At 40.5% G+C, this 45344-nt stretch carries 40 protein-coding genes and 3 pseudogenes; 6 read left to right on the top strand and 37 right to left on the bottom strand.

Going from position 1 to position 45344, the window contains the following annotated elements:
* A pseudogene (locus G613_RS19305) lies at positions 1 to 362 on the bottom strand (RNA-guided endonuclease InsQ/TnpB family protein); the annotation flags it as partial.
* A gap of 96 nt (positions 363 to 458) precedes the next feature.
* Between G613_RS19305 and G613_RS20230 the strand changes: the two are divergent.
* Together G613_RS20230 and G613_RS19300 are read left to right on the top strand one after the other, a co-directional pair.
* The gene (locus tag G613_RS20230; protein WP_442852309.1) at positions 459 to 608 is read left to right on the top strand and encodes a transposase; all 150 of its coding nucleotides are present in this window, start codon (positions 459 to 461) and stop codon (positions 606 to 608) included.
* Positions 580 to 783 carry a transposase gene (locus tag G613_RS19300; protein ID WP_442852310.1) on the top strand — a complete coding sequence of 68 codons (204 nt, stop codon included), beginning with the start codon at positions 580 to 582 and terminating at the stop codon, positions 781 to 783. Before G613_RS20230 ends, G613_RS19300 begins: the two co-directional genes overlap by 29 nt.
* A 163-nt stretch (positions 784 to 946) precedes the next feature.
* Here G613_RS19300 and G613_RS0116010 read toward each other — a convergent pair whose 3' ends face one another.
* From G613_RS0116010 to G613_RS0115990, 5 genes are all read right to left on the bottom strand, one after another.
* A complete protein-coding gene (locus G613_RS0116010; protein ID WP_442852308.1) occupies positions 947 to 1261 on the bottom strand; it encodes a hypothetical protein in 315 nt (104 codons plus the stop codon).
* A 127-nt stretch (positions 1262 to 1388) separates the two neighbouring features.
* Positions 1389 to 1523, bottom strand: coding sequence for a hypothetical protein (locus G613_RS20005; RefSeq protein ID WP_278246512.1), 135 nt, complete (start codon positions 1521 to 1523; stop codon positions 1389 to 1391).
* A 149-nt stretch (positions 1524 to 1672) separates the two neighbouring features.
* On the bottom strand, positions 1673 to 1891 hold the full coding sequence (locus tag G613_RS0116000) for a hypothetical protein (RefSeq protein WP_029233580.1): 219 nt from the start codon (positions 1889 to 1891) through the stop codon (positions 1673 to 1675).
* Positions 1892 to 1893: 2 nt separating this feature from the next.
* Entirely contained in the window at positions 1894 to 2349 is a 456-nt protein-coding gene (locus G613_RS0115995) for a cysteine hydrolase family protein (RefSeq protein ID WP_029233579.1), read from the bottom strand.
* An 88-nt stretch (positions 2350 to 2437) separates the two neighbouring features.
* Positions 2438 to 3481, bottom strand: coding sequence for a Fic family protein (locus G613_RS0115990; RefSeq protein ID WP_029233578.1), 1044 nt, complete (start codon positions 3479 to 3481; stop codon positions 2438 to 2440).
* Positions 3482 to 3599: 118 nt separating this feature from the next.
* Between G613_RS0115990 and G613_RS20225 the strand changes: the two are divergent.
* The 3 genes and pseudogenes from G613_RS20225 to G613_RS18205 form a co-directional block, all read left to right on the top strand.
* Positions 3600 to 3797: pseudogene (locus G613_RS20225) on the top strand (DUF4143 domain-containing protein); the annotation flags it as partial.
* 276 nt (positions 3798 to 4073) lie between these two features.
* Positions 4074 to 6122: a phosphodiester glycosidase family protein gene (locus tag G613_RS20075; protein WP_081647928.1), complete on the top strand. Its 2049-nt coding sequence runs from the start codon at positions 4074 to 4076 to the stop codon at positions 6120 to 6122.
* A 26-nt stretch (positions 6123 to 6148) separates the two neighbouring features.
* The gene (locus G613_RS18205) at positions 6149 to 6532 is read left to right on the top strand and encodes a hypothetical protein (protein ID WP_029233577.1); all 384 of its coding nucleotides are present in this window, start codon (positions 6149 to 6151) and stop codon (positions 6530 to 6532) included.
* A 45-nt stretch (positions 6533 to 6577) separates the two neighbouring features.
* Here the strand turns inward: G613_RS18205 and G613_RS0115970 are convergent, their stop codons facing one another.
* The 30 genes and pseudogenes from G613_RS0115970 to G613_RS0115825 all read right to left on the bottom strand — a co-directional run bounded on the left by G613_RS0115970 (position 6578) and on the right by G613_RS0115825 (position 43407).
* The gene (locus G613_RS0115970; RefSeq protein WP_029233576.1) at positions 6578 to 7039 is read right to left on the bottom strand and encodes an RpiB/LacA/LacB family sugar-phosphate isomerase; all 462 of its coding nucleotides are present in this window, start codon (positions 7037 to 7039) and stop codon (positions 6578 to 6580) included.
* A gap of 21 nt (positions 7040 to 7060) precedes the next feature.
* Positions 7061 to 8593 carry a GDSL-type esterase/lipase family protein gene (locus G613_RS18890; RefSeq protein WP_029233575.1) on the bottom strand — a complete coding sequence of 511 codons (1533 nt, stop codon included), beginning with the start codon at positions 8591 to 8593 and terminating at the stop codon, positions 7061 to 7063.
* 284 nt (positions 8594 to 8877) lie between these two features.
* The gene (locus tag G613_RS18885) at positions 8878 to 11259 is read right to left on the bottom strand and encodes a hypothetical protein (protein WP_051151093.1); all 2382 of its coding nucleotides are present in this window, start codon (positions 11257 to 11259) and stop codon (positions 8878 to 8880) included.
* A 104-nt stretch (positions 11260 to 11363) separates the two neighbouring features.
* Positions 11364 to 12632, bottom strand: a complete 1269-nt coding sequence (locus tag G613_RS0115955; protein WP_029233573.1) for a sensor histidine kinase — start codon at positions 12630 to 12632, stop codon at positions 11364 to 11366.
* A 2-nt stretch (positions 12633 to 12634) separates the two neighbouring features.
* Positions 12635 to 13324, bottom strand: a complete 690-nt coding sequence (locus G613_RS0115950; RefSeq protein ID WP_029233572.1) for a response regulator transcription factor — start codon at positions 13322 to 13324, stop codon at positions 12635 to 12637.
* 636 nt (positions 13325 to 13960) lie between these two features.
* Positions 13961 to 15001 carry a phosphotransferase enzyme family protein gene (locus G613_RS0115945; protein ID WP_029233571.1) on the bottom strand — a complete coding sequence of 347 codons (1041 nt, stop codon included), beginning with the start codon at positions 14999 to 15001 and terminating at the stop codon, positions 13961 to 13963.
* A 4-nt stretch (positions 15002 to 15005) separates the two neighbouring features.
* Positions 15006 to 15107, bottom strand: coding sequence for a hypothetical protein (locus G613_RS20155; RefSeq protein ID WP_334291390.1), 102 nt, complete (start codon positions 15105 to 15107; stop codon positions 15006 to 15008).
* 17 nt (positions 15108 to 15124) lie between these two features.
* Positions 15125 to 16360, bottom strand: a complete 1236-nt coding sequence (locus G613_RS0115940; RefSeq protein WP_029233570.1) for an MFS transporter — start codon at positions 16358 to 16360, stop codon at positions 15125 to 15127.
* 25 nt (positions 16361 to 16385) lie between these two features.
* Positions 16386 to 17405 (bottom strand): helix-turn-helix domain-containing protein, encoded by a 1020-nt coding sequence (locus G613_RS0115935; protein WP_029233569.1) that lies wholly within the window; start codon positions 17403 to 17405, stop codon positions 16386 to 16388.
* Between the two features lie 165 nt (positions 17406 to 17570).
* Complete coding sequence (locus tag G613_RS0115930; protein ID WP_155828115.1) at positions 17571 to 17825, bottom strand: hypothetical protein; 255 nt, start codon at positions 17823 to 17825, stop codon at positions 17571 to 17573.
* A gap of 133 nt (positions 17826 to 17958) precedes the next feature.
* Positions 17959 to 19419 carry a ribosomal protection-like ABC-F family protein gene (gene abc-f, locus G613_RS0115925; protein WP_035774837.1) on the bottom strand — a complete coding sequence of 487 codons (1461 nt, stop codon included), beginning with the start codon at positions 19417 to 19419 and terminating at the stop codon, positions 17959 to 17961.
* Positions 19420 to 19727: 308 nt separating this feature from the next.
* On the bottom strand, positions 19728 to 19928 hold the full coding sequence (locus G613_RS0115920) for a hypothetical protein (RefSeq protein ID WP_029233567.1): 201 nt from the start codon (positions 19926 to 19928) through the stop codon (positions 19728 to 19730).
* A 338-nt stretch (positions 19929 to 20266) separates the two neighbouring features.
* Positions 20267 to 21076 carry a CPBP family intramembrane glutamic endopeptidase gene (locus tag G613_RS0115915; protein WP_029233566.1) on the bottom strand — a complete coding sequence of 270 codons (810 nt, stop codon included), beginning with the start codon at positions 21074 to 21076 and terminating at the stop codon, positions 20267 to 20269.
* A gap of 12 nt (positions 21077 to 21088) precedes the next feature.
* Positions 21089 to 23269, bottom strand: a complete 2181-nt coding sequence (locus G613_RS0115910) for a M13 family metallopeptidase (RefSeq protein WP_081647926.1) — start codon at positions 23267 to 23269, stop codon at positions 21089 to 21091.
* Between the two features lie 9 nt (positions 23270 to 23278).
* Positions 23279 to 24112 (bottom strand): CPBP family intramembrane glutamic endopeptidase, encoded by an 834-nt coding sequence (locus G613_RS0115905; RefSeq protein WP_029233564.1) that lies wholly within the window; start codon positions 24110 to 24112, stop codon positions 23279 to 23281.
* Entirely contained in the window at positions 24105 to 24914 is an 810-nt protein-coding gene (locus G613_RS0115900) for a PrsW family glutamic-type intramembrane protease (RefSeq protein WP_026487766.1), read from the bottom strand. The genes G613_RS0115905 and G613_RS0115900 overlap by 8 nt, the downstream gene beginning before the upstream one ends.
* Positions 24915 to 25011: 97 nt before the next feature.
* Complete coding sequence (locus G613_RS0115895) at positions 25012 to 27180, bottom strand: M13 family metallopeptidase (protein WP_029233563.1); 2169 nt, start codon at positions 27178 to 27180, stop codon at positions 25012 to 25014.
* 33 nt (positions 27181 to 27213) lie between these two features.
* Positions 27214 to 27960 (bottom strand): ABC transporter permease, encoded by a 747-nt coding sequence (locus G613_RS0115890; protein ID WP_029233562.1) that lies wholly within the window; start codon positions 27958 to 27960, stop codon positions 27214 to 27216.
* Positions 27957 to 28688, bottom strand: a complete 732-nt coding sequence (locus G613_RS0115885) for an ABC transporter permease subunit (protein WP_029233561.1) — start codon at positions 28686 to 28688, stop codon at positions 27957 to 27959. Before G613_RS0115885 ends, G613_RS0115890 begins: the two co-directional genes overlap by 4 nt.
* A complete protein-coding gene (locus tag G613_RS0115880; protein WP_029233560.1) occupies positions 28685 to 29530 on the bottom strand; it encodes an ABC transporter ATP-binding protein in 846 nt (281 codons plus the stop codon). Before G613_RS0115880 ends, G613_RS0115885 begins: the two co-directional genes overlap by 4 nt.
* 24 nt (positions 29531 to 29554) lie before the next feature.
* Positions 29555 to 31720, bottom strand: a complete 2166-nt coding sequence (locus tag G613_RS0115875) for a M13 family metallopeptidase (protein ID WP_029233559.1) — start codon at positions 31718 to 31720, stop codon at positions 29555 to 29557.
* Between the two features lie 366 nt (positions 31721 to 32086).
* Entirely contained in the window at positions 32087 to 32857 is a 771-nt protein-coding gene (locus G613_RS0115870; protein ID WP_029233558.1) for an ATP-binding protein, read from the bottom strand.
* A 344-nt stretch (positions 32858 to 33201) separates the two neighbouring features.
* Positions 33202 to 33633, bottom strand: a complete 432-nt coding sequence (locus tag G613_RS0115860; protein ID WP_029233557.1) for a helix-turn-helix domain-containing protein — start codon at positions 33631 to 33633, stop codon at positions 33202 to 33204.
* Positions 33630 to 34703, bottom strand: coding sequence for an acyltransferase family protein (locus tag G613_RS0115855; RefSeq protein WP_029233556.1), 1074 nt, complete (start codon positions 34701 to 34703; stop codon positions 33630 to 33632). The genes G613_RS0115860 and G613_RS0115855 overlap by 4 nt, the downstream gene beginning before the upstream one ends.
* Before the next feature lie 123 nt (positions 34704 to 34826).
* Positions 34827 to 38147: a tetratricopeptide repeat protein gene (locus tag G613_RS0115850; protein WP_029233555.1), complete on the bottom strand. Its 3321-nt coding sequence runs from the start codon at positions 38145 to 38147 to the stop codon at positions 34827 to 34829.
* Positions 38148 to 38183: 36 nt separating this feature from the next.
* Complete coding sequence (locus tag G613_RS0115845) at positions 38184 to 39782, bottom strand: hypothetical protein (protein WP_029233554.1); 1599 nt, start codon at positions 39780 to 39782, stop codon at positions 38184 to 38186.
* A 122-nt stretch (positions 39783 to 39904) separates the two neighbouring features.
* Entirely contained in the window at positions 39905 to 41023 is a 1119-nt protein-coding gene (locus G613_RS18880) for a helix-turn-helix domain-containing protein (RefSeq protein ID WP_029233553.1), read from the bottom strand.
* On the bottom strand, positions 41004 to 42371 hold the full coding sequence (locus tag G613_RS0115835; RefSeq protein ID WP_029233552.1) for an MFS transporter: 1368 nt from the start codon (positions 42369 to 42371) through the stop codon (positions 41004 to 41006). The genes G613_RS18880 and G613_RS0115835 overlap by 20 nt, the downstream gene beginning before the upstream one ends.
* A gap of 171 nt (positions 42372 to 42542) precedes the next feature.
* Positions 42543 to 42821 (bottom strand): annotated as a pseudogene (locus G613_RS0115830) (ABC transporter ATP-binding protein); the annotation flags it as partial.
* A gap of 40 nt (positions 42822 to 42861) precedes the next feature.
* Positions 42862 to 43407 carry a flavin reductase family protein gene (locus tag G613_RS0115825; RefSeq protein WP_029233550.1) on the bottom strand — a complete coding sequence of 182 codons (546 nt, stop codon included), beginning with the start codon at positions 43405 to 43407 and terminating at the stop codon, positions 42862 to 42864.
* Between the two features lie 57 nt (positions 43408 to 43464).
* Here G613_RS0115825 and G613_RS18875 point away from each other — a divergent pair, with 57 nt between their 5' ends.
* On the top strand, positions 43465 to 44040 hold the full coding sequence (locus G613_RS18875; RefSeq protein WP_029233549.1) for a helix-turn-helix domain-containing protein: 576 nt from the start codon (positions 43465 to 43467) through the stop codon (positions 44038 to 44040).
* A gap of 87 nt (positions 44041 to 44127) precedes the next feature.
* On the opposite strand, the gene G613_RS0115815 is transcribed toward G613_RS18875, so the two are convergent.
* Positions 44128 to 45330, bottom strand: a complete 1203-nt coding sequence (locus tag G613_RS0115815; RefSeq protein ID WP_026527378.1) for an MFS transporter — start codon at positions 45328 to 45330, stop codon at positions 44128 to 44130.
* Positions 45331 to 45344: the final 14 nt, after the last annotated feature.

Raw genomic sequence — 45344 nt, 5'->3', positions numbered from 1 at the left:
TCAAAGAAAGACTTATAGTCTCTGAGAAGAAGTTTCAATATCTGCTGATTAGCCTGTGACGGAAGGGCATAGTATGCCTTATCCCTTGTAACCTTTAGCAGATGATCAAGGGCATTATACGAGAGCCACTTGCTGTCACCAAGATATTTAGTCCCCAAAAGGCTATCCCTTACGAGCCTGTAAACCATCATCTGATTTGGGAAAAGAGGCTTGAACAAAGCCATTGAATCTACTGCAGACGAATACTGCCTTAAGATGAAATTTGCCCTGTTGTACAGAACGGCTGATGATCTGCAGATATCCCTGCAATAGTCATAGAGTATGTGGTTTTGGTTTATCCTGTATTGCCTTGTTCTGTACACGGTTGTAAATTCCTTAGCAGTATTCTATAGTTAGTATTATAGCACACTTTTCAGAAAAGTACAAACATATGTTCTCTTTGTATAAGGAGTAAATTTATGCAGAAATCGATGCTGGAATCAGATATCCTGAACGAGTACAGAAGAGGCTCACATTCCGTATACAAACTCACATACCATGTAATTTTCGTGACTAAATACAGAAAGAAAGTAATCACAGCTGCCCAAAGAAGTGAGAAATATATATAGAACACACGTTGAGAAATACCTATGGGGAGATTCACCCTTCTGGAGCGCAAGTTACTTTTGCGCCACTACCGGAAGTGTTTCTCTTGATACTGTCAAGAAATACATTGAAGATCAACGAACAGAGGAACACAAACGCAAATACATTAAGACGGGGAAATACAAAAAGAAAAGCTAGTGCGATTCATCCCACAACCGACTTCATCGGAAGGGGTTTTCTCGCACGATATTTATAATAATGCAAAAAGCAGGAATCAGTATATATCCCCATCCTTCAATCCGTATGATAATATCTGTAAATACATCTGTCATAAACATCCACCTATCCAAAAAACTCTGCATCATCTGAAGAACACGAAGCACAGTACAAGAAAAAGCATAAGTCCAAGGCCAGCGCCGTACTGACCAAGGATTATTGACATGTCCTGAGAGCAGTTATCTCCCCGTAGCCTACTATGGATACATTTATCCGGAGCATCAGGACATATATATACAGCCTTTTTAGCTCCTATCCTGTAAAGTGGCTTATCTGCCTTTACATGCACCATCTCTATCGCTGATCTTGAAGTATACCAGTGACGGTTATAGTGATACCTGAAAACAGGTGTATAAATGTAGATCCAGTTGACTTTCTCCTGCCTTACAGTTATCTCCATATCAACAAGCTCTCCTACAACCTTTTTAGTACAGCTATAATTCAGTCTCAAAAGAGTAAGAAAATGTAAAAAACAATAAAGAAAGCCGCACATCGCGCATATAATAGCCAGATATGCAAGTACCTTGTCACACATAGTCTGTATCTATTTTTCTCCTTTTTTCCATTTCCTTTTCGTTTCTTGAAACAGAAACACCAAAAAGCAATGTTACAGGCATAATAGTTGCAACAAGTACCCACATCATTATTAGTTTAGCAGTCATAATCATAGATCTCCTTATGGATATCAAGTATAATGCCGCTTTTGGAAAGAATACATATGGACAGGAGCAAATTAAGAGGCGCTATTTCACGGTATCCACTCATTACAGGGGCCAATGCTCACTATATACTTAGTACATCCTCCCCTATACTATGCTCTCTCAACATAGTCCAGAATATTCATCATTGAAGAATACGCCAGTGCATATTCCTTTTCCCCAAGTTTCTTATACTTTTCTGCAGTGCTTTCCATAAGGGAAATAGCTGTAGCCCAGTCATCATCAGTCATTTTATCCTTAGGCTTATCCATTGTCTTTGAAAAAGCCCACAGGTCATTGCAAATATTGTAAAAGAGTTTTTGCTGCTCCATAACTACTCCCGTATCATCCTGATCCCTGAATTTTCCATCTTTTCAATGGTCTTATCAAATATCTTGTCGTTAATACTTGAAACGCATGAAAGATTAACGTATGTTCCATAGCCATTTAAAACCGCATCAAACGCAGTCTTTGCAACACATGAGCTTCCATCTACGCCTATAAGTTCAAGATCTGTTATCCCATTATCCTTTAAAAAGACGCAAAACTTTTCAGAAGAAAAAGCACTTGGGAAGCTCTTTTCAAAAATATAATCAGAAACAACATTCAGTCTCTCATCAAGCAGATAATCTCCTGCATTTTCCGCTCTTCCTATATTCTTTACATAAGCGACGATAGATCCATCATCAGATGATTTTCCTATACGTTCATTTATGCGGTCAATAAGTGAAAGACCATACTTATCCATGTATTTAGACTGAACATCTATCACAAGAAGTGCTTTAGCCATCAGACTCTCCTATCTCTTTTTTTGTGAATGCCAGATGTCTTAGCTTCTCAAGCTCCAATGGAATGATATTTCTTATCCCATTTTTCCTTTACCTTTTCTTCATATATCTGGCATCCTTGAAGGTTCCTATTTTTTCAATCTTATCTTCTTTCAGCATTTTGCTAAGGACCAGTTCTATTGTCTTTACACTTACATCCGGAAGCTTTTCTGCAATATCAGCTTTCGACACTGGAGCTATTGCTCCCATCAGAACAGCTTCAACCCTCTCAGATTTTTTTGCCTTTTTAAGTGATATTTCCATGAATGATTCATCTAAATCCTTGAAACATCTGTATAGAATCTGGAGGAAGTTTACTATAAAAGGGGTGTAATCATTTTTGTTTTCATGCCATCCAGCAGAAGCCTGCTCAAGAGAAGCATAATAGCTTTCTTTATATTTGTTTATCTGGTTTTCTACAGAGATATATCTTCCTATGTCGTAACCTGCAATGTAAAGCATAAGCACGGTAAGGAGCCTTGAAACTCTTCCGTTGCCATCAAGAAACGGATGTATGCACAGGAAATCCACTATGAAACATGGGATTAGAAACAGGACCGGTATTTCCATGTCCTGCCTTGCATCATAGTAAGCAAGAAGAAGCTGTTCTATAGCTTTTTCCGTTTCACTGGCCTTTACAGGTGTAAACCCCACTCTCCTGTTACCATCTTTATCAAACTCCATAATCAGGTTGTCTCTGGATTTAAAATGCCCAGCTTCAACCGGATTCACTGATTCTTCCATCATTCTGTGAAACATAAGGATTACATCCTTTGTCACATCAAGGTCTCCGTGCGTAGAATGAATCAGATTAAGTGAATCCTTATATCCGGAGATTTCTTTTTCATCATGGGTTAAAGGCGTCGCACCTTCAACCAGGTCCTTAATTCTTTCCTCTGTAGTAACGATACCTTCAATCTCATTACTACCCTTTACAGATTCTATTATTGCCTTCTTACGGAGCTTATCAAATGTCTTTTCATACTGCAGTTTTCTTATCTGGTTTCTGGCATTAAGATCTGATATTATACCTACTGTACCAACTATATTTCCAGGTATTTCTTTCTTCAGAAAAGAATAATCATACTTTCTCATTTTTTGTACCTCTTTAATTTACTACCTAAAATTTATCATTTATTAGGGAGTAAATCAATCCTGTATCAAAAAGTGTAGCGAAAATCATTAATTTTATGAGACATATGAAAGTCTTTCTGCATACAAGGAACTCTCATTTTTTAAACTGTTTTTTGTGGATATTGGCTTATTAGGTGCCATGAGTGAATTAGATTTGCATTCTGTGATTGAAGGTAACAGCTTGTTTGTTGAGTTTAAAGGTGCTCTTACAGAACAGTATGTTCTTCAACAAATGATTAGTGACACTGAGTATTCACCTTATTACTATGGCACTTAATCAGCTACTTTTGAGCAGGATTTTCTCATTCAAAAGGGTATGGATGCAGTTCCTATTGAAGTGAAAGCAGAAACCAATGTTCGTTTCCAAAGATTAAGAGCATTCTACGATAAATTCCACCCTGCCACTTCTATAAGATTATCACCTAAGCCTTTTCTCCTCGTATATTCTCTGCCATCATAAATTATCTTGTCATTTTATTCTCTATTAAGGTTGATTTTAGGCTTCTTATATATCATCAGATTATGATCACTATATCAAAAGAGAGGATTAATAATGAACAGAATTGCTCTGATTCCCGCATACATGCCAGATGAAAAAATGATTGATGTTTCTAAGGGCCTATATCAGGAAGGCTTTGAAATCATAATAGTAAATGACGGAAGCCCGGAGACCTTTAACAAGGTGTTTTCTGACGCATCCAGATATGCCAGAATACTTATTCATAATGAAAATAAGGGAAAAGGCGAAGCACTAAAAACAGGGCTTGAATACATTTATAACACCTATGATGCACCATACACTATAGTCAACGCAGATGCAGATGGCCAACATAGACTTGAAGATATCATCAAGGTGGCATCTGTAGCAGAAGCAAACCGCTCATGCCTTATTCTAGGCAGCCGGAAAATGGAAGGAAAGGTCCCGTTTAAAAGTCGCGCCGGAAATGCTATTACCCGTTTTGTATACAGACTAACAACCGGAAATATAGTCTATGATACCCAGACAGGGCTTAGAGCATACAGTGATAAGCTGGTTCCGGAACTTCTCCAAATATGTGGAAGCCGCTACGAATATGAGATGAACATGCTCATGGAGCTACCCAAGCATGGAATAGAGATCAAAGAGGAATGGATAAACACTGTCTATATAGGAAAAAATGAGAGTTCTCACTTTGATCCCATTAAGGATTCCATAAAGATATACAAAGAAATCCTATGCTTCTGTGCTTCATCTCTTATAAGTTTTCTTGTTGATTACGGACTGTTTTGCGTGATATCTGCGATATCCGGTTCACTCATCATGGCAAATACCCTTGCTCGAATAATCAGTGGAACTCTGAATTGTTCTCTCAATAGAAAAGTTGTTTTCAAATCTCAAAAAGACGTTGCCACTTCTGCCATAAAATACTCCGTTCTGGCAGTCGCAATACTCATAATAAACACATTTATCCTTGAGATTCTTGCCGGAATGGGTTTAACAGCATATGCTGCAAAGATCATCACCGAACTAGCACTTTTTGTACTCAGTTACTTTATACAACACAGTTATATTTTTAAGAAAGGCAGGCAAGATCATATGAAAAAACACCTCTGGGCTATATGTTCAGCTTTTGCCCTGATAGCATTTACGACTTATATTTCACTCGATACCTTTATTATAAGCGAGAGCTACAACTCCAATGCCACAGAAATAAATACGTCCTTGTTCGATGGTCAGACTGACAGCGATACTCAATTAACCGAATCCATAGATAATACGCAATCAGAAAGTCACAAATCTCGTTCCAGCAGGAAGCATTCCAGAACAAGTGCATCTGAAGGTACAACAGTAACTTCCTCAGAAACCACAGAAAGTTCATCCGGTATTAATGCCTCAGAGCCCTATACAGGCGAAAATACTGTAAGTTCAGATAACTATAGCATTACATTAACTGAGTATTATCAGGACGACACCAAAATCTATGTGGCAGACGTTATTCTTTCCTCCGCTCAGTACTTAAAGACAGCATTTGCAAATGACACTTACGGCAAAAATGTCACTGCCACCACCTCTACGATTGCAGAAAATAACAATGCTGTATTAGCCATAAACGGCGATTACTACGGTGTTCAGGAAAATGGATATGTTATACGTAACGGAATTGTCTACCGCGACAGCGCAAACGGATCAGATGTTTTATGTATTTATGCCGATGGAACAATGGACATTTTAAATGACAGTGAGTATTCAGCCGAAGAACTTGTTTCAAGGGGAGTATGGCAGGCATTTTCCTTTGGCCCGGCTCTTGTAGAAGACAGCTCTGTTACCGTTGATGAAAATGCCGAAGTTGCCAAGGCAAAGGCAAGCAATCCAAGAACCGCCATAGGCGTCATAGATGCAAACCACTTTGTTTTTGTGGTGTCTGATGGAAGAACTTCTGAGAGCGAAGGCCTTAGTCTCTATGAACTTGCAACCTTCATGAAGGGACTGGGCGTTGAAACAGCCTATAACCTTGATGGCGGAGGATCTTCCACAATGTACTTTAATGGATATGTTGTCAACAATCCCACTACTGGAGGAAGCATCAAGGAACGAAGTGTCAGCGACATTGTATATATCTAAAAAATTTCAACAGGAGGAACACTAAAATGGAAAAACAATTAAAGCTGCATTTGCTTTTTAATATCATCGGAACAGTCTTCCTTGCACTGTTTGGAGCAATATATGAAATCTTCAGTCACGAAGTATACTCCTACTTCATGCTGTATGCATTTGCAATACCTCTTGCGATGGGCGTACTGCCCTATTCTATCCTTATGCTTAAGGAAAAATATCCGGACAGAATATTTCTAAACCTCTGGAATACAGCTATTGCGATATTTAGCATTGGAAGCATATTTGCTGGTGTACTGGCAATCTATGGCACAACCAATTCACTTATTATTGTCTACCCAATAGCAGGTGCAGTCATGGTTTTGCTAAGTTTACTATCATACCTACAGAACCATCATCGTGGTTCTGTAGGTGAATGATCTGATTTTAAAAACAACGCCCGCCACTCGTTTTTCTTGGAATTATTATTTTACCGGAACACAGTGCTTATCATTAATGTCGCATACTTTCTTTACTCGTCTGCGATATTTTTCTTCCATAAGAGGCTCTGTATTCAGCCATGTTTTTACCACTTCCATCGCCATTAATCCGCCGATAATCTTTGCGCCTAAGCATAAAATATTGGAATCTGTATGCTGTCTTGCAAGAGTTGCACATAATGGGTCCTGACAAACGGCTGCATAACACCCATTGATCTTATTTGCAATCAGTGCACTACCATATCCTACGCCATCACAAAAAATACCTCGATCACACTCGCCTTTTGCCACTGCAAGAGCTGCAGGATATACAAAGTCTGATAAATCACAACTTTCATTGTCGTAGGTTCCAAAATCCACTACTTCATATCCATTGTCTTCAAGATATGCTTTTAACTCCTTTTTCATTTCCGTTCCCGCGTGATCATTTGCCATTGCTATTTTCATGTGTGAACCTCCTTATTCTACTTAATCCCCATTATCTTCTGTAGTCTGACCGCTGGATCCTTCAGGCGGCTGGCTGGTGGATGCTTCCCCTGAACCGTTATCGCCGTTTTCTTCATTATTTTCAGTGGATCCACTATTTGAGGACTCTTCTTGCTTTTTTCTTTCTTCCTCTTCCTGTTTCTTCTCTTCTTCAGCTTTCTTCTTTGCCTCTTCCTCTTCTTCAGCTTTCTTCCTTGCTGCTTCCTCTTCTTCGGCTTTCTTCTTTGCTGCTTCCTCTTCTTCCTGCTTCTTCTTTTCTTCTTCGGCTTTCTTCTGTTCTTCTTCCTGCTTCTTCTTTTCTTCTTCGGCCTTCTTTTTCTCTTCTTCCTGCTTCTTCTTTTCTTCTTCGGCTTTCTTTTTCTCTTCTTCCTTTTTCTTTTCTTCCTCTTCCTGTTTCTTCTTCTCTTCTTCCGCTTTCTTCTTTGCTTCCTCGTCTTCTATCACAGTACTACTCTGAGAAGAAGCATCTGATGCATTCTGATCTTCTGTGATTCCCATCATGTCCATAAGGTTACCAAGATTGCCTTCGTTAATTCCTGATTCATTACCAGTTGTAACCTTGACCTTGTTTGGATCAGGCTTAACATACTTAACTACATATTCACCCTCATCAGATATTCCAGGCACTGGGTGCTCTACTATGTAATTGAATGTGGCTTCGCATCCTTTTCCGGAATAATGAAGTCCGTCGCCACCGTTATATTCAGACTTTACCTGTCCATCAGATCCTTTGAGGACTTCAGCGATATCAAGATAGAAAATGTGTTTCTCTTCTGCAGTCTCCAAAAGGAAATCATTGTATTTGTCTATCATTGCGTTCTGCACATAGTTTTTGTATATTCCGTTATCATCTACGGGCCCTATAGACACAAGTACAATATTGGAATTAGGCGCCAGCCCGGCTACGCTGTCTATAAGGGAAATAAATGTATTCTTGTAATGATCCTCGCTGGAATCATTGATTCCGTTTACACCAAGAAGAATATATATAACCTGAGCCTGATGAGACTCCAGGTAAGATTTCATAGTATATTCTTTTCCAGCATTGTTCATGAATTTATTGGATGCAAATGCTGAATGTGATATTCCAATCTGCGCAAGTGCTGAATCATCGTTAAAAAACCCGTAGTTAACCATGGCTACGGTTCTGGAATCGCCCAGAAATACGCATCTGTTAAGATATCCCTCCTTAGCACCTTCTTTTTTAACAAGTACAGTTGTATCCGGAGTAGATTCGGTCTTGGTTTCTTCGCTTGCCATCTCGACTACAGGCATGTCTCCGTCACCAGATGCTCCCTCGTTTGCAATCTGGGTTTCTCCACCATTCTCACTCAAAGAATTTTTCTTAACATCACTTATGTACACCATAACCAGGAAGATAGCAAAGGCAGTCACCGCTATTCCCAATGAGATGGCAATCAGCTCCTTTGTACCAATGTGCTGCATTATATTATCAAGTTTTCTCGCTGTATTTCTCTTTAGTTTCCTAAGTTTCTTAAATATATCATTCCTCATGTGGATTCTACTTTCCTTCAATGCTTTTCATTAGCTGCTTTAAATCTTCTTCCTCTATAATACAACAATCATCCGCTAGTTGTCGCACATGTTCATAGCTACAAAGTGTAGCGAAAATCATTTGTTTTATGACACACCTTAAAAGCTAAAAAAGAGCCACTTTCGTAAAAATTGTAATTACGAAAATGGCTAAACACATTTAATTCAAAACGTCTACATACGTCTATTAAAAAGGGCATTCCCATGTGTTTGAGAATGCCCATACTGAACTCTGTCTTATATTTTTACATACCACTATTAAACAACTCTTCAAGCTCCTCCTGATGTTCTTCAAGAACCTTTAATACCCATTTGCTCCAATGTCTGGCATCAGTCTCAGAATCACCAAACACATAGTCTTCCTGTCCATAATCGATTACATCAAATCCTGGAGTAGACTTGCTGGCCCCGGCGGTTCTGTAACTTACCGCATCTGCGAGTGTGAATGACACGGCAGATGTATCATCGTAATTTACCCAGCTGCTAATATCTGTTCCGGTTGCCTCTGTAGCATCTCCATTTTCAGTTTGAGACTCTGCTGCAGCCTTGGTAATCTTAACTGCTCCGTCTACATACTCGCCATACATGGTATCTACAGTAAGAGCAAGAGAATTTCCAAGAATCTCTGACGGTACATGTCCGCCATCCCACTGCCATTCGATATCAGCATCAACTCCTGAAGAAAGGAATGCAATCTGAAGGTTAAGTGAGTTGAACATTGAAATATCACCTTCTGATGCTCCGCAGACCATCCTTATCCATGTAGGATCTGTTCCGCCTTCATCGCCTATGTAATTAAGCGGATTATAAAGATCAACAATCACATTTCCATATTTATCGCCTTCGTACACTTCTGCAACATCACTCTGGTAAGCAGCAAGCATTTCTTCATATGTTGAGTAATTTGATGAATCTGTTTTGCTTCCTGCTGACTGGGTTGTACCTGCATCAGGAGTTCCTACATCCATGGTGTCTCCTGCTGAGTTTGCCGCAACATCAGCATTTGCAAAGCTCCTGTCCTCTCCTTCAGTTTTTTCTGAGGTCTCGTTATTTCCAGCCATATCAGGAGGTGTTCCTGTCATGTCACCACCTGGTCCTCCGGTCATATCACCGTCAGGCCCGCCTTTCATTCCGTCATGGCCTCCGGGCATTCCACCACCAGGGCCGCCCATTCCGCCTGATGATGAACTGCTCTTAGCATATCTGCCTTCTATAAAAGCAGCCGTTTTATCTTCAGATGTCATAGCTGCAACTTCTTCGTCAGAAAGTGCATTGCCATCTTCATCGAACCAGGTCCAACCATCTGCATAATCCAGGTTATCAAGGTACCACTGCATATTTGAAACAAATTCTGCAAGGTAGAAATCAACATATGTTCCACCATAGCCGTTGGTGTCAGCATACTTCGTTTCGTCATATTCAATAGAGAGCTCTATAGTATCATCTGTATCTCCATCACCATTAATATCGAGCTCCACATCAGCTTCTTTAACCGAAAGATTCTGATCATTGATGTAATTCATGTACTCTTCTGAAAGGTACTTTGCCATCTGCTGTTGGAATGAAGTATTGAAATCATAATCAGAATCCATGTAGTACTCAAAAGCCATGGCCATATCCGCTTCATACAAAGAAGTGATAGGTGAATATGCAACAGCCCCCCATGCTCCATCAGAAAGATCATAGGTCACGCCATCAATGGTAACTGTTGTGTCATAAGTGCCATCTTCATTGACGTAAACACCAACAGCCCCGACCGCTATCTGATAATCATAAAAATCAGAACTGTTTGATGTTGCTGCAAACATGGTTGCATGTGCTCCGCCGCCACTTCCACCGGTAGAAACCCAGTATTCTGTACTTCCAGGAAGATTGCCCAATAATATATTGTATCTTACAAATCGTGATGCTGCCTTCTGATCCACCAGACAAGACGGTGCATCTCCTGTATAGTACTCGTTTCCATTCTCATCTGTAGCAGTGTCATTTTTTCCTCTGTTTCCGCAGGAAACATTGATATAGCCTTCAGAGGCATAAGATGTTGAAGCCTTTGTGTTAGAGGAAGAGCTGTAACCTGCAGCTCCGGTATTCAGAATTACAGGAGCGGTGGACGCTGTATATATCTGCCCGTTTGAGCTTGTTACTTCTGCTTCGTAATCGATCACAAGCTGTCCGTGAACATCTTCTGTATAGTTGCCAGAAGTGATATCTTCCACTCCATCACCATCTGTATCAATTCCCTTTATATATGCTCCCGGTACACAAACAGAAACACCTTCTTCGTCTTCAATTTCCGCATTGGCAACTGCTGTTACAATGCTCATTACCCAGGCATCCGCATCTTTGTCATAGGACCAGGTAACTTCCTCATTATTTGCAAGGTTAAGCGCTTCCTCTATGGATGCCCTCTCCTCAGCAGAAGTTGCTTCCAAAGATGATGTTGCTACACTCTTTGAATCAGTATCTTCTTCCTGAGTAGCTGCCTTAGTCTCATTCACAGACTCTGCTGATATCTCAGAAGCTGCTTCCTGAGTTGTTGCGCTCTCTGAAGCAGTATCGCCGCATCCGATAAGCGATGCCGTCAGAGAAGCAGTTGTTAATAATGCAAGTATCTTCTTTATTTTCATTTATATATGCCTCCGATCAATCTGGTTTATTTATCTGACAGGCATATGATATAAAATGAAACTTGAAGAAAGCTTGAAGATTTTTTAAAGAATTTATAACCTGCTCATTTCAGAGTTGGAATCCTGACTATAAATGTTGTGATTTCCTTATCACATTCCACACTGATTTCACCGTCATGGGCTGTCACAACAGCCTTTGCGATTGCAAGCCCCAGACCATAGTGTCCATTAAGTTCCCTGGATGAGTCCGTTCTGTAAAAGCGCTCAAATATCCTGTCCCTATCCTCTGCAGGAATCTCTTTTCCCGGATTGGATACCTTAAGCACGGCACATTTATTCTCTTCATGGAGAGTGACTAAAATCTTACCGGTACTTTCATCGGCATTTTGTGTTTTTTCAGCATGTGAAACAGCATTGTCCAAAAGTGTAGCTACCAACTGTCCCAACTGGTTTGGATCCCCTTCTACATGGATATCTTGCTCAATTTCACTCTCCAGAAGCAGGCCTCTCTCAAATGCAGCCGAATCAAAAGGCAATATCCCGCCTGTAACAATTCTGGAAAGATCAACATCTGTATGTACTGCTTCCATGTTCTCTGTCCTTGAAAGATCCAGAAGTCCTGTCACGAGCTCTTTCATGCGTCTGTTCTCATAAAGAATATTGTCAAGCCACCTGTTGTTCCCAATCTCGCGCTGCAAAATCTCGGCATTGGCACCGACTGTTGATATGGGAGTTTTAAGCTCATGTCCCGCATCTGAGATAAACTGTTTCTGTTTCTGATATGTATCTTCGACAGGTTTCATTATCTCCTTAGACGCCTTCAAGGAAACAAAGAACAGTATTATCAGGGCAACAGCGCCAAATACAACTGTATTCATTATGAGCGTTTTCATACTGCTGTCTATCAGGGTATTATCCATCATTGCCACATAGCTTCTCCCTGATGATTCATCTGAAGCGATGCGATATATCATCCTACCGCTTATTCCGCGTCTTTTCCCACCTGTCATTAGCTGCGCTGCAAGATTTTTGAGTGCTTCATCGCTCATTACGGGCTTAACATCATTCATTATTCCAACAGCACTTCCATCAGAAGAAAACTCCACAAGATACATAACCGCAGCCTCTGTGGCAATTCTATCTTCAGGAGTTCCCATGGCATCTTTCGGCGCTTCTTTTGGGCCATTTCCATTGATGTAGTCATCAAGAAAGACTTCAAGGATCCTTTGATTATTCCTGTATACTGCGCTGTAAGTAGTAAGCGAAATAGTCAGCAGGGTTCCTAAAAGGATCAGTGTAAGGAGCCCCATTATCGTAGCTGTGATCTTATTTTGTGAAGCTTTAAAAAGTCTGTTTCCAAGCTTTTTTGCCATTCCTACTCCTTCTTTCGCAGTTCATATCCAAGACCGCGCACCGCCTTTATCTCCATCATTGAAGCCAGGAATTGAAGCTTTTTTCTGGTAAAAGAGATATAGACCTCCACATTGTTATACTCAGCTTCATTGTCAAATCCCCATATCTTAACAGCAAGCTGCTCCTTTCCGATAATAGTTCCTTCATTTGCAAGGAAGATCTCCAAGATATGCAGCTCTTTTTCTGACAAGCGTACATCCATGCCATTTTCAGTATTTATAAGCATTGACCTGCTTCTATCCAGTTTAAGGTCTCCCGATACGAGATTTCCGGTATCATCTGTCTTCTGCATGTTATTCCTGCGAAGCAAGGCTCTTACCCTTGCCAGGAGCTCTTTTGTCTCAAAGGGCTTTGTAAGGTAATCATCTGCTCCGCTGTCCAGGCCACTCACCTTATCATCAGTATCTGCTCTCGCAGTGAGCATTAAGATGGGAGCCTGTACCCCCTCTTTCCTCACGGTTCTGGCTATTTCAAATCCATTTATGCCCGGGAGCATGACATCAAGAATAAGCAGATCATATATGCCGCTTCTTGCAGCATCAAGTCCGCTTATTCCATCTGCAAATGCATCTGTATCATATTTTTCCTGCCTGAGGATTTCGCATAATGCCTCGGACATTCTCTTTTCATCTTCAACAAGCAATATTTTCATGGAATACCTCTGTGATTAAATATATTCCTATTGTATCAAAGTATCCTTGAAGAAATATTGAAATCTAAAAAAGGAGCATGACAATTTCAACCATACTCCTATTTCCATATTATGTTCAAATATAACTGACGATGTGCATTTATATTTATTTCGCATTTTTAAATAAATACTAATTTTGCGAATCTGTATAAACTTGTGGGAAGGTTGTGTTGGTTAAACAAGGAAGCCCTGCAGACACGCAAAATGCAAGCTCTATTTGATTCAAGTGTCTTACTATTGGAGTCCGACACGCGAATAGCAAACTATGACTGATACAAGTGTTTGACTACTCCACAAATCCCCGCACATAACACTCATATAAAGATTGCTTCATCCCACAAGTGTCTTTTTCAGGTCTTTTTCAGGTAAATACAGCAATATCGACACTCATATGGCAATTTCATTGATTTACAAGTGTTAGCACATTCAGATTAGACACTCCTGCAATAATCCAACCATTTTTCAAGTGTTTATGCCTCTTTTCTCAAACACTCCTATAATGAGCCGATGTTCTCACAAGTGTCTTTCTATCAAAGTGCTGCTACAGAAAGCACTCATAATCCCATCAGACCGCTCCAAGAGTGTTTTACTGGAATTTTATATTTCTACCTCAAAAGGTGATTCGTTGTCAAAAAAATCACTGTAGAAACCAAACCAACTAAGCCCCTCCACAAGGCACTTCACATTGTAGCTTTCTTCCTCATCGAAAACTAATTCTTCACCGGAAGCCTTCTTTACCTCAAAGACATCAATGATATTTTCCATCAATACTGCATTGACCATCATTTCCAGATGCTCAAGTTCTTCATCGGTTATGGTGCACTCAGTCCGGTATCCATTAATGACCAGCTGCATATATTTTTCCATATATGCCCGTCTTTCATCTGCGTCTTCATTCCAGGCAATCCACCCAAGACCATGGGACCATAAATTGGCAATATCATATAAATACCAGCAAGTACGACAATTATCAAAATCAAATACATTGATTTTCCCTGTATCATACTCAATGTTATAGTTTCCATCGCTATAGTCAAAGTGAACCATTCCGTAGTTTTCGGAGTTCTGCGGAAGTTTGCGCAGTTCCTCCAGAATTTCATGCAGTCTGTCTTTAACCCGACGCCCCATCTTCATATGTAAACAAAAGAAATCATCCGGAATAAGGCTCTCGAAATAGTCTTCATTGTACTTCTCGAAGAAATCAAAACGCTTATGAATCGGTCTGTAGTTCTTTGAAAGTGCATGTATTTTCCCTAAAACCTTGCCGGTAAGAAAGAAGTACTCGTCTATCGAAACTCCTTCAATATACCGGTAACCATGATTGGCTATCTGATCACCTTTTGCAGTCTCGAACATGGTCACTGCCTTCTCATCGATAATTTCAATACGATTACCTTTCACTGAGGGAATGGAATCTGCCACACTGGCTCCGCCTGCAGAAAGATAATGTACATACTCGATTTCCGCCTCATAATCTTTAATGCTTCTATCTGAAAGAGAAGACACTCTGAGTACCGAATCAGTCCCAATTATAAATACCAGATTCCTTCCGCCTTCATGCCCGGGGACTTCCTTGGCAGAGGCAGTATCGAATCCGTAAAGCAGCGCTGCTTTGACTAAAAAATCTTTTTTCATCATATGATTATTTTTTATCCTTTTCTTCTTGGTCGATTATCAGTGTGTACTGTTCGCTCGTTCTAAATTCAGTGTCTAACTCGACTTCCAGATTTGTTTCTTCCTTTATTTCACGAAGCGCAGTTTCTATTTCTGTCTCGCCTTCTTATACAAAAGCGGGAAACTTGCACGATCAAACACATTTAGTAGTAAAATCAGCATAATCGCCATGCTACCAACTACAGCAACAAAAAGCCAGGCACTACTAAAGCCATATGCATCAAACAACTTTCCTACCAGAATATTACCAAGAGATGTTACGGTCATGCAAAAAATATTGATTGTCGAGTTTACCCTTCCCCAATGTGTTGATGGGACACGCCTTGTCATGTAGGGTGCACTGGCTATGGTACAAAAGATCTCTCCCAGCGTAAATACTGTCATCAGCACAAAATAAACAGGAATCAGCCTTCCGAAAACGCTAAAGCTGACAAGCCCGATTACGATTAGCACTTCGCCAATAAGGTATTTTCTGACATCTATAATATTTGCAAGAAGCGTTGTTATAAGCGGAGTTCCGATTACAACAACTATGGCATTTGTACTGGTTAGTAGTCCAAATATTGTTGCGCCTTTAGCATCATAAAGGTGCTCCATGTGAAGCGGCAAAAGATAATTGAACTGCGAGTAAACCAGATTACAGAATCCCGAGGCTGCAATGTACAAAAGCAGTATTTTACGCTCCTTCAGGATTTCCAATAGCTTTGCTCCTTCGCGTTTTTCCTCATATTCGCTGACATTTTTCTTTTCCACACTTAGCTTCTTGATAAAAAGAATTATTAAAAGCGTTGAAGAAAATGTCGCTACTGAGGTTATCAAAAAGGCAAGCCATAAATAATGTTCAAATAATAGCCCACCAAGCGTTGGCGCAAGAACAAGTCCCAGATTCATTCCAAGGTATTGGAGACTATATGCCTGCTCCCTGTTGTCAGAATCACTAAGGTCAGCGATAAGTGCATCATAAGATGGTCCTTCTACCGCTGCAAAAAGACCTGCAATATAGAAAAGAATGACACTGACAAAGGATAGTGGAATCAAACCGCTGATAAAATAGCAGATTACAGTTACCATATCACAACAAACTATAATCTTTTTTCTACTAACACTGTCGGCAAGCTTCCCGCCCAGTATTACAATTGGAAATTGGAATATTGCCAGTACCATATCTATAGTTGCAATGGTTGTAGCACTGTAACCAAGCTTATTCTTGAGAATCAGTGTCATTATGGGCCAGATAAGAGAACCCATGCTTGTTACTATGCGTCCAAAAAATAGGACGTAGATTTCTTTACTTAAATTCTTGTATTGCTTTAAATACTTCATTACTAGTTAATGTTCCTTATGTATGTTATTTGCTAAGTTCCTCGATGGTCTTATCGATCTCATCAAGCTCTCTGCCATATTTTACACCCCATTCTGTCTTAAGGAGCTGTTTCTTTTTCTTGTAGTACTTGATAGCAGATTCAGTGTCGCCTAACCTTAAATAGCACTGGGCTGTGGATTCATAAAAGTCTGTATAACGCGGTTTTTCCATAGCATCATGCCCTTTGAGCCAGTATGTGATTGCCTCCTCATAGTGCTCATAATGAGAGAATTGATTTGCTACATTAAACAGAATTCTCCAGTCTTTTGGATACTTTTTTGCCAAAGCCCTATACTTGTCTATCACTGCATCAAACCCATGCTCGCACTCTTCAATCTGAATCTCGTAAGCTTCATAGAGAGTATCTTCATTAACAGTCCTTGCTTCCTCAAGTACCTCTTTTGCCTCACGAAGGCGCCCGGCGTCCATGAGATCATCCAAAAGATACAGATAAGCCCTGACGTTCTTGGGCTCAGCCTTGATGATTGATTTCCAGTAATCTATAGATTCCTTGTGATTGCATGCATCCCAGTCATAGAGCTTACTGTGAAGAGCATGGGCTACAATCGTCATATCCTGCTTTGAATTGGGCTGAAGCTCTATTGCTCTCTTTGCATATACAAATGACTTTCTCTCCATGAAATCTGCCCAGGCCTCATAGAGATTTGCAATCAGATTAATTGGCTTGTAATTCTCCGGATTTTTCTGTATTTCAGACATCAAAAAGCTTTCCATATCCACAAACTGCGTAGTGCTGATCTCGTTTGCCTGATCTATTGTATTCTCAATCTTTTCGTACTGCTTCTCCTTAGAGTATTCAAAGAGGTCATCAATTGCCACTCCGAAGCATGCAGCCAGATCCGGTAAAAGAGATATATCCGGATTTGAAATATCTTTTTCCCACTTACTGATTGCCTGGTTGGTAACTCCCAAAATATCCGCAAGTTCATTCTGCGACATATTCTTATCGCGTCGAAGGTTTCTTATTTTTTCTCCTATAGTCATATATATTGCTCCTTATATAATTGCTTTTACAGCTGCATTGGATTGGATCAGATCTGATGTAATAACGATAGCATTATCAAATCCAACTGTAAATCGAATTATAAGCAATAATATTCAACTATAGGTTGATTAGAAAAGAGCCGCCCCGGTCTGCAAATTTTTCTATTAGCCTTTATTCTTAACGCAGGTCAGTAAGTATTCATCTATTTGCGCCACATACTCTTTTCCCTTTATATCATCATAAAATGCCAGCCGCTCAATTTCATCTCTGTCTATACGCGAGGATTCAATTTCAGCAAAAGAGCTCTCCGGAACAGTCAGTCCGTATAACGCGCCATACTCCTCGTGCCATTCCTTGTTAAAATAGGACGGAGCCATATTGTAATGAACAAGACCAAAATACTCGAAGCGCTTCCGCAATCCCCATAGCCAATGTAATTTGAATCTAAAAGAGGCTGCGAATACTCTCCCAGTATTTCTTAGCCGGCTCCATCTTCTTTACAGCCTTTTCATTGGGACTAAGCATAATCTCGTCTATAAGATTGCCTATGCCTTACTTTTCGTGTCTTATCTTCGCATCGTCGATGTATAACCTTTCTGTGGCAATCCTGTCTACAAATGTCTTGTCATGAGATGTAAATACCAATGTTCCTTCATACTCCACCAGCATTTTTTCCAGAGCTTCGACAGATGGGATGTCAAGATAATTAGTAGGCTCATCCAGTATCAGCAGATTCACATCGGAAACAAATAGCATTGCAAAGGACAGTTTCATACGTTCTCCGCCCGAAAGCTCTTTTGCCTTCTTGTTCATATCTCTCTCCGAAAGCAAAAGCCGGGCCAAAACTATTCTTGATATACTCTCACTCTGTATACTGACTCTGCGTACATTTTCAAGGACTGTTTGCTCAAGATCAATCTGGGACATATTTTGCCTTGCATAGCCTATCTTGGCTCCCGGAACAACACATATTCCTTCTTTTCTGCTGATAAGTTCAAGCAAAGTCGTCTTGCCGGCTCCGTTGCCACCCAGAACAGCTACTTTGCTTCCATTTTTTATCATGAAATCAGCATCATCGAGGATAATGTGATCATCATAGGCAAAAGAAATATGCTCTCCACGAATCACTATCGGATTCCTTGGCGGATTTGTCAGCCTGAAATCTGGTCTGACAGTAGGTTCTTCCTTGGGTTTTTCTTTTACCTCCATATGCTCAAGGCGTTTAAGTACGTTTGTTGCACTGCGTTCTATTCCACGAGCCTTGTCCTCCGGTTTTCTGTTGCCGATTAATGCTCTCACCTTCGCTTCACTTGTCGACATGTTCTTCGGCTTCCTGTCTACCGTTTTTGCCTTAGCTTTTTTCTCTATGTAGACACTTTGAAGCCTCTTTTTCTCAGCCTGATAATTCTCGAATTCTGCCTGCTGAGTTTTAAGCTGCTCTTCCTTCTGAGCCACATATTCATCGTAGTTTCCGTCATAGCTGTGAAGTTTGCCAAAAGAAATCTCAACTATCCTGTCGCATACTTCATTGAGGACTGCCCTGTCATGACTGATTATGACCATAGTATCTATTTCTTTTAGCCTTTTTATCAGCATTTTCACACCATCATAATCAAGATTTGACGTAGGTTCATCTAAAAAGGCAACCGCATGGGGACTGGAAAAGAGCTGTGCAAGCCTTATCCTTGTATCTTCGCCGCCACTTACATTTTCCTGCCAGATTTGATCGGCAACTCCCATCTTGCCCGCTTCTGCATAATCAGTTTCAAAATATGAATCATCCGAGCCAAACTGTTCAAAGTAAAATGGGATGCATTTTCTTGAGACTGTTCCTGCTGTTGGTTCCAGTCCACCCGATAAAATCTTAAGAAGCGTACTCTTGCCTGTGCCATTCATTCCAACAAGTCCTACCTTCTCACCCTCATACAGGTAGAATCTGTCAAAGTCAAGTACGGTCTGCTCTCCATAGGAATGAACGATCTTTTCTGCTTTTATCAATAAATTTCTTGCCATATATAAGCCTCCCTTGTCGGCATAAAAAGGATGTCGCTCGCGACATTCTCGCGCGAGGCGCGGATGCATGTATGCATCATTTTCATTTCGCGCCGATGCGCATCCATAGCGGAGCGTTATTTTTGTTTTGAAAAAACAAAAATAAGCCTATCCTGCGCACGCAAAATAGACTCATACAAAAAAGACCCATATATAAAAACAGGCTCCGAATGCATGATAATCTAATTTAAGCGCACACATAATGCCACTGTAAAACAGTAGCCTGATCAACATGTTCACCTAAATCAAATTATCTAATAATCATTCGTTCACCTTAGCGAAATTTCGCCCTTTCCTTTTGTTAATAGTAGCACAGCATTTCTTCCGAAGTCAAATACTCCTTTCCATGGAGAAAAATCAACGATTTCCTGCAGTAGCAGGCTGATGCCAACAAAAGCTCCAGCATATGCTATAGCAAAAACAATCGCAAAGATTAAACTCCCTGCATTTTTCTTTAAATACTTCTTCATAAGAACCACCTCCATCATTTGATATGACAAGGATAGTCCCTTGGGTTAAGACGAGGTCAACACACTTTTGGGGGCGATTTTTCCCCTGTTATAGAAAAAACCTTGGGTCAACCCAAGGTTTTGAAAGTGTAAATACACCTTTGTTATATCATACAAATAAATCTTCCAGTTCCTTTAATTCTGAATCGAGCTTTTTTGCGTGATAATATTCATCTTTTCCGTCTATCAATAATACAATAATTCCTTACTAATTGTCCCATACACTTTGGGAAATAAAGTGTAGCGAAAATCATTAGTTTTTTGGTACGCCTGAAAGCTATCTTTGCTCGCTATTGAAATCAGTTGCTCCACTTGATCTTCCATATATTCTCTATTGTATCCTGTTTAGTCTTTCTGATAAGATAGCATCCTGCTACAAGAAGCGTCACCGAAACCGCCAGTATAATCACATAATACGAAATACCAACATTCCCGCTATCAGAAACTACAACGCCCTTTTCATTGATGGTTGGATCTGTAACAAAATTGATAAAATCATACACAGCGTGAGCAATCATTCCCGGGATTACCGAGCCGGTCCTCAGATATATTCCGGCGAGAACAAAACCGCCACAGGTTGCCATGAATGCCTGTATCAGAGTCATGACAGGATCTGCTCCTACGAATATATTTGTCAAATGGAGCGGTCCGAAGATGACAGATGAGATAATTACTGCTGCCACTGCCCTATTCTTCACCTTCAGATATCTCATTCCTATAGGAATAAGCATCGCCCTGAAAATGGTCTCCTCACTAATGCCAGCCATTAGTGCCAGGCACACGAAAGAAACTGATGGTTTGAAAGCAAGTCCACTATATATAGCATTTATGATTATGCATCCGATAATAAGGATTGCCATCGCAGAGGATACCATAAGTATCTCTTTTACCGGAACATGAGCCTTAAACACGCCATCAAATTCAGGCGAAAACCACTTATTATAAATGATCAGAAGAACCAGGGACAGAGCGGAGACAATAAGTGCGCTTACTACTCCCTGTGGCTGGCCGCTCAATTGAGTTAATAAACCCAGAGGAACTGTCAGTATCATTGCGATTACCGCATTTTTTTCACATAATGAATGTTTCCTTACTTTTTTGTTTTCCATAACCAATTCTCCTTACCAAACGCTAATTCTATCTTCAGGAGCAAGATACATTCCGTCTCCTTCCTTAACGTCAAAGGCCTCATAAAACTCATCAAACTGCTGTACAACTACATTAACTCTCAGATAATACAGCGGGTGAGGGTTCTGGGTAAGTTGTGAATAGTCTGCTTCATAAGTGCAGATTTCTTTCCACATATTTGCGTAGCTTTCAAAAAACAGTTTGTAATTGAAATCTTCCTCCTTTGAAGCAAGGAGCAACATTGCCTTAAGCCCTGCTATATCCGCAACTGCCTCTCCCTGAACAATGCTGCCGTTTACTTTTTCATTTCCAAATGCGGTTATTCCGTTATAATAATCAATCAGCTTTTGTGCTTTTTTCTGAAATGCCGCGGTATCATCTTCGGTCCACCAATTATTATAGTTCCCGTCCTTATCAAACTGAGAACCACTTGGATCAAATGCATGACTAATCTCATGGGCAATAATAGTTCCAACTGAGGCATAAAGCTGCTCCTTTGACATATCTTCCCTGTAGAAATCACCATCAAGGATTCCAAGCAAAATATTTATTGAATTGTTTGTGGCATTGTAAAAAGCATTTGTTTTAAGTGTTGAGTTATCCCATAAATTTCTGTTTACTTCACCTCCGGTATTAGCAGCATTAAGCTTGTAATAGTAATCCTCCACAGCCATACTGGCTTCAAAATATGAAAGATTGTTAAGATCAAGATCGCTCAGGTCCTGATATTCTTTTGGCTCAATAACATTAATCCCGATGGCATCAAGCTTATCCATGGCATACTGCCTTGTTTCATCAGATAGCCATTCTTCATTTGAAAGCATCTCTCTGTAAATCGCACAAGTCTCTTTGCATATTTCCGTGATAGTATTCTTTGTTTCTGTGCAATCATACTTTTGTATATATATTTTTCCGATAGATTCAGGCAGGGACTGAAGTACACAGCGATATGCATATTGTTTATCAGCAAGTACACCTGCCACACCTTCTATTTTATTCGTCGCAGAAATGCTGGCATCAAAAGCCTGCTTGTCAAGATATTCCGCGCATTTAATAACTCCATGAACTATTAAGTATGCTTTGATATTCTCTGCATTTTCATCTGTATATAGCTCAGATATCTTTTTAATATTTTCCGGTAACATGCACCAAATTTTCTTTGTGCTGCCAAAGCCCCTTACTTTAATGAATTCTTCCATAGGAAAATTTGGTGTAAGACTATAAAGCTCTTCCGGATCATAGTAATTGAGTATCGTTTCATATATATCAGGTTGCTGAAGTTCAGCATTTGTTAAGATAGAATCTGCAAGTGCAGTTTCATATGCAATAGCATTATCATAAAGCGCATCAGCTTCTTCCCTGGAATACCCCATTCTTACATATATTTCTGAAAAAAGTTTCCTGTATTCCGTATCTGCTATTTCTCCTACTACACTTTTGTTTTTGTATTCAGCAGAATCATCTAAAATAAGGTCACCAAAATTAAGTGCCGTTACATACTTTGTAGAATCAATAAGATCAGCAGTGTTGACTATTTCAAAAATAGAAGGTAAAAATACAGACCTGTTGGGGTCGCAAAGATATTCTGAAATATCCCTGGTACCGGACAGGGCTTCAATCTCTTTCACAATGACTTCAAGAGGAGCAAGCGCTTCTTCATTCCTCTCATCCCAGTTAAGAAATCCCTGATATACAGCTCTGACCAATTCAGCATCGTGCCCTGACAGAGTGTCATCATCCAAAGCTGCAATAGCTTTTTCCTCTACAATTTCGCCTATTTTCGTAAAAGAACTATATCTGCTGTATCCTTCAGGAATATCATGGCTAATTATCCAGTCATAATTAATTGCCACGTTAAAATCATCTTTTTCAGATAGCTTTCCGGTATTTATTACATTATCCTTAAGATTGGAATCTATCCATGGGTCACCGCCATTTATAACATATGCTCCGCCATCCGATTCTTCGGCTGTTTCTTCGGATGTTTCTTGCACAGTTTCTTCAACTGGTAACTCATCACCTTCTTCAGTATAAGGCTCATCTGATGTGCTTACATCTGCAGTAGAATCATCCTGCGATTTTTCATCAGAAATGGTGTCCGGAGTTTTTTCCCCACAGCCTGCAAGAAACATACTTCCAATCAGCAATATAACCAATATCTTCTTTGCCATCATAATCTCTCCTTACCATTCTCGTCTGATCTTTTCAAAATCAATAGTCTTACCAACTTTCTTCCACACAATAAACGTCAGAACTGCATTTATTGCAGCAATTATAGAGTATGTGATAAGGATTCTCACGCCATCTTCACCGGTATTAATATACGATGAACCCGAATCTCCAACCGGAACAAACAGGCCTTCTGTATAACCTGCAAAAAAATCAAACAGTCCGTGAGCCAGGCCGCAGGCCCAGATATTTCTTGTCTTCCAATACAGTATAAGGAGGGCCAGACCAAAAACGCCTGATTCCAGTGTTTTGGCGACCGCCTGTCCCCATGCAACAGGCGATGAGGAATCAAATCCCAAAACATGTGCAGCTCCGAATACCAGTGAGGAAACCACTGCACTCAGAACAAAGACATATTTCTTTTCCCTGAACTTATAGATAATCGCATCGTTTATAACTGCCCTGAAAGCCAGTTCCTCAAAAAGTCCCACAGAAATATACATAAGAAATATAATGATAAATCCCAATATCGGATTTTCCTTCAGGGGCACCTTTTCTTCTATATTCGAAATCAGCAATACAGAGCCCATGATAAGGGACATCAATAAAAATCCAATGGCGTTCTTGATGACATATCCTGTAGAAACATAGCAGGAGGCAAGCGTCTTATCTCCGGATATCTGGTACAGGAAAAAGCACGACGCTCCGCAGAGCAAAGTCCTCACTATAAAAAACTGGAAATTTGTCTCTGTAGGTACCGTATTGAAACACACAACCACGTATACTATGCAGAGCGCAGCAGTTATCAGTGGCGATTTTTTCATAAATTCAATATACTTTTTAAGCATTGGTATTCTCCTGCTCTGTACTGTTTTCAGCAATGAAGGAAAGCGCTACAAGGTTTGCGGCATTTTTCTTAAGTCGTCTGAATATGTAGAACTGGAAAAAGAATATCGGAATTACCGCAATTAACACCATACCAGCACCAATATATGTTGTTCTTTGTATTTCCGCTGTCATAGTCTCTACATTATCCCCGGCATGTATGAGCATGTTTGCACCAAAAAAATCAAAAACAGTATGCCAAACCACAGGGACAAAAAAAGCAAGAAGATATTCTTTTAATACAGACCCTCTGCCTGTTACTTTGTTATATCTGGCAAGTCCAAGATGTCTTCCCATGGCAAGCCCCAGCATCATATGCACTGTTATACCCGGCAACCTCATCAAGAGAACAGGAAGACTGACACTATATACAAAGTCTTCTATAAGAATAAACCCGAATCCGACAGCACCTGCTATCAGCATATATTCATATACATTTCTAATTTTTTTCCTATAGATGCATAATACAATAAGCGTAATGATAAGTTTTGCCAATTCTTCATTCAGCGCTGCAGAAAAAAGCGCATGATTGAAACTGGCAAGTAATAGAGGTCCATCTGTAGGTACAAATCCGGTTACAGCCCTGAATGTAAGTCCGATTATCAGGAAAAAGACAAATGAAAGCGGCACTGATAATAGTCCAAGTAATACCGGCAATAATGCCTGTCCTCTTGAAATTCTGTAATCTCCTTCCCAGGCAATCATATTCTTATAAAGAATCCCCACAATAATCAAACTTAGAACAAAACTGATAATCGATGTCATATTTTTCTCCTTTCTTTGTTGGTTGCTATAACTTAATACAAATTAGGGATATACTCAGTCAGAGCTTTTCTGCCAAAATAATGCTCCGGCTGATGGATCACCAGATCAAAAGCCTGTCTTCAGGAGCAAGGTACATATTATCGCCTTCTCTTACATCGTAGGTTTCATAAAACTCTTCAAACTGTTGAACAGGGACATTTGTTCTTAGATAGTCTCTTGGATGCTCATCCTGTAAAAGGTTAGTTAATTCAGAACTGTAAATAGCAAGATTAGCATTAATCTGAGCATACTTTGTAAAAAATTTATCATAGTTAAATCCATCTACTTTTGAAGCCATCCTAAGAGCACATTGAAGTCCGGTTATATCAGCCACCATTTCAGTATCAATATTCGTACCTATGCAATTGTAATCTCCAAAGACAACTATACTATCAAGGTAATCATCCAGCTTTTTTACACGTCTCATAAATTCTGCCTTATCATCTTCTGTCCACCAGTCTTTATATTTTCCTTCAGCATCAAACTGTGATCCATAGTTATCAAAAGCATGTGACACTTCATGTCCCACCCAGAATGCTCCAATTGAGGCGTACATCTCTTCCACGTCCATATCACTTGAATAGAAAGGTTCTCCCATCATTCCTATGATCATGTTAATAGTGTTGGCAGACGGATCATACCCGGCATTGCAGGTTAAAATATTAAAGCCTTCTGCCCACATGTCCTTATCAAGGTTTTGGCCTAAACAACTCATATCATGCTTTGTCTCAGCCATCCAGATGCGCCTGGTAGCTTCAATAAGTGAACAATCAGAAATATCAATATCGGAAGTGTCTCTGAATTTATCCGGGTAAGCGGCATGAATGGCTATCTTATCCAGTTTTTCAATGGCTTTTTTCTTAACTTCATCCGAAGCCCAGCTATTCTCATTAAGCAGCTCTCTATAAGTATCGATAACCTGCTGACACAAATCTTCCATTCTCTTTTTGTCTTCTTCAGATCCGTACTTTGCAATGTATACTTTCTGCATTGATACGGGAAGTAAATCTGTGACAATATTATAAGCGTTCTCTTTATCAGATAATGTCCCACTTGTACCAAGATACTTGGCATTCAACTCATTTGTTTTATCGTAAGTTTCTTTATCGAGGTATTTTGCATACTTTGAAAAATAATTGAATAGCAAGATTCCCTTGATGCCATCCAAATTGTCATCTGTGTACACCTCATCAAGAGTTTTAAAATAATCAGGAGTAGTAACAAGATATATGCCATCATATTTATATCCGACCGCCTCAATAATGGCTGCTATAGGAAGTTTCACAGAAAGTGCAGCCAGTTCCTCAAAGCTCATCTCATTGTTTACCTTATCCAGATATCCTTCACCTTTCTTCTCCATTGTGGTATATATTGATTCTGAAAGCTTTCCTTCCAATTCAATCGCTGCATCAAAATACTTAACAGCATCCTCCGCTGACATTCCCAGTTTCCCCGACATAAACGAAAACAATTCTTTTCCCGAATTATAATAAATATCTCCAATTTCTGTCCTATTAGAATACTCAGCAGAATCTTTCAGAATAAGCGTCGGTGTATCCACGCAAAGCAGGTATTTACTCGGATCATTAAGGCCGCTTCTTACAGCATATGCCATAAAATTGTAATACTCAAAAGCCGTATCTTTGTCCGTGATAAGTCCGCTTATATCTTCAACACTACTTGCTTCGAGAATTTTCTCATAGCCTTCTTTTATATCCGTATATCCGGCTTCATTTCTGGCATTCCAGTCTAAAAGCAGATTATTATATGTTCGGACTACTTCAGCATCATGGCCATCTATGGTCTCATCTGCTAATAGCTCCATGCACTGTTTTTTTATTTCAATTTCCCGCTCATGGTAATGAGACCATATCGTATATCCATCTGGGATATCATTCTCCAAAAGCCATCCTTTATTTACATAGAGATGAAAATCATCCTTAGGAGAAACCTCCATGTCAGGAGTAACATTCTCTTTTATGTCCGAGTTTATCCACGGATATCCTCCTGTCGTTACCGTCTCTTTTTCCTCTTCACCTGCCGGTGCGTCTGAATTTCCTTCACTGACGGACGTATCTGTTTCTTCATTTTCAGTGCTTTCTTCCACCACTGATATTGCTTGCGGCGCTTCATCAACAACCTCCAAAGGAGCCGCGTTATTACCACAGGCCATAATAGTCCCTACCATAGCCATACATATAATCAGAGATACCGCTCTCTTTTTCATGCTTGAAATTCCTTTCTTCTCCGCCAATAAAAATCAGAAATCCAGCTCTTTTTTCCTAAAGAGCAGATATGCCAGAATAATCGAAATAACACAGATTTTTGCAACGTGCCAAAGGAGTGTAAATATTGCTGTTCCACCAGTTAGAAGCAGATCTACTTTGGCACATGCAAGGGCATGTGAAAAAACGTGCCTGTCTATATGCCAGAATTTTATCACCGGAATCATATTCAGTCCGCTCAGCAGTGTATCTCCCGCAAAAAGAAGAAATGCATCCACCAAAGTTGCATAGGCAACATTCTTACTCCAGAAAAGAATAATCATGGATATGGTTGCATAACCCAGGATAAGAAAAGCATTGGTCAATATCGTACTGTACAAAAAGCTGCTCTCTGGCATGTTCATGTCTGCGCCCATTATCAGACCTGTTAAGGTGATAAAAAGGGCATAGATTCCATAAGAAATAAAGGTAATGATCACGCAGTTAATGAACTTGGCGATAAGGAGTCTTTTTCTTGAAATTCCTCTTCCAATAAGGCACTGCATAGAATTAGACGAAAACTCATCGGCGTAGACGCTCACATAAATAGCAATCCCTATAAAAAGATTCATTGTATTTATAGCAGTTCCCTGATTAGTGGCAAAAGTAAGGCCGCTTACGGTTCCATTTCTTTTTGCACCCAAGGTCCAGAAAAACGAAATTAACAGACATATTGCAAGCACAATCCAATATGCCGGCTTTCTCAGGATTCTTTTTACATCTGCAAAAATAAGATTTTTCAAAAGTCAAACTCCTTTCTCCGGAAGAAATAGGTAGTGATTGCCAGTGCTGCCAAGAGATAGCAGGCTGCCGGAAGAAGCTGCCACGGGAAAGCTTCCATCTCTATTCCGGTATATGCCCAGTCCAAAAGACCATCAAAGGTATAGTCATATAATGACAGTGAGGAAAAAAATTCTATCATGTTAAACACAAGTCTAAACACAACCGTAAATGCTACACAAGCGACTATACCAAGAACCGTGGAGCCTGAAATGTACATGATCATAGCTGAAAAGACAATGTATCCAAAATGTCTAAGCCACCTCAGTATGATAAAAATAACAAGGTTCGTCTGCTGCTGCGAGCTTAATATAATTGCTGATTCTCCGTTTATTACTACAAGGGTTGCCACAATGATGACCAGGTACACGCAAAGAAGAACAATTGCCGCATCAAGAAGCTTGGCAACTATGAGCTTATCCCTTGTTATGCCATGACCAAGTATAGCCTGCATGGACTTTGAGGACAGCTCATGGGCAAAAACAGCATAGAAAGCGGGAAAAACTATAAAAAGAGCTATAGGCGCCCCGTTAAGCGACTTCTGCACACCTCTTACCAGTCCAATTGAGCCATCATTTATAACGCCTTCAAGCACCGTATATGAAATATAGATCAGCGCCAGCAAAAGCCCTATATAAATAAGACCAACCCGAAAGATACGCTTCAAATCCGCTCTTAACAAATTTCTCATTCTGCAGATCCTCCAATGAGTTCAAAGTAATAATCTTCCAGAGTAACTTTCTCTTTTCCTTCTTTAAGAATATCAATACCATTCTCTGCAAGAACACTTTTAGCTCTTTCCAAATTTCCGGCTGAGACTGTAAGTTCCACTTCCGGGCGCTTTGCAGACAGGTCCTCCTGTGTGATTTCTTTTGCTATAACGCCTTCATGTACTATACCGAAACGGTCCGCGGTATTCTCCAGTTCTCCCAGAATATGGCTTGAAACTATGACTGTCATGCCAAACTCATCTCTAAACCGCCGTATCATATGACGAATATCTGCTATTCCCTGAGGATCAAGACCGTTGGTCGGCTCATCCAGAATGAGAATATCCGGATTACCAAGGATTGCATTGCCTATTCCGAGACGCTGTTTCATTCCAAGGGAATAGCCCTTAGCTTTCTGCTTTTCCTTACCGTCTACAAGACCAACAACCTTTAGAACACGGTCCACTTCCTCCTTTAACGCTTTTCCCTTAAGCCCCTTAGCTGCTGCGTAGTATTCGAGGTTCGCCCTGCCGGAAAGATAACCATAAAAATTGGATCCGACAAAGAAGCCTACCTTTGATCGGTTTGCAAACAGCTCTTTTCGGTTCCGGGAACCGGCTATGGAAACATTGCCTGAAGTGTATTCTGACAGTCCCAGAATCATCTTAAAAATAGTGGTTTTACCTGCTCCGTTCTTGCCTACCAGGCCGTAGATATCTCCCTTATTCACCTGCATGGTGACACCTTTAAGTACGTCATGTTTACCATAGCTTTTGATTATGTTATCAAGCCTTATTGCTGCATTTGAAGTCTCTGATCCCATAGTTTGTCTCCTTCCTAACAGATATCACCAGACATTGACTCTTTTTTCCGGACTCAGGTACATTCCATCTCCCGGCTTTATATCATAGGTTTCTATAAATTCATCAAATTGCTGAAGAACAATATTTACCCTGTGGAACGGAAGCGGATGCATGTCGCTTTTCATGGTATCAAGTTCATTTTCCTCAGTTGTCTGCTCCGCATATTGTCTTGCAAAGGCTCTGAAAAACTCATCATAATCAAAATCAGGTATTTCCCTTACCGCATAAAGTACTGATTTGACACCTCCCATATCAGCAATAGCCTCATCTTTTACAGCATTTCCATTTACCTTCTGCTGCCCCGGAATCGGCCTTGCCAGTGAGAAGTATCCTGCCAGCTTTGATGCTTTTTCATCCATCTTTGACCTGTCCTGTGGTGTCATCCAATCAATGGGGATTTTATCATCATCAAACTGGCGCCCGTAAAGATCAAACTTTGTTCCGTTTGAATCAAATCCATGGGTTATCTCATGGCCAATCGTAGTTCCTACGATGCCTGCAAACTGCTCAAGTGATGCATCTTCTCCAAAAGCAGCATCGCACATAGCCAGATATCCCGCCATTATATAGATGCCATTTTCGTTGCAATAGTACACACAATTGACTTCGGTAGTAGTTCTGGAAGCATCGTAAATATCCCATTTATATCTATCCCAATTTGAATCAGCGCTTTTAACTGCCATGTGAGTTTCTATCATCCGTCTGCCCTCAGCAGCAGCTTCTACAAGATTTCCTCCTTCTTCATAGGACTTTATGTCCGCAGCTGAATAATCGGCGATATTATCAGGCTTTACAAGATGCAAAGCCATATTTTGCAGCTTCCCCTTTGCAGCTGTCCTTGTTTCTTCTGACATCCAGTCTTCTTCATCCAGTATTTGTGCATACGCCTTTATCAGTGCACTTGTAAATTCATTTATCTTAGCTATTTTTTCGTCATCTGTATAATATTTTTCCAGATACAAAGTATCCAGCAATGGTAAAAAGCCACAGATTTTAATGTCATTTCTAAAAAGGACACTATTCTGGCTATCTGAAATTCCCTCATAGTTATCAGCACCGTTCATATACAGCTTAACCATCTTTTCATATGATTCGCGGTCGAGAAGGTATTTAACTGAATCAATGGTCTGTACAATGAGGAATGACTTGATATCTTCAAGGTTCTTTTCGGTATAGATCTTATGTAAGGACTGCAGATAGGAATAATCCACATAAAAGCTGTCACATTTCAAATAGCCTCTGCTATCCAATATCTGTAAAAGCGGATAATCCCCTTGTAAAGCCTTCAGCCCTTCCCTGGTGTTCTGAGCCTGTGTAAACATCTCCCCAACACCGAAGTTTTCGATATTACTGTTTCTTGCGATAAAAGTCTCTATACGGTAATTGCCTTTCAGGATAGCCTTGATCTCTTTTTCAGAAAAAGCAAGCCTTCCAAGGAAATAGAAGATTACATCATCGTTTTTTTCTTTAGCTGCTAATGTATTGCTTGTATACTCCACATATGAGGAATTAGACCCCAGAGAGAGCTTTGGAGCCTGAAGCTTTAACGTGCTCTTGTCCGGGAACTGTATTTGTGTACTCACAGCTTCCGGGATTAACAGCCCCAGCCCAAAGGGATTTCTCGTAGTGCTCCCCTGATACTGCGTAAGCTCACTTATAGAGGATATGCTCTGTATATCCGAAATATACTTTTCAAGAGGCTTTACTCCAAGCTTGTTTCGCTCATCCCAATCAGAATACAGTTTAACCAATGCTTTATATCTTTCTGCATTATCACCTGACATAGCCTCATCAGAAGCAATCTCCATATATCTTTCATACATCAACTTATTTGCATCAAGAAATATACTGGCCTCTTCATATGCGGGGTCCAGAACAGCAGATGCAATAAAATCTTTATTGGCAGCCGCTGCAAAATCATCCTGAAAACGTATATTATCCTCAGACCTGACTGTGAATACAACGTCAGAATCAACCCATTTTCCTCCCCCGGGAATTCCAGAAGGATCAGAACCAGAGCCTTCCTCATTCGATAGATCAGATTCAGCCGCGTTCCCGCCTTTTCCACAGCCCGCAGATATGAGCACCAAAGTAGCTGTAAGAATCACAGCTGTAGTTTTTCTGAATACGCTCCATTCTTTGTTTCTCATTAGCTATCCTTTCTCTTATCCGCAGGCATACTATCTTAATCACGATCAATCAATTAAATTACCTGACAGTAATGTTACGCAAAGTTGCATAAATACTACATGAAATATAATTAATTATATTTCATATAGTCTGCTTATCAGAATGAAATTCTCTTTTTTTAATAATATTTTTATTTTTTATTTCGTTTTGTTTTTCTTTACATCTTCTTTAGAATGTGCTATGGCTCATGCCGGCTCTTTGGGCCGCTTCTCTTGATGAAGATTCAAAAACTCACGCAAAATTAAAAGACCTGGCCGAATATGATGGCAGGTCTTTTAATGCTCTCTTGGAGGGCGGGTTTGTGGTCCATTTATCAACTCTTTTTCTTAATCTAGTATCTCACCATCCCTTGAAATTGTCACAACCTGCCATGGTAAAAACTTTCCGCTGTTTCTTATCGCATTCTCTGCCGCTCTCTGAAGTCCTCCACAGCAGGGAACTTCCATTCTAACTATGGTCACGCTGGTGATATCGTTGTTTGAAATGATCTCCGTAAGCTTCTCAGTATAGTCGCCTTCGTCAAGTTTGGGGCATCCGATCAATGTAACCTTACCCTTCATGAATTCCTCATGCATATTTGCGTAGGCGTATGCTGTGCAGTCAGCTGCAATGAGGAGCTTGGCCCCATTATAAAAGTCTGCCTGCGTTGGAAGGAGCTTTATCTGGCATGGCCACTGCATCAGTCTTGATGGATGAGTGCTCATTCTTGATATCATGTCCTGTCCGGGATCAATGTCTTCCTGATTGCCACTCTTAAGTGTCATAAACCTTGAACCGGGGCATCCATGTCCTGCAGCGTGTTGTTCCATTTCTTTCATCATCTTGTTTTCGCACTGATGCATATCCTTTACCAATCCTTTCTTTTCCTGTGCTGCCTTTACAGCTGCTTCGTCATAAGCAGGTGCTTCCCTTTCTTCAAAAGAGATCGCTCCCATTGGACATCCCGGCAGACAATCCCCAAATCCATCACAGAAGTTCTCTCTTACAAGTTTTGCCTTTCCGTTCACGATATCAATAGCGCCTTCATGACATGCATTAGCACAAATTCCGCATCCATTGCACTTTTCTTCATCAATCTTTATTATCTTTCTTACCATCTTTTGACCTCTCTGTTTGACCCTTATTCTTGTTCTGATGGTGTCAGTATAATATACTGTTCATAACAAGTATGTTGTTTAAACCACATTTTGGAGAAAAATAATGAACCTTGAAGGTATAGAAAAGTGCAGACTGTTCCAGGGAATGACAGCAAAAAGAGCTCTCCCTGGAAGGAAAAGCTCCTAAAAAACATACTTATTATTTCATCACAAAAAGAACCTCGTTCTCTCCGGCCGCAGCTTCCACACTTCTCCCAAGAGTTGCCGTGGGCGCCTTCTGTCATATCTTAATGCCACTGCATTGCATGATTGTGTCTCAAGCATGATTGCTCTTCTTTTCTTAGTCACTCCATACTTTCTTTCGCACTGTTGATAAGACCGAGAAGGCCAGTTTCCTTAATGAGAGCTATACCCTGGAATTCATCTCCGAGGACAATAAGATTGTCGCCTGTTTTAATATCGAAGATCTTTCTTGCCTTGGCAGGAATAACGATCTGACCTTTATCTCCCACTTTGACCATTCCAAAGATATGTTTTCCTTTCGGCGGTATAACACAGCCCAGGTTATCCGAATCATTCTTTTCATATGATATAAGATCGTCCATGGTTACACCAAAGAGGTCAGCCAGCATCTTACACCTCTCTATATCCGGAAGCGACTCTCCGGTCTCATATTTTGAAAGCGTCTGTCTGGATACGCCTATCTTCTCTGCAATTTCCTCCTGTGACAGGTTATTAACCTTTCTCAATTCCATAAGATTGTCTGCAAAACTCATAACTTCTCCTTTTTTATTCCCAGAACACACCACCTTATGAGAGGTATGCGGCTTATGATCTCATACAGAAGGTAAGCGCCTGCGAATGCTGCTATTGCAACCAACAGGTATACGATGACGGGGGCAAGGAACGGACATAATGTATGCAGATACCACCCGCTGACCGCTATCATCAGATAATGGAATACGTAGAGGCCCCATGATTTTCGGCACATCCACCTTGAGAAAGCATTCTCAAAATTCCCCCATTTTTTCATGAAGGCAAGTATACCAAGAGTTCCAAACCATGCGTATACATTGCACATAATTGTATCCAGAACCACGTGATCCGGATAAGACTGACCTTTATATAAAATCACAAAGGCTATGCAGGATGCGAGGGCAAGAATGCTTAATAACAGCCAGTTTTTGCCAAGTCGATCCATCACTTCGTCATGGGACAGTACAAAGTAGCCGATCAAAAAGCCCAGTCCGTAGATACCGAATCTGTATACCACTATCATCGGTGTGTTAAGTATTTGAGCAGCTCCGTATACCGGGATGACAAGCAGCATAACTATCAAAAGATTGGCTCTGCCGCAGATAATATAGAATCTGTCTTTTTCTATCTTTCTGATCAGTACCAGTATCAGGCTGAAGAGCCAGAGCATCTGTAAGTACCACAGAGGACCTGACCCGCTGACTGCCATTATCAGGAAAAGAATTGGCTTTGGTACATTGCCCATGGAATCAAAAGCGCCGGAGATCAGCATGTTGTAATAGCCAAGAACCCAGCCGAAAACCAGAAGTCCGATTGTTGATGGCACAAGATATTTTCTCGTCCTTACCCTGATGAATTCCTTTTCTGTTCGTTTAACTAGTTCATAACGGGCTGACATGCCGGATACCACAAAAAGAAGTAACATGAACCAAGGATATACAATGTACTGATATGTATCCTGGGGCTGATGTTCACTGAAGGGACCGATGATTCCATGCTGTGTAACGCCGTTGAATATGTAGATTACATGATAGATGACAACCAGCACTACTGTTATCCAGCGAATATTATCCAAATATACCTTTCTCATATTTGTACCACCTTTGCTAATTATTTTAACATTTTTCTCAATCATAAAAAAGTAAGCTCCGCCTGTCTACCAAGCGAAGCTTACATATTTTGCTATTTTTTGTTAAATTTGGTTGCGAGCGTATTAGTCCATCTTCAAATAAATATACGCGTTCTGATGAGTATTATCCTGCTCAAGCACCCTATTAAAGTACCTGGCTGCCTCGTCTCTCCTGCCAAGGCCCAGATTTGCAAGGCCCATAAGATAATAGCAGTGGATAGTATTTTTCTGTGTCATGTCGGCATCAAACACTGACATATCCGGCATGGAAACAGCAAAATAATCCATCTTGAACTCATCTCTAAGATGCTGCTCACCGTAGTCGAGAAGCTTATAGAATCTGGCATTGGCGGCCTTTTGGTCTCCAAGTTTTGCCTTGGCAAGGCCCTGGTACAAGATCATGTCAGCAGGCTGATCATAGTAATACATCATTCCTGCGACCTCCATTGCACCAAGTGTTGCCTTTTCATAGCACTCTTTTGCCCTGTCCTTATCCCCCATGAGCTCATAGGCAAGTCCAAGGTTGTAGTAAATATGGTTATCCTTGGTTCCTTCGAGTCTTCCTTCTCCAAGGTTCTCCGGATATTCAAGAGCCTTTTCAAGAAGCTTTTTTGCACCTTCACCATCTCCATCCTGCAAAAGAACTTTTGCCTTCTCTACCAGGCATACCTTGAACTGGGTCGTAATCTTACCCTCAGCGCCTTCCCAGGTCTGGAAGCTGTGGGAAGTAATCCTGTCATAGGCCTCGTCATGCATTTCAAGGTCATTAAGAAGTGTCACATACTCAGTGTAAAGATCATCTCTCTTTTCAATAAGCTCAATGTTATCCATATAAAGCTTATATCTATCCCTAAGCGGAACCTGCAATTTCTGATATAACTGGTCAAGCTCAAGGAATACTCTGGCATCAGCCTTATTAAGTTCAAAGGCCCTTTCCAGACAAGCTCTCGCCTTATCCTTATCGCCCATTTTATTGTAATAGGCTATAGAAAGATTCCTTAGGAGTGTTGGGAAACAGTCGTCTATCTTTTTTGCTTCCTCCCACAGGCTGATTGCCTCTTCATACTGCAGTTTGTCGTAGAAAAGACAACCAAGATAGTATCTGGCCATGGCATCATGATCATCATGATTTATCGCAGTTCTAAGCACAGCAATATCTTCAAGCTTATTAGGGAAGCAATATGCGGAATCACTTTCTTTTGCCTTTGTGAACTCTTCTGCCGCCTTATCATCTCTTCCAAGTTTCTGATAGTATGCCCCAAGATAGTAATGAATCATTGGTTTATCTCCCGGGAAAAGAGATAACGCAGAAGCAGCTTCCTCGTACAAACCTGCCTCAGCAAGGTCTCTTGCGACTAAAAGGTAGGTTTCATGGAAATCTCTGGTTATCCTGTGGAAAGCATCTCCTGTGTAGTCTTTGCTTTCTGACAGGGTATACAGAAGGAACATGGAAACAAAGTCAAAAGCGTCGAGCCTGAGATTATCGTGGATACAGCTTCTTGCCTCTCCGGTCCTTCCAAGCTTCATAAGGATTGCTGCCTTAAGCCCCCTTGCCTTGATGTTGTGAGCATTCTTAACAAGGCCCTTTTCTACAAGCTCAAGCGCCTCAGCATAGTCCTCTCTCCTTGTGGCAATTGCCGCCAGGTAGTAGAAAGACATCTCCTGAAGTTCGTTAACCCAGGTTGCCTTATAAAAGGCATCAAAGGCCTCATCATACTTTTCCTGATAAAACAGGGCCAGACCCAGATTGTAGTATGGCTCTGAGTCATAGGGATTTGGATGCATACTTGTAAGTCTTTTAAGAGCTGTTCTGAAATACTTCTCTGAAAGCTCAAACTGGCCTCTTCTGAAAAGAAGAAGTCCGTAGGCGTTATTTATTCTGGTATCACCGGGATCTCTTTTCAGCCCTTCCAGGTAATACGGATCAGGAAGCCATGTGGCATGTCGATACTGCTCAATATGCTGACCTGTAAGATACAGTTCTTCATTGGTCAGTATATCCTGAGGTTCTTTTGCAGCTTTTGCCGGTTCTGCCAGCTCCGGAACTCCCTGGAAAACTGGCTTATAAGACACCAGCTCTCTTTTTCCGTCAAGTACAGATATCTTGAATTTATATATATCTGAATCCTTATTGTTTTCGTCGACACTTGCCCCAGTTATTCCAAGCTCGTCAAAAGAAATATTGGCATCATAAACATCAACCGGTGACAGCTTGGTTTCCTTGTCATATACTCTTTTTCCATCGTATTCAAGAACAATATGGGCATTCTCTCTTGGAGATGTGGCATATACGATCACATGGATGCCCTTATCATCAAACTCCAGATTAAGAGCTGCGTTAATGGTGGCATTTTTGACCTGTCCTACAGCCTTGTAAGGCATAAAGTACTGCTTGAATACCTTTTCTTCATAGGGTTTAAGCCACGAAAAATCAGGCTGATTATCACAGTACATACCTGTCATCAGCTCAATGTATGGTCCATCTTCATCAGTAAGATTTCTGTCCCAGGCTTTACCGAAGTCACCGCATCCCCAGGTCCACTGCTTTTTGCCCGGAGAAACATGGTGATCAGCAACATGAAGAAGGCCAGCCTTTTTCTGGTAATCATAGCCCCCAACAAAGTTATAATCTGATTTTTCCGCCATGTAGGATGTAGGAACAGGAATGTTCTTATACCTGGATATATCAACGCCTTCACTGTAGTCATGCTTATAATACTCACCGGTAGCTATTGGAAAGCGTGATACAGCTCTTTTACCATGGTCGTAAACACTGTGTACATCCGGTGGGAATATTGACTGAGTATGATCATTAACAGAAACCGCAGGATTTGCCCACCACAGGAAAGTCTGCGGTAGTGGCGTCCTGTTATAGAGCTGACCTGTAATCTCTATATAAGCCTTGTCCGGATAAAGAGTAAACTTAGTAACCTCTTTGGTTCCGTACATCTGGTCAATATCGCCTGTTATGAGTGTTTTGCTACCATCATCATTGTCAACTATCTTGTAGTCCACAGGTGAATATGTGGTTGGTCTGTGATGCTGAGGCCAGTTAAACTCTATACCACCTGAAATCCATGGCCCGGTAAGGCCAACAAGTGCAGGCTTAATCACATGATTATAATAAACAAAGTCATAATCATTAGTCTTGTCGTAGGCTCTCTGAATACGTCCCCCAAGCTCAGGAAGGATCATGACCCTGATATATTCATTTTCCAGATATACTGCATTCCATTCATGGTCAGTCTTTTCCCTGCTGATGGTTGTAGTATTTGGATATGGATATATTTTGCCACAGCTCCCTTGATACACTCTCTTTTCCAGAAACATAGGATTTTTATCCGGACTACCAATTTCATAAGTAGGAATTATTGTCTTTTCTTGCCATATTCTAACTTCTTCCATTTCTACCTCTCCCTATTTTAAGTGAACGCATTCTGATTAGTCTTCCATACTCTGCCACTCGATAATGCCCTCGTACCCAGTACTGATCATCTTGTCCGCTTTCTTTTGAGAAATAAATGATACTCCATACTCATTAGTAAGTTTATCAAGATCATCATTAACATCTAATACATAATAAACATTCAAAGCATCATTTTTCAGTATCTCATATCTGTCCATAGAAGCGAATTTAGCCTGTTCATAATCTGTCGCTAATCGTTTCAATGCTTCTATATCATCTTCTGAATACAAAGACAATTCTTCCTCATCAAGAAGATTGGATACTTTGGCCTCTTTAGTTACACTGTAGTTAAATGACAGCTTCCCTTCTTTATCAATCTTATAGCAGGTCTGACCTGTTATAGTACTTGATATATCATGTGTAACCCACACGCTTCCATGACTGCCAATTGTCACCATGTCATCAGGTGATACATAAAGATTGTTACTATTGATTATTCTGTTTCCTGAAACCACAAGAGGAACAATTATGCTTCCAAGCTCCTCTCCTTCTCTATAATAAGTATACCTTAAAAAAAGCCCCTCATCCTTATCAAAAATAGCATAGCTTTTCTTAACTTCTGTCATATCGCTAAGCCCCTCATGCCAGATGCTATTAACAGCACTTTCCTTCTCGCTTCCGGACTCATAGACAATAGTCAGCATAGGACTCGGTTCAATAATAGTTTTTTCTGTAAGAACATCATTAATCGTGGAATTCTCACACAGAAACTCAGGTATATCTATATTATCAACATCGCCATAAGTAAGCTTAGTTACCATAAGGCTCATGCTTCGTGACATATGCCCTGTTCCGTTATTGATTGCATAGTCTCTTTCACCAGAAAGCTTTACCGCTAAAAGCTTTCTGCTCTCGGCATCAAATATATATTTGATTTCCGTAAAACTGTCTGAAGTAAATGATCCTCCTTTAAAAGCTTCCTCTAAGAAACTAAGCTTTTTTCCTTTAAAAGTAATAACAAAATGTCCTTCTTCATCTGGTTTTCCATCAAAAAAAACATTGACGTCTGACATCTCCGAAAGATCAGGTAAAAGAATCTTCTCAACATCTAAACAAGTTCTGGTTTTGCTCCCGATGTACTCATATGCTGTCTTCTCAACTCCGGCTTCCATACCTTTATAATACTTATACTCAGATGTTGAAGACTTATCAGTTGTGTCTCCCAGAATTGAAGAATATGAATCTGTACTATTGATTTTTCCACTTACAACCCACATATAGTTGTTGTCATCCACATAGTACCTGTCATATTGAAATTCATTACTTGAGCTGCTAGAACCATTTCCCATATTTATTCCAGTTGACTCAGACACACGAGTTTGTGAGCTGCTGCTTCCAGAACTACAAGATACGCCAAGATGACTTGCATAATGAATCTCTTCATAATTTGCCTCAAACAGACCTCTTATTGAAACATGCTGCCCGTCATATTCATATATGGCATCTATAGGATTCATAATATTAAATATAGACCTATAAATCCTGTCATAATTGAATCCCAAAACTGCTATAAATGCCAGAAGCAGAATTCCCCGAACCATCAATTTCTTTTTAGTGTTTTTATTTCTGTCCATTAAATGCCCCTTTAACCGTGCTTTTTTACCACTTTTACATAGGTGCACAGCATCTACTATGTATACAAACACCCTTATGAGAAAGATGCATTCGGAATCTTTTCTAACTCAGTTTGGCATATCTATCCTTTCTTTATACTATTCCAGTACTCCAACGCTGCTTCCATCTTTTTTATAACTTTATCAGGAAGCACCTTAGGACCTATGGAAAAGAGATTGTCGATACCCGCCACGGCACCTACGCCAAACTCATCATATATCGATGCGTGATAGTCCTTACTTCCATGCCAGAATTTAATCTTGCCAGAAAAATCGTTTGAAGGATTTTTATCGTATTTCCTGGCTATTTCCAGAGCTGTATCGATGCAGTTTTCCATGTCATCGTACTCTTTGAGACAGGAAAGAACCAGAGATTTAAAGATAAGTCCCATAATCTTCATCTTGGTAAGATAGCTGTTCTGCCTTTTATCAGTGCTGGTTGAATCAACTATGGTCATGAACCAGTCCATGAGTTCGCTGGCTTCTTTGTAATCTTTGGTGTTGTCCATGGAAACCAGCACCATAAACATTTCCATGGCAAACTGCAGAACTTTGACCAAAATTGAGACCAGCACTTTAGTGTAGGTTTCCATTGCTTCATCAATTTTGCCCGTCATCCTCAGTATATTGGCAATGTTGATATCAGCTATTCCCTGATAGTTTATCTTTTTAAATTCTTCGAGAGATTTCTCCGGGTTATCACGACCTTTCAAGGTTGCAATACGAAATTTTAGTCTAAAGACTTCCTGATCCGGGTCATCACTCTGTGAAACGTAGCAAAGAGCCGATTCAAAAAGCTCTATCGCTTTGTTTCTGTAATTCTTAAGGTCTTTTACCGATGAAACAATACTGTATGTATCCGCGCAGCTCGTGAGTATCTTGAAATTACCGGGGTATCTGACCAGGGCTTTTTCAGCCTCGGCTATGGCCTCGTCATATTTATCCTCGTGTAAAAGACCATCCAGCCTGTCGGAAATGTCTTTGATGTTCTTGGAAGACATACTATATCCCAGCAGTACGTCGACAGATATACTAAAAAAGTCTGCAAGCTGCATAAGAGTCAGAATATCCGGGACATTGCTTCCGCTTTCCCATTTTGATACAGCTCCAACGGTGACCCCAAAGGCTTCTGCCAGTTCTTCCTGAGTCAGATTCATGTCTTTTCGGTATTTCTTGATATTTTCATTTAGCTTTAACTGCATAAAAAACTCCCCCATTATCAACCCATGGTAGCTGATAATTTCTCTTTTTAATTCCAAGAGAGCCTTCCTCAATCTCCATCTGAGGCTTTACAAGCACTAATACTGCAAAAATAGCTGCCGCAAAGATCACGCAGAAGATAAGGATTGACTCTGTGCTCACCTTAGCTACAAGTGCGCTTAAAAGAAATGATCCAACGGGCATGCATGCTGTTCCACAAGCGCCCATTACTGCGGCTGCTCTTGCTATATATTTCGGATCAGCATTTTTCATGAACTGGATGTTTATTGTGCCGCCGATGGTTGATGCTGCTACCATCATGACAAAAAATGAAGCTGCCACGTCAACATAACAAGCGATATTGTTTCCTGCAAAGAGCCCGCCGCAGGCGATTCCAAGCATTGCAACACCGAGAGCAGCTGTTCCAAGCATTATCACCTTGAGTGGAGAGAGCTTCTTAGAGAGAACCGGTACAAGTGCTGATCCAGCGATACCTCCGATTGCAGCAAATGCGCCTGCAATACTGAGGATTTCACCTCCCATTTTGAATATCTCGCTGACAATTGGTGCCTGAAGCGCATTTATAGGAATAAGCATAAAGTTAAGTGCAACTGCAAGCAGTCCATAATTGCAGATAACACGGGAGTTTGCTACATATCTAAAGCCATCCAGGAAGAATTCAATTTTACTCTGCTCTTTCTTGTCATCTGCTTTTTCAGTTGCGGATGCAGCCTTGACTGCTTCAGTAACTGCAACTATTCCGGCCTTCATTACGCTGATAAGCACTGCTGCTATTACAAAAGTTGCTACATCAATCATCATTGCAAAAGAAACACCGGCTGTTGCGATGATCACGCCTGCAGCTCCTGTACCTGCCAGTGACGCAGCACTTGAAAGCATGGAGTTAAGACTCATTCCGCAGGTCAAATGCTCTTTTTTGATCACCTGCATTGTATAAGCTGATGTTGCAGGAAGATTAAAGGATTCAACTGTTGTGATGATCAATGTGAAAATTGCCATGATCAGTGCATTCACCAGGCCAGCTCTATATAAGAGTGCAAACAATGTGATAATTACAGCTCTGAGAAGGTGTGTAGCTACTATCACGTGCTTTTTGTTCATCTTCTCCACAATGGCACCGGCAAAAGGCTGTACCACTACATTTGGAAGTGTATTAAGTGCAAACACTATTGCTGACCACATTGCGCTGTGAGTAATCTGATAAACCAGCCATGTAAAAGCAATTGCATCAACAGAATCACCAAAGCGGTTGATAACTGTTGCAAAAATCAGTTTTCTATATTCACGTTCCTTAAGGATTTCCCCGTACATTTTCTTGTTCTGTTCCATATCTAAAGCCTCCTTACTTGTTTTCATGACTTTATTCTATATGGAACAGACACTTACTATAATACACTTGTTGTATTAGTTGTAAAAGAAAAACTTTCCGTTACGGAAAGTTTCTCTTTTAGCCCCCAAGAGTGGGGGTAGTAGGTTATGAAATTCTATGAAAATTCTATATCACGCTATCTTCCAGCTAACAGCCTGCTTTCTTCCACTGACAAAGTTCTTATATAATCCATCCTGCTCCATCAGCTCATCATGCTTGCCTTTTTGAACAATTCGACCTTTATCAATAACAACTATCTGGTCTGCATGTCTAACTGTCTTAAGCCTGTGGGCAATCATGATAATGGTCTTTTCTTTTGTCAGATTCTCTATGGCCTGCGTAAGTTCTTTTTCATTCTCAGGATCAACATTGGCAGTTGCCTCATCAAGGATAATGAAGGATGCTTTCCTCTTGTCCTCGATCTTGTCCCAGTCAATTTCAGACATAAGCTTAAAACTTACGGCTTTGATGGTTGAGATGCCCCACCAGGAAATAGATGACTGGATCCAACACCGTAAGATCAATATCAAATATATCTTCACACGTAAGTCTTTCATCCATCTGTATATTGCGGATATGACAAAAGAAAGTAGTTGAATCTCCAGTCTCGACAGTTCTTGCAACCTCGCATTCATACACCCATCGGCTTTCATTCAATACAGGAACATCCAATACCTCTCCTCTCACAACCTCATAAGAAATATCATTCTTAGCGCCATCTTTGGCATGTTTAGAGCCAAAGTAATCCATAAGAGGAAGCATATCTATGCTGACAAGGTTTGCACTAAAGACACCGGTTCTTAGAACGTTTTTCTTAGTCATCTTAGTTCCTGCCATACTTATAACAAATAAATATTGGTCGCCATCTTCATGCGTTGCACTTGCCCAGGTGATAGGAGCAAAGTTTGCAGAACCATCCTCGTTATTCGTGCCAATAATAAAAGAAGGCTGTACACACATAGAATATTTAGGATCAACAGATCGTCTTTTTGCCATTTTATCTCCTCAGACAGTAAGTTTTGCTGAAAGATAATCAAATCAGCAAACCTGAATTTGTCTAACCATTTATCATTGGCTGAAAAAATTGGTGTGTCACGTTCAGCTGTTTCGAATTGGGAAAGCGAAAGAAATTATCCTGATCTGCAAATAATAGTTTCTTTATCAGAGATATTGGACATTCCTCTTGATTCACTTTTAAAAGATGATGCTGAGGTAATTGAGAAAATCGCAACTGATACAAAGCAACGCAAAAAGTTGAGCGCAAAGGTAAAAATACTTTATGCCTTCTCTGCAGCCCTTTTTATTGCGGTATGTGCATTGCTTTATTTCACCAGATACCAGGAGATATCTGATGCGAGCAAGATAAAAACAGTTCAATTGAATGGCGAAGATCTTGTTGTTTCTGTGGACATTCCAAAATACCGAAGCCTATGTGGGTGGTATATGGACTGGGGAAAAGATGGCAAAACAATCACCGTATCTCTTATTACAAAACGAGACCTATCTTTTTATAATCAATCTGTAGATGTGATTCCTCTCATAAGAGACGACAAGCCCGAAAGGATAGTGTTTGTATATAACAATCACCCCTTCGCAACATATAATGCAGATGATATCCGGATAAACTAACAACATGGTGGTCATCACGACCACCATGTTGTATTTTAATGGAAGATTATGTTCAAATATAATGCTCATTCCAACAAACTGGAATTGTTAACACTCTGTCTTATTGCACCGGAGGCATAAAGCATAAAATGCAATCGCCAGAAACTGTGATACCACAGACACAGTGACAAGATACACAGGATTCAAATCATACAGGGCACCGAGAAGCCAACTGCCCAGAAACCACGCAATACCAAATCCTGTCTCAAATATTCCGAAACCGGTGCTTCGCATGGAACGCGGGACGATTCCGCTGACAGCTGCTTTCATAATACTTTCCTGCGCACCCATTCCAATCCCCCACAGAATTATCCCAGCTCCGATCAACCAGGCATTTCCAGTCATAAAAACAAAACATGAGAAGAATGTGCTGCATAGTGTGGAAATGATCAGAGCCTTCAGCCCGACCTTATCATAAAGCCAGCCAAAGAATAGTGCAGCAAAGGCATCCACAGCCATTGCCCCAGCATATAGCAGGCTGAGCATGGATTCATTAAATGCTCCGGTATTAGCCGAATGAAGTGTGATCAGGGTGAAGTCTGCAAAGCCAAAAGCAAAAAAGCAGATGGCCGCCATGAACAGAACAAATGACTTCCTGAATTCAAAGCTTGCCGGTTTATCTTCCTGCTTTTCAAAGATCTCCGGATCAGGGTATCTTATCTTTGCTGTCAAAACAAGAGCTATGGTGATCATTGCAGGAACAAGCAGTATCGCAAAAGAGATCCTATACGTTGTAAAAAGGTCGTCTGTACCTTTTACAAGAGCTGTTACAAAAAGCAGTACCGGTCCGAGAAACGCGCCAAGCTGATCCAGAAACTCCTGATAGGCAAAGCCTTTTCCGGTTCCGATCTCGCTTGCCGCAAAGCTTACCAATGTGTTTTTGGCAGGCTTTTTTATCGCTTTTCCGATACGCTCCAGGATCACAAGACCGCAGGCCCAAATCCAGCCATGTTCAGGTACGAGTGCCAGTGCAGGAATCGCCAGAGCCTGTATTACATAGCCTGTGATAACAAATGTCCAGTATTTCTTCGTTTTATCTGCTATAAATCCGGATATGAGCCTTAGTGAATACCCGCACAATTCTCCTATACCGGACACAAATCCGATGGTTGCAGCGGATGCCCCTGCGAGGTTCAGATATTCGCCCAATATGCTTCTGGCGCCTTCATGAGTCATGTCCGAAAACAGACTTACGATTCCCATCAGGGTTATAAATATTATGGCGCCAGACAAAGCCCTTTTTTTATCCATGTTCTACTCCACTA

Source organism: Butyrivibrio sp. VCB2006, from assembly GCF_000420945.1.
GTDB lineage: Bacteria > Bacillota > Clostridia > Lachnospirales > Lachnospiraceae > Butyrivibrio.
Note: the sequence above shows the minus strand (reverse complement) of the source record. Positions and strands in the feature narration are given on the sequence as shown.

Excerpts from the sequence above, each read along its gene's own strand:
- G613_RS0115905 (WP_029233564.1), bottom strand. The coding sequence starts at position 24,112 with ATGCTTAAAAAGTATATTGAATTTATGAAAAAATCGCCACTGATAACT.
- G613_RS0115920 (WP_029233567.1), bottom strand. The coding sequence starts at position 19,928 with ATGAAGAAGTATTTAAAGAAAAATGCAGGGAGTTTAATCTTTGCGATT.
- G613_RS0115850 (WP_029233555.1), bottom strand. The coding sequence starts at position 38,147 with ATGGAAGAAGTTAGAATATGGCAAGAAAAGACAATAATTCCTACTTAT.
- G613_RS0116010 (WP_442852308.1), bottom strand. The coding sequence starts at position 1,261 with ATGGAGATAACTGTAAGGCAGGAGAAAGTCAACTGGATCTACATTTAT.
- G613_RS0115935 (WP_029233569.1), bottom strand. The coding sequence starts at position 17,405 with ATGACTATAGGAGAAAAAATAAGAAACCTTCGACGCGATAAGAATATG.
- G613_RS0115990 (WP_029233578.1), bottom strand. The coding sequence starts at position 3,481 with ATGAGAAAGTATGATTATTCTTTTCTGAAGAAAGAAATACCTGGAAAT.
- G613_RS0115940 (WP_029233570.1), bottom strand. The coding sequence starts at position 16,360 with ATGAAGTATTTAAAGCAATACAAGAATTTAAGTAAAGAAATCTACGTC.
- G613_RS18885 (WP_051151093.1), bottom strand. The coding sequence starts at position 11,259 with ATGAAAATAAAGAAGATACTTGCATTATTAACAACTGCTTCTCTGACG.
- G613_RS0115970 (WP_029233576.1), bottom strand. The coding sequence starts at position 7,039 with ATGAAAATAGCAATGGCAAATGATCACGCGGGAACGGAAATGAAAAAG.
- G613_RS0115900 (WP_026487766.1), bottom strand. The coding sequence starts at position 24,914 with ATGACATCGATTATCAGTTTTGTTCTAAGTTTGATTATTGTGGGGATT.
- G613_RS0115950 (WP_029233572.1), bottom strand. The coding sequence starts at position 13,324 with ATGAAAATATTGCTTGTTGAAGATGAAAAGAGAATGTCCGAGGCATTA.
- G613_RS0115915 (WP_029233566.1), bottom strand. The coding sequence starts at position 21,076 with ATGGAAAACAAAAAAGTAAGGAAACATTCATTATGTGAAAAAAATGCG.
- abc-f (WP_035774837.1), bottom strand. The coding sequence starts at position 19,419 with ATGGCAAGAAATTTATTGATAAAAGCAGAAAAGATCGTTCATTCCTAT.
- G613_RS0115995 (WP_029233579.1), bottom strand. The coding sequence starts at position 2,349 with ATGGCTAAAGCACTTCTTGTGATAGATGTTCAGTCTAAATACATGGAT.
- G613_RS0115910 (WP_081647926.1), bottom strand. The coding sequence starts at position 23,269 with ATGATGGCAAAGAAGATATTGGTTATATTGCTGATTGGAAGTATGTTT.
- G613_RS0115945 (WP_029233571.1), bottom strand. The coding sequence starts at position 15,001 with ATGATGAAAAAAGATTTTTTAGTCAAAGCAGCGCTGCTTTACGGATTC.
- G613_RS0115860 (WP_029233557.1), bottom strand. The coding sequence starts at position 33,633 with ATGAGTTTTGCAGACAATCTTATGGAATTGAGAAAGGTTAATAACCTG.
- G613_RS0115880 (WP_029233560.1), bottom strand. The coding sequence starts at position 29,530 with ATGGGATCAGAGACTTCAAATGCAGCAATAAGGCTTGATAACATAATC.
- G613_RS20005 (WP_278246512.1), bottom strand. The coding sequence starts at position 1,523 with ATGACTGCTAAACTAATAATGATGTGGGTACTTGTTGCAACTATTATG.
- G613_RS18880 (WP_029233553.1), bottom strand. The coding sequence starts at position 41,023 with ATGCAGTTAAAGCTAAATGAAAATATCAAGAAATACCGAAAAGACATG.
- G613_RS0115875 (WP_029233559.1), bottom strand. The coding sequence starts at position 31,720 with ATGAGAAACAAAGAATGGAGCGTATTCAGAAAAACTACAGCTGTGATT.
- G613_RS0115845 (WP_029233554.1), bottom strand. The coding sequence starts at position 39,782 with ATGGACAGAAATAAAAACACTAAAAAGAAATTGATGGTTCGGGGAATT.
- G613_RS0115815 (WP_026527378.1), bottom strand. The coding sequence starts at position 45,330 with ATGGATAAAAAAAGGGCTTTGTCTGGCGCCATAATATTTATAACCCTG.
- G613_RS0115870 (WP_029233558.1), bottom strand. The coding sequence starts at position 32,857 with ATGGTAAGAAAGATAATAAAGATTGATGAAGAAAAGTGCAATGGATGC.
- G613_RS0115825 (WP_029233550.1), bottom strand. The coding sequence starts at position 43,407 with ATGGCAAAAAGACGATCTGTTGATCCTAAATATTCTATGTGTGTACAG.
- G613_RS0115955 (WP_029233573.1), bottom strand. The coding sequence starts at position 12,632 with ATGGCAAAAAAGCTTGGAAACAGACTTTTTAAAGCTTCACAAAATAAG.
- G613_RS20075 (WP_081647928.1), top strand. The coding sequence starts at position 4,074 with ATGAACAGAATTGCTCTGATTCCCGCATACATGCCAGATGAAAAAATG.
- G613_RS18205 (WP_029233577.1), top strand. The coding sequence starts at position 6,149 with ATGGAAAAACAATTAAAGCTGCATTTGCTTTTTAATATCATCGGAACA.
- G613_RS0115855 (WP_029233556.1), bottom strand. The coding sequence starts at position 34,703 with ATGAGAAAGGTATATTTGGATAATATTCGCTGGATAACAGTAGTGCTG.
- G613_RS0116000 (WP_029233580.1), bottom strand. The coding sequence starts at position 1,891 with ATGGAGCAGCAAAAACTCTTTTACAATATTTGCAATGACCTGTGGGCT.
- G613_RS18890 (WP_029233575.1), bottom strand. The coding sequence starts at position 8,593 with ATGAGGAATGATATATTTAAGAAACTTAGGAAACTAAAGAGAAATACA.
- G613_RS0115885 (WP_029233561.1), bottom strand. The coding sequence starts at position 28,688 with ATGAGAAATTTGTTAAGAGCGGATTTGAAGCGTATCTTTCGGGTTGGT.
- G613_RS0115895 (WP_029233563.1), bottom strand. The coding sequence starts at position 27,180 with ATGAAAAAGAGAGCGGTATCTCTGATTATATGTATGGCTATGGTAGGG.
- G613_RS0115835 (WP_029233552.1), bottom strand. The coding sequence starts at position 42,371 with ATGGAACAGAACAAGAAAATGTACGGGGAAATCCTTAAGGAACGTGAA.
- G613_RS20230 (WP_442852309.1), top strand. The coding sequence starts at position 459 with ATGCAGAAATCGATGCTGGAATCAGATATCCTGAACGAGTACAGAAGA.